51 protein-coding genes and 4 pseudogenes (1 of these 55 running past the window's edge) are annotated in these 56,173 nt (G+C 72.4%); 19 read left to right on the top strand and 36 right to left on the bottom strand.

Features of this window, described 5'->3' with window-relative positions; genetic code table 11:
• A protein-coding gene (locus ABZ919_RS04430; RefSeq protein WP_361242675.1) for an MMPL family transporter crosses the window boundary here: on the top strand, window positions 1-162 show its 3' portion. Its footprint begins 2,085 nt before the window's first position; only the last 162 of its 2,247 coding nucleotides appear in the window; the start codon falls outside the window, past its left edge; it ends in the stop codon at window positions 160-162.
• Between the two features lie 123 nt (window positions 163-285).
• On the opposite strand, the pseudogene ABZ919_RS04425 reads toward ABZ919_RS04430, so the two are convergent.
• Window positions 286-1,195 (bottom strand): annotated as a pseudogene (locus ABZ919_RS04425) (nucleotide disphospho-sugar-binding domain-containing protein).
• Window positions 1,196-1,345: 150 nt separating this feature from the next.
• On the opposite strand from ABZ919_RS04425, the gene ABZ919_RS04420 reads away from it, so the two are divergent.
• Window positions 1,346-2,209, top strand: coding sequence for an aminoglycoside phosphotransferase family protein (locus ABZ919_RS04420; protein WP_361242672.1), 864 nt, complete (start codon window positions 1,346-1,348; stop codon window positions 2,207-2,209).
• A gap of 145 nt (window positions 2,210-2,354) precedes the next feature.
• Here the strand turns inward: ABZ919_RS04420 and ABZ919_RS04415 are convergent, their stop codons facing one another.
• From ABZ919_RS04415 to ABZ919_RS04400, 4 genes are all read right to left on the bottom strand, one after another.
• A complete protein-coding gene (locus ABZ919_RS04415) occupies window positions 2,355-3,068 on the bottom strand; it encodes an exonuclease domain-containing protein (RefSeq protein WP_361242669.1) in 714 nt (237 codons plus the stop codon).
• 213 nt (window positions 3,069-3,281) lie between these two features.
• Window positions 3,282-4,520 (bottom strand): SAV2148 family HEPN domain-containing protein, encoded by a 1,239-nt coding sequence (locus ABZ919_RS04410; RefSeq protein WP_361242666.1) that lies wholly within the window; start codon window positions 4,518-4,520, stop codon window positions 3,282-3,284.
• 117 nt (window positions 4,521-4,637) lie between these two features.
• Window positions 4,638-5,954 (bottom strand): copper amine oxidase, encoded by a 1,317-nt coding sequence (locus ABZ919_RS04405; RefSeq protein ID WP_361242663.1) that lies wholly within the window; start codon window positions 5,952-5,954, stop codon window positions 4,638-4,640.
• A 56-nt stretch (window positions 5,955-6,010) separates the two neighbouring features.
• Window positions 6,011-6,811, bottom strand: a complete 801-nt coding sequence (locus tag ABZ919_RS04400) for a Tat pathway signal sequence domain protein (protein WP_361242660.1) — start codon at window positions 6,809-6,811, stop codon at window positions 6,011-6,013.
• 195 nt (window positions 6,812-7,006) lie between these two features.
• Between ABZ919_RS04400 and glgX the strand changes: the two genes are divergently transcribed.
• The gene (glgX, locus tag ABZ919_RS04395) at window positions 7,007-9,115 is read left to right on the top strand and encodes a glycogen debranching protein GlgX (RefSeq protein ID WP_361242657.1); all 2,109 of its coding nucleotides are present in this window, start codon (window positions 7,007-7,009) and stop codon (window positions 9,113-9,115) included.
• Between the two features lie 72 nt (window positions 9,116-9,187).
• On the opposite strand, the gene ABZ919_RS04390 is transcribed toward glgX, so the two are convergent.
• Window positions 9,188-9,586, bottom strand: a complete 399-nt coding sequence (locus ABZ919_RS04390) for a hypothetical protein (RefSeq protein WP_361242654.1) — start codon at window positions 9,584-9,586, stop codon at window positions 9,188-9,190.
• Window positions 9,587-9,650: 64 nt separating this feature from the next.
• On the opposite strand from ABZ919_RS04390, the gene treY reads away from it, so the two are divergent.
• The 4 genes and pseudogenes from treY (at window position 9,651) to ABZ919_RS04370 (ending at window position 14,580) form a co-directional block, all read left to right on the top strand.
• A complete protein-coding gene (treY, locus tag ABZ919_RS04385) occupies window positions 9,651-12,026 on the top strand; it encodes a malto-oligosyltrehalose synthase (protein ID WP_361242651.1) in 2,376 nt (791 codons plus the stop codon).
• A 35-nt stretch (window positions 12,027-12,061) separates the two neighbouring features.
• Window positions 12,062-12,390, top strand: a pseudogene (locus tag ABZ919_RS04380) (dihydrolipoyl dehydrogenase); the annotation flags it as partial.
• A gap of 528 nt (window positions 12,391-12,918) precedes the next feature.
• Window positions 12,919-13,192: pseudogene (locus ABZ919_RS04375) on the top strand (dihydrolipoyl dehydrogenase); the annotation flags it as partial.
• 137 nt (window positions 13,193-13,329) lie between these two features.
• A complete protein-coding gene (locus tag ABZ919_RS04370; RefSeq protein WP_361242648.1) occupies window positions 13,330-14,580 on the top strand; it encodes a M14 family zinc carboxypeptidase in 1,251 nt (416 codons plus the stop codon).
• Window positions 14,581-14,621: 41 nt separating this feature from the next.
• Here the strand turns inward: ABZ919_RS04370 and ABZ919_RS04365 are convergent, their stop codons facing one another.
• Entirely contained in the window at window positions 14,622-15,041 is a 420-nt protein-coding gene (locus ABZ919_RS04365; RefSeq protein WP_361242645.1) for an SSI family serine proteinase inhibitor, read from the bottom strand.
• Window positions 15,042-15,146: 105 nt separating this feature from the next.
• A complete protein-coding gene (locus ABZ919_RS04360) occupies window positions 15,147-15,698 on the bottom strand; it encodes a DUF1707 and FHA domain-containing protein (RefSeq protein ID WP_361242642.1) in 552 nt (183 codons plus the stop codon).
• 191 nt (window positions 15,699-15,889) lie between these two features.
• On the opposite strand from ABZ919_RS04360, the gene treZ reads away from it, so the two are divergent.
• Window positions 15,890-17,635 carry a malto-oligosyltrehalose trehalohydrolase gene (gene treZ, locus ABZ919_RS04355; protein ID WP_361242639.1) on the top strand — a complete coding sequence of 582 codons (1,746 nt, stop codon included), beginning with the start codon at window positions 15,890-15,892 and terminating at the stop codon, window positions 17,633-17,635.
• Between the two features lie 39 nt (window positions 17,636-17,674).
• Here treZ and ABZ919_RS04350 read toward each other — a convergent pair whose 3' ends face one another.
• The 5 genes from ABZ919_RS04350 to cyc2 form a co-directional block, all read right to left on the bottom strand.
• Window positions 17,675-18,610 (bottom strand): aminoglycoside phosphotransferase family protein, encoded by a 936-nt coding sequence (locus ABZ919_RS04350; RefSeq protein ID WP_361242636.1) that lies wholly within the window; start codon window positions 18,608-18,610, stop codon window positions 17,675-17,677.
• A gap of 63 nt (window positions 18,611-18,673) precedes the next feature.
• On the bottom strand, window positions 18,674-19,801 hold the full coding sequence (locus ABZ919_RS04345) for an aminopeptidase P family protein (protein WP_361242634.1): 1,128 nt from the start codon (window positions 19,799-19,801) through the stop codon (window positions 18,674-18,676).
• Window positions 19,802-20,020: 219 nt separating this feature from the next.
• Complete coding sequence (locus ABZ919_RS04340) at window positions 20,021-20,596, bottom strand: PDZ domain-containing protein (protein ID WP_361242631.1); 576 nt, start codon at window positions 20,594-20,596, stop codon at window positions 20,021-20,023.
• A gap of 486 nt (window positions 20,597-21,082) precedes the next feature.
• Window positions 21,083-22,957, bottom strand: coding sequence for an O-aminophenol oxidase PhsA (gene phsA / locus ABZ919_RS04335; RefSeq protein WP_361242628.1), 1,875 nt, complete (start codon window positions 22,955-22,957; stop codon window positions 21,083-21,085).
• Between the two features lie 113 nt (window positions 22,958-23,070).
• On the bottom strand, window positions 23,071-25,233 hold the full coding sequence (gene cyc2 / locus ABZ919_RS04330) for a germacradienol/geosmin synthase Cyc2 (RefSeq protein WP_361242625.1): 2,163 nt from the start codon (window positions 25,231-25,233) through the stop codon (window positions 23,071-23,073).
• Window positions 25,234-25,443: 210 nt separating this feature from the next.
• Here cyc2 and ABZ919_RS04325 point away from each other — a divergent pair, with 210 nt between their 5' ends.
• Together ABZ919_RS04325 and ABZ919_RS04320 are read left to right on the top strand one after the other, a co-directional pair.
• The gene (locus tag ABZ919_RS04325; protein WP_361242622.1) at window positions 25,444-26,280 is read left to right on the top strand and encodes an alpha/beta hydrolase; all 837 of its coding nucleotides are present in this window, start codon (window positions 25,444-25,446) and stop codon (window positions 26,278-26,280) included.
• Complete coding sequence (locus ABZ919_RS04320) at window positions 26,277-27,539, top strand: cytochrome P450 (RefSeq protein WP_361242619.1); 1,263 nt, start codon at window positions 26,277-26,279, stop codon at window positions 27,537-27,539. Before ABZ919_RS04325 ends, ABZ919_RS04320 begins: the two co-directional genes overlap by 4 nt.
• Here ABZ919_RS04320 and ABZ919_RS04315 read toward each other — a convergent pair.
• Window positions 27,511-28,722: a damage-control phosphatase ARMT1 family protein gene (locus ABZ919_RS04315; RefSeq protein ID WP_361242616.1), complete on the bottom strand. Its 1,212-nt coding sequence runs from the start codon at window positions 28,720-28,722 to the stop codon at window positions 27,511-27,513. The genes ABZ919_RS04320 and ABZ919_RS04315 overlap by 29 nt on opposite strands.
• Before the next feature lie 22 nt (window positions 28,723-28,744).
• On the bottom strand, window positions 28,745-29,392 hold the full coding sequence (locus tag ABZ919_RS04310) for a ScbR family autoregulator-binding transcription factor (protein WP_361242613.1): 648 nt from the start codon (window positions 29,390-29,392) through the stop codon (window positions 28,745-28,747).
• A gap of 436 nt (window positions 29,393-29,828) precedes the next feature.
• On the opposite strand from ABZ919_RS04310, the gene ABZ919_RS04305 reads away from it, so the two are divergent.
• Window positions 29,829-30,698: a lytic polysaccharide monooxygenase gene (locus ABZ919_RS04305; RefSeq protein WP_361242610.1), complete on the top strand. Its 870-nt coding sequence runs from the start codon at window positions 29,829-29,831 to the stop codon at window positions 30,696-30,698.
• A gap of 31 nt (window positions 30,699-30,729) precedes the next feature.
• Here the strand turns inward: ABZ919_RS04305 and ABZ919_RS04300 are convergent, their stop codons facing one another.
• Window positions 30,730-31,383, bottom strand: a complete 654-nt coding sequence (locus ABZ919_RS04300) for a Tat pathway signal sequence domain protein (RefSeq protein WP_361242607.1) — start codon at window positions 31,381-31,383, stop codon at window positions 30,730-30,732.
• A 624-nt stretch (window positions 31,384-32,007) separates the two neighbouring features.
• Here ABZ919_RS04300 and ABZ919_RS04295 point away from each other — a divergent pair.
• Window positions 32,008-32,706 (top strand): DUF6230 family protein, encoded by a 699-nt coding sequence (locus ABZ919_RS04295; RefSeq protein WP_361242604.1) that lies wholly within the window; start codon window positions 32,008-32,010, stop codon window positions 32,704-32,706.
• Between the two features lie 5 nt (window positions 32,707-32,711).
• The gene (locus ABZ919_RS04290; protein WP_361242601.1) at window positions 32,712-33,173 is read left to right on the top strand and encodes a DUF6114 domain-containing protein; all 462 of its coding nucleotides are present in this window, start codon (window positions 32,712-32,714) and stop codon (window positions 33,171-33,173) included.
• Window positions 33,174-33,465: 292 nt separating this feature from the next.
• On the opposite strand, the gene tatA is transcribed toward ABZ919_RS04290, so the two are convergent.
• From tatA to ABZ919_RS04275, 3 genes are all read right to left on the bottom strand, one after another.
• Window positions 33,466-33,756, bottom strand: a complete 291-nt coding sequence (gene tatA, locus ABZ919_RS04285) for a Sec-independent protein translocase subunit TatA (protein ID WP_361242599.1) — start codon at window positions 33,754-33,756, stop codon at window positions 33,466-33,468.
• 74 nt (window positions 33,757-33,830) lie between these two features.
• Window positions 33,831-36,539, bottom strand: coding sequence for an HAD-IC family P-type ATPase (locus tag ABZ919_RS04280; RefSeq protein WP_361242596.1), 2,709 nt, complete (start codon window positions 36,537-36,539; stop codon window positions 33,831-33,833).
• Window positions 36,529-36,897: a metalloregulator ArsR/SmtB family transcription factor gene (locus ABZ919_RS04275; RefSeq protein WP_361242594.1), complete on the bottom strand. Its 369-nt coding sequence runs from the start codon at window positions 36,895-36,897 to the stop codon at window positions 36,529-36,531. The genes ABZ919_RS04280 and ABZ919_RS04275 overlap by 11 nt, the downstream gene beginning before the upstream one ends.
• A 170-nt stretch (window positions 36,898-37,067) precedes the next feature.
• Between ABZ919_RS04275 and ABZ919_RS04270 the strand changes: the two genes are divergently transcribed.
• Window positions 37,068-37,523 (top strand): TerB family tellurite resistance protein, encoded by a 456-nt coding sequence (locus ABZ919_RS04270; RefSeq protein ID WP_361242591.1) that lies wholly within the window; start codon window positions 37,068-37,070, stop codon window positions 37,521-37,523.
• A gap of 144 nt (window positions 37,524-37,667) precedes the next feature.
• Here the strand turns inward: ABZ919_RS04270 and ABZ919_RS04265 are convergent, their stop codons facing one another.
• Window positions 37,668-38,630, bottom strand: a complete 963-nt coding sequence (locus tag ABZ919_RS04265) for an ABC transporter substrate-binding protein (protein ID WP_361242588.1) — start codon at window positions 38,628-38,630, stop codon at window positions 37,668-37,670.
• Between the two features lie 197 nt (window positions 38,631-38,827).
• Between ABZ919_RS04265 and ABZ919_RS04260 the strand changes: the two genes are divergently transcribed.
• Complete coding sequence (locus ABZ919_RS04260; RefSeq protein WP_361242585.1) at window positions 38,828-38,992, top strand: hypothetical protein; 165 nt, start codon at window positions 38,828-38,830, stop codon at window positions 38,990-38,992.
• 228 nt (window positions 38,993-39,220) lie between these two features.
• On the opposite strand, the gene ABZ919_RS04255 is transcribed toward ABZ919_RS04260, so the two are convergent.
• From ABZ919_RS04255 to ABZ919_RS04225, 7 genes are all read right to left on the bottom strand, one after another.
• On the bottom strand, window positions 39,221-39,889 hold the full coding sequence (locus tag ABZ919_RS04255) for an ABC transporter permease (RefSeq protein WP_361242582.1): 669 nt from the start codon (window positions 39,887-39,889) through the stop codon (window positions 39,221-39,223).
• Complete coding sequence (locus ABZ919_RS04250; protein WP_361242579.1) at window positions 39,886-40,539, bottom strand: ABC transporter permease subunit; 654 nt, start codon at window positions 40,537-40,539, stop codon at window positions 39,886-39,888. The genes ABZ919_RS04255 and ABZ919_RS04250 overlap by 4 nt, the downstream gene beginning before the upstream one ends.
• On the bottom strand, window positions 40,536-41,666 hold the full coding sequence (locus ABZ919_RS04245; RefSeq protein ID WP_361242576.1) for an ABC transporter ATP-binding protein: 1,131 nt from the start codon (window positions 41,664-41,666) through the stop codon (window positions 40,536-40,538). Before ABZ919_RS04245 ends, ABZ919_RS04250 begins: the two co-directional genes overlap by 4 nt.
• 125 nt (window positions 41,667-41,791) lie before the next feature.
• The gene (locus ABZ919_RS04240) at window positions 41,792-42,514 is read right to left on the bottom strand and encodes an FAD:protein FMN transferase (RefSeq protein WP_361242574.1); all 723 of its coding nucleotides are present in this window, start codon (window positions 42,512-42,514) and stop codon (window positions 41,792-41,794) included.
• 1 nt (window position 42,515) lies between these two features.
• On the bottom strand, window positions 42,516-42,938 hold the full coding sequence (locus ABZ919_RS04235) for an FMN-binding protein (protein WP_361242571.1): 423 nt from the start codon (window positions 42,936-42,938) through the stop codon (window positions 42,516-42,518).
• Between the two features lie 16 nt (window positions 42,939-42,954).
• On the bottom strand, window positions 42,955-44,292 hold the full coding sequence (locus tag ABZ919_RS04230; protein ID WP_361242568.1) for a ferredoxin reductase family protein: 1,338 nt from the start codon (window positions 44,290-44,292) through the stop codon (window positions 42,955-42,957).
• Window positions 44,293-44,491: 199 nt separating this feature from the next.
• Window positions 44,492-45,706, bottom strand: a complete 1,215-nt coding sequence (locus ABZ919_RS04225; RefSeq protein ID WP_361242565.1) for a SpoIIE family protein phosphatase — start codon at window positions 45,704-45,706, stop codon at window positions 44,492-44,494.
• Between the two features lie 619 nt (window positions 45,707-46,325).
• Here ABZ919_RS04225 and ABZ919_RS04220 point away from each other — a divergent pair.
• Window positions 46,326-46,658 carry a helix-turn-helix transcriptional regulator gene (locus ABZ919_RS04220; RefSeq protein WP_361242562.1) on the top strand — a complete coding sequence of 111 codons (333 nt, stop codon included), beginning with the start codon at window positions 46,326-46,328 and terminating at the stop codon, window positions 46,656-46,658.
• 60 nt (window positions 46,659-46,718) lie between these two features.
• Here ABZ919_RS04220 and ABZ919_RS04215 read toward each other — a convergent pair whose 3' ends face one another.
• The 4 genes from ABZ919_RS04215 to ABZ919_RS04200 all read right to left on the bottom strand — a co-directional run bounded on the left by ABZ919_RS04215 (window position 46,719) and on the right by ABZ919_RS04200 (window position 50,225).
• A complete protein-coding gene (locus ABZ919_RS04215) occupies window positions 46,719-47,483 on the bottom strand; it encodes a hypothetical protein (RefSeq protein WP_361242559.1) in 765 nt (254 codons plus the stop codon).
• A 305-nt stretch (window positions 47,484-47,788) separates the two neighbouring features.
• Window positions 47,789-48,127 (bottom strand): STAS domain-containing protein, encoded by a 339-nt coding sequence (locus ABZ919_RS04210; RefSeq protein ID WP_361242556.1) that lies wholly within the window; start codon window positions 48,125-48,127, stop codon window positions 47,789-47,791.
• A complete protein-coding gene (locus tag ABZ919_RS04205; RefSeq protein WP_361242856.1) occupies window positions 48,124-49,422 on the bottom strand; it encodes a SpoIIE family protein phosphatase in 1,299 nt (432 codons plus the stop codon). Before ABZ919_RS04205 ends, ABZ919_RS04210 begins: the two co-directional genes overlap by 4 nt.
• A complete protein-coding gene (locus ABZ919_RS04200) occupies window positions 49,422-50,225 on the bottom strand; it encodes an alpha/beta hydrolase (RefSeq protein WP_361242553.1) in 804 nt (267 codons plus the stop codon). The genes ABZ919_RS04205 and ABZ919_RS04200 overlap by 1 nt, the downstream gene beginning before the upstream one ends.
• Before the next feature lie 286 nt (window positions 50,226-50,511).
• Between ABZ919_RS04200 and ABZ919_RS04195 the strand changes: the two genes are divergently transcribed.
• Entirely contained in the window at window positions 50,512-50,949 is a 438-nt protein-coding gene (locus ABZ919_RS04195; protein WP_361242550.1) for an ATP-binding protein, read from the top strand.
• Between the two features lie 177 nt (window positions 50,950-51,126).
• Here ABZ919_RS04195 and ABZ919_RS04190 read toward each other — a convergent pair whose 3' ends face one another.
• Window positions 51,127-51,972 (bottom strand): RNA polymerase sigma factor SigF, encoded by an 846-nt coding sequence (locus ABZ919_RS04190; protein WP_361242547.1) that lies wholly within the window; start codon window positions 51,970-51,972, stop codon window positions 51,127-51,129.
• Window positions 51,973-52,264: 292 nt separating this feature from the next.
• On the opposite strand from ABZ919_RS04190, the gene ABZ919_RS04185 reads away from it, so the two are divergent.
• Both ABZ919_RS04185 and ABZ919_RS04180 read left to right on the top strand, forming a co-directional pair.
• Entirely contained in the window at window positions 52,265-52,690 is a 426-nt protein-coding gene (locus ABZ919_RS04185) for a DUF6003 family protein (protein ID WP_361242545.1), read from the top strand.
• Between the two features lie 265 nt (window positions 52,691-52,955).
• Complete coding sequence (locus ABZ919_RS04180; RefSeq protein ID WP_361242542.1) at window positions 52,956-53,201, top strand: DUF5133 domain-containing protein; 246 nt, start codon at window positions 52,956-52,958, stop codon at window positions 53,199-53,201.
• A 44-nt stretch (window positions 53,202-53,245) separates the two neighbouring features.
• On the opposite strand, the gene msrB is transcribed toward ABZ919_RS04180, so the two are convergent.
• The 4 genes and pseudogenes from msrB to ABZ919_RS04160 all read right to left on the bottom strand — a co-directional run.
• A complete protein-coding gene (gene msrB, locus ABZ919_RS04175; protein WP_361242539.1) occupies window positions 53,246-53,653 on the bottom strand; it encodes a peptide-methionine (R)-S-oxide reductase MsrB in 408 nt (135 codons plus the stop codon).
• 14 nt (window positions 53,654-53,667) lie between these two features.
• Window positions 53,668-55,056, bottom strand: coding sequence for a UDP-N-acetylmuramate--L-alanine ligase (murC, locus tag ABZ919_RS04170; RefSeq protein WP_361242536.1), 1,389 nt, complete (start codon window positions 55,054-55,056; stop codon window positions 53,668-53,670).
• 231 nt (window positions 55,057-55,287) lie between these two features.
• Window positions 55,288-55,797, bottom strand: a complete 510-nt coding sequence (locus ABZ919_RS04165) for an RDD family protein (protein ID WP_361242533.1) — start codon at window positions 55,795-55,797, stop codon at window positions 55,288-55,290.
• A pseudogene (locus ABZ919_RS04160) lies at window positions 55,794-56,173 on the bottom strand (hypothetical protein); the annotation flags it as partial. The gene ABZ919_RS04165 and the pseudogene ABZ919_RS04160, both read right to left, overlap by 4 nt.

Here is a 56,173-nt window from a genome sequence, read left to right as displayed (position 1 = left end):
ACGGTCATCCGCGGGGTCCTGCTGCCGGCCGTGATGGCCCTGCTCGGCGAGCGCAACTGGTACCTGCCGAAGTGGCTGCGGCGGCTGCCGGACCTCACCCACGACGAGGCGCCGGTCGCCTCCCCGCAGGTACGCGAGGAGGGGGAGCGGCTGCCGGTCTGATCCGTCGGCTGCCCGCCGGGCCGGTCGGGGCCGGGGCCGGGTGCGGGGCGTGGGGGGCTGGTCGCGCAGCCACCCACGCCCCTTCGACGTGGGCGGCCGTGCGACCGGCTTCGGGGCGCCGCCCTACTTCCGCGTGCCGGGCGGCAGTTCGGCCTCGATCAGATCCGCCGCTCGCCGGGTGCCGTCCTCCTGGGCCATCCCGGCCTGGACCTCCTTCAGCCGGTGGGCCACCTCCGGATCGTCCACCAGGGCGAGCGCGGTCCCGCGGAGGCGGCCGGTGGGCCCACCTCGGTGGACAGCCGGCGGGCGACGCCGAGGGACCGGAGCATGTCGGCGTTGCCGAACTGGTCGACGCCCTGCGGTACGGCGATCATCGGCGTGGTGGTGGCCAGCCCCTCCTGACTGCCGCCGGCGCCCGCGTGTGTGACGAACAGGTCGGCCTGCCGGAGAACCGCCAACTGCGGTACCCAGTCGCGCACTTCCACGCCGTCCGGTACGTCGCCCAGCTCGGCGGGGTTCACATGCCTGCCGATCCGGAGGACCAGGTGCCAGCCGGGCAGGTCACCGAAGGCGCGGACGCAGGCACGGTAGAAGGCCGGCTGCTTGGTGAAGGCCGAGCCCAGCGACACCGGCACCACCTTCTCGGCGCCGGCCGGCCGCTGCCAGTCACCCTGGTCGGCGCGGTCGCCCTGGCAGGCGCCGACGAAGGTGTGCACGCGCTCGTCGACCCGGTCGGCATGGGGCTGCAGAACCCGGCTCCACGTTGTCCAGCAGCGTGGTCCCCCAGGCCTCCGGGGCGGCGTCGGGTCCGGGCAGCGTGGAGTTGAAGGGCACGGGCCGGGTCCCGGTGGCGGCCACCTTCTCGGCGAACGCCGGCGGGATGGCGTACGTGACCCGGTGGCCGCGGGCCACCCGTTCGCGGATCACCTCCAGACCGGGGTTCACATGACCGTGCGCGGCGATGGAGAACATGGCGATGTGGGCGGGAGTGGTCATGGCGACCACCGCAGGCAAGACGAGACGTCTCGTTCAAAGTGTTTTGGTGACGCGACCACTCAGCGACCGGATGCCGGTGGGCAGGCGCGATGCCCCGATGCCTCGTCAAGGGGCCGCCCACCTCGCCCGGCCTGTGCCGATGCGAGACTGGCCGGAGAGAACCGACCGATACCGGCACGGAGGCGCGATGGACGAGGCACGGGCACGGGACGTACTGGCCACGGCGGGAGTGCTGCCGGGCCGGGCCCGCGACGCGCGGCTCCTGGCCCTCGGCGAGAACGCGGTGTTCGCCGCCGGTGGCCTGGTGGTGAAGGTGGGCCGCGACGCCGAGTTGCTCGAACGGTCCCGGCGCGAGCTGGACATCGCCGGCTGGCTGGACGAGGCGGGCGTGCCGGCCGTACGCGCGGCCGAGCCGAAGCCGCGTCTGGTCGAGGGCCACCCGGTGACCGTGTGGCACCGGCTGCCGGATCCGGTACGGCCCGCCGAGCCGCGCGATCTGGCGGAGCTGCTGCGGACGGTGCACGCACTGCCCTCTCCTCCTTTCGCCTTGCCGCCCCGGGAGCTGCTGGGCGGTGTGGAACGCTGGTTGCGGCTCGCGGGCGATGCGATCGACCCTGCCGACGCGGCGTATCTGCGCGAGCGGCGGGACGGGTTCGCGGCGGCCGCGGCCGCGCTGACGCCTCATCTGGTGCCGGGTCCCATCCATGGCGACGCGCTGCCCCGCAATGTGCACGTCGGGCCGGACGGGCCGGTCCTGGTGGATCTGGAGACCTTCTCCGCCGACCTGCGCGAGCACGATCTGGTGGTCATGGCCCTCTCCCGCGACCGCTACGGGCTGCCCGGCGAGGCGTACGACTCGTTCGTCCGGGTCTACGGCTGGGATGTGCGGGAGTGGGAGGGGTGCGGCGTACTGCGCGGTGCCCGGGAGACGGCGAGCTGTGCCTGGGTGGCCCAGCACGCCCCGAGCAGTCCCGCGGCACTGGCCGAGTTCCGGCGCCGGGTGGGGTCGTTGCGGGACGGGGACGAGACGGTGCGCTGGTATCCGTTCTGAGGATGCGGAGCCGCACCGGGCCGAAGGACACGTACCCGGGCGGCGGCCGGCATGCGCGGAGGCGGGAGACGCTGCCGCCAGGGCGCCTCGACGACCTGATCCGGGTCGGCGACCCGCTCGCCTGAGGGACCTGGACCCCCCTGGGTCACCGGCTCCGCGGTATGACCGGCCAGGCGGACTCGACGACTGCCGTCGGATTCGTGCTCCGCCGCAGGTACGCCTGCAGGGAGGCCGACTGTGCGGCTGCCGCCCGCACCTGGAGGTCGTGCAGGTCCGTCAGGGGCATCGTCCCGACGGGCTGGTGCTTCTCCCCCATGCGTCGCACGACGCGGGCGGCGGCCACCGCGTCCGCTCTCGCGTCGTGCGCGTCTTCCAGCGACACCCCGTAGTGCGCGCACAACGCGTGCAGGGCGCGGGTGCCCTTGCGGTACTGGTCGACGTGCTTGTCGATCACCAGCGGATCGATGACCGGCGAGGGCACGATGCCCAGTCGCTCGCTGATCGACTCCAGCCCGTAGCGCCGGCACTCACGGTCCAGCAGCGACAGGTCGTAGCGGGCGTTCATCACCACCAGAGGTGTCCCTGAGCGCAGCACCTCGGCGACGGCCAGAGTGATTTCCTCGACCGCCGAGGAAGCCGCGACGCCGTGCTCGCGGGCGTGGTCGGTCGAGATGCCGTGGATCGCCGAAGCCTGTTCGGGTATCACCACCCCGGGATCGAGCAGCCAGGTCCGTTCCGCCGAGACGGCCCCGTCCGGTTCCAGTCGCACGACCGCCGCGGTGACGATGCGATCGATCTCGATGTCCGTGCCCGTGGTCTCCAGGTCGAAGGCCACCAGCGGCCCAGTGATCCAGCTCATCGCGCGGCCACCGCGCCGGTGGCGATGCGCGCCTGACGCGGAGCGGTCCCGGTCGTCTCCGGGTCGAAGTCGGTCAGCGGCTCCCGGTGCCGGCCCATGGGCGGTCCCCCTTCTTGGTGGTGCTTTCCCCCAGTGGCCTCCACCATCGCACGCGGCACTGACAATCCGAGGGTCGCGATCCGCCTGCACCGCCGGACCGTTCAGGACCCCCGCTCAGGACACGGGGCGCGAATCCGCCCAAGACAGCTCGAACTCCTCGCGGTATGTCGGGAAGAGCCCGGCTTCCCCCACATCATCCGACTTGACCAGCTTGCTGCCGTTGCGCAGCACCAGCACCGGCGATTCCATCCCGCGCGCCCCGCGCAGGTAGGACTGCACCACGGCGATGCCGTCGGCGCCGTCGCCGTCCACCAGGTAGGCGGTGAAGCGCGGTGTCTCGTCGTAGACCTGGATCTCGAAGGCGCCCGGGTCGCGCAGCCGGGAGCGGACCCGGCGCATGTGCAGGATGTTCATCTCGACCGACCTGCTCAGTTCCCCCCGTTTCATCCCCAGTTCGCGCTCGCGGCGCTTGACCGAGCTGGAGGCCGGGTTGAGGAAGAGCAGCCGTACCCGGCAGCCGGACTCGGCCAGCCGGATCAGCCGGCGGCCGGAGAAGTTCTGCACGAGCAGGTTGAGACCGATGCCGATGGCGTCGAGGCGGCGGGCGGAGCCGAAGATGTCCTCGGCCGGGAACCGGCGCAGCAGCCGCACCCGGTCCGCGTGGACGGCGACCACGTCGGCGTACCGGTCCCCTACCAGGTCCTCCACCGCGTCCACGGGCAGCCGGCGCGCGGAGGGCACGTCACCGCCGGCGCCGAGCATCTCCAGCAGCCGGGCGGAGGCGCGCTCGGCCTGGTTGAGGACCGCCTCGGACAGCGCCCGGTTGCGGGAGACGACGTTGCGGGTCACCTCCAGCTCGTCCAGGGCGAGTTCGAGGTCGCGGCGCTCGTCGAAGTACGGCTCGAAGCACGGCCAGTGCTGCACCACCAGCTCGCGCAGCTGCGGGAGGGTGAGGAAGCTGAGCACGTTGTCGTCGGCCGGGTCGAGCAAGTAGCCCTTGCGGCGGCTGACTTCCCGGACGGCGACGGCGCGCTGCACCCACTCCTGCCCGGCCGGGCCGGCCGCGGCGACCACCCAGTCGTCGGCGTGGACGGGCTCGTAGATGGGACGCAGCACGGCGGCCACGACCGCGCGCAGGCGCTGCTCGACGAGGTTCAGCCAGATGTAGGCCCGGCCGGCCCGCTGGGCGCGGGTGCGCACCTCCCGCCAGGCGTCGGCGTCCCAGTCCAGCTCCGGCCCCAAGGACCCCCGGGCCCTCGGGCGGGCCCGGGACACCCCCCCGGGCGGGTCGTGTTCGGGGGTACCCACGTGACCCTCGTCACCAGGGGGCAGCTCCAGCCCTCCCGAGCCCACCCGTGCACCGCCTTCCACTCCCTGGGGGCCTTTCCCGTCTCAACGATCAAGGAAGGGTACTCCGCGAGGGGTGGGCGGTGCAGCCGGATGGACAGGTCGGTTCCTCAACTGTTCTCCTCAACTACGCGGCTCCCAATGGCCGTTCTGCCATGCCAGGTCACGCGGAGTGAGCGGATTCATAGCGGTGACGTCCCGCGGGGCGATGGCGAAGCCCTGCCAGTGCACCGGCATGGGCTGCTGGTCCTCGTCCCGTGCGATGTGGTGGAAGCCGACGTTCATCCAGATCACCGGGTGGGTGAGGGCCTGGCCGTCGACCCACTTGTCGACCGAGCTGCCCGCGCCGGCCGGGCAGGGGCCCGGGTTGTTGCTGGCGAACTGTTCGCACCTGTTGTACTCGGTGACGTACAGGTCGTGCCGGGTGAAGCTGCGACCCGGATACTTGGTGGTGGGACCGGGCACGATCTCGTACGAACGCGCGTGCCCGTCCTTGTTCCTGCCGGTCGCGCTCACCACGCGCCACCAGCGGTAGGGCTCGTAGTCCCCGGCGAATTCCTTGGTGACCGGGGTGCGGGCGGTCTTGACGGCCGGGGCTTCCTGACGTCCCGTCGGCGCGGTGACCGCCGAGTCGTACTGCTCGATCCTGGTCCTGGAGGAGCCGTCCAGCCCGAAGTCCAGCCGCCAGAAGATGTTGTGGCTGTGACTGGTCGCGTAGGCCTTGGCGCCCTTGCCGAGGGGCCAGCCGCGTCCGTCGCCGGCGTCGTAGTCGTCGGGGGAGAGACTGCCGGTCGCGCCGGCGTTCATGCCGATGGTGCCGTCGTCCTGGAACCGCCACTCGCTGATGTACTCGTACCAGCCGACCTTGTTGACCGTGTAGACGAGCAGGTCCCGGCCCTGTGTCTCGTAGACCTTGTGCGTGTCGTCGCCCAGCCTCCGGTAGGCGTGGCCGCGCGAACGCGTGGTCGTGCACAGGCCCTTGACGTTCGGCGACGAGTAGATGGCGTCGGCGACCCGGACCGTCTTGATGGCGCCGCCGGGGCATTCGTCCGGGGCGAGGTTCATCAGGCCCTGCGCGAAGTTCTGGCCGGTCACGTCGTCCCACTCGACGCTGCCGTCGTCGTAGGGGACGTCGATCTGGGCGAGGCGTGCGCTGTTGAGGACCTTGATCGGCTTCGGTTCGCCCTTGGGCTGGTAGGAGACGTTCTCCAGGACGAGACCGGCCTTGCTGTCGTAGTGCCAGCACATCCGCCAGGTGGTACCGGTGGAGAGCTTCTGCTCGATCCGGTAGGCGGCGCTGCAGTCGGCGGCGGCCGCGACGGCGGTCCCCGGCCGGGCGGCGGCCGGTCCGGCGCCGGCCGTCGCGCCGGCGGCCAGAGCGGCGACGGTCAGGCCGACGGCCACCCGCGTGCGGACAGGGCTGATTCTGTTTCTGCGCATGAAGAAATGGCTCCCCTGCACGAGTTGCACGGTGGACAAGCGAACGGGCTGCCGGGTCAGTGGCGGTCGAGCCGGGCGACCTTGCGGGCGCTCAGGTCGATGACCAGCCACCGGGCGTCGATCCATGGACCGTTCTCGACCTTCGGGAACAGCCGCACGCAGCGGTGCTCGCCGCACTTGTCGAGCACGGCGGGCTGTCCGCCCGGCGTGGCGCGGTAGACGGCGCCGTTGATCAGCAGCTGGTCCGGAGAGGTCAGCTCATGACCGGTGGCGTCCTTGTAGTCCGCCTTGAGACCCGCGCCCAGCGGGTCGGCGATCAGCAGCCTGGCCGCCTCGGCGTTCTCGGCACGGCTCAGCGGCGGCTGGACGCCGTGCCGGGTGCTGGTGTGCTCGACCTCGCCGGTCGCCAGGTCGACGGTCTTGGTGACGAGCGTGTCGCTCTTGTAGTCGTAGAAGGTGACGTCCGCCCGGCGCGGCGCGTTCGGGTCGTCCACCTCGTCCGCCTCCGGGTCGGCCAGGTCGGCGCTGAGGCGCTGGGGGCCACGGCCCCCGCCGACGTTCTCGCCCGTACGCAGCAGCTGCCGGTTCAGGGCGATCGTCTCGGCCCGCCGGATCTCGCCGTCGGTCAGCGGGTCCCGGCCGGTGCCCCTGGCACCCGCCGCCGGCGCCTGTTCGACGACACCGGGCGGGACCGCGTCCGCGCCCTGGCCTGGCCGGGTGCCGCCGCTCGCCGAGGGCGGGGTGTCCGCCCCCGCCGTGCCCGGAAGGGTGATCGCGACCACCGCGGCGGTCCCCACCGTCGCGAGGGCCACCGCCGCCACTAACTTCCCCAGATGGCGGTTCACTGTCTCACGCACGCTCTCCCCCTGCTCCCCGTGGTCCACGGGAGTACGTGTCGCCCCACTGGTTCGGCACACGGCGGGTACCAGGGACGCCATGTGCGCCGGTCGGTGGGTAAGAGGGCCATAAGTCTGAGGAGGTTCCGTCAATTCGGGGAGACTCGGGGGCGAACGCGGCCCCGGGGCGGTGGCACACCTGGGAGAGTCGTAGCCATGCAGGTCTGGCCTGGAGAGGCGTATCCGCTCGGCGCCACCTATGACGGCGCCGGAACCAACTTCGCGGCCTTCACGGAGGCCGCGGACCGAGTAGAGCTGTGTCTGCTGCACGACGACGGCTCGGAGACGGCGGTGGAACTGCGCGAGAGCGACGCGTTCGTGCGGCACGCGTACGTGCCGGGCGTGATGCCCGGACAGCGGTACGGGTTCCGGGTGCACGGCCCGTACGACCCCGGCCGCGGGCTGCGCTGCAACTCCGCGAAGCTGCTGCTCGACCCGTACGCGAAGGCGATCAGCGGCTCGATCCGGTGGGGCGAGGAGGTGTACGGCTACCACTTCGGTGCTCCTGACCGCCGCAACGACCTGGACTCGGCGCCGCACACCATGGCCTCGGTGGTGACCAACCCGTACTTCGACTGGGGCGACGACCGGCCACCGCGCACCGAGTACCACCACACGGTGATCTACGAGGCCCATGTGAAGGGCCTGTCCATGCGCCATCCGGGGCTGCCCGAGGAACTGCGCGGCACCTACGCGGCGCTCGCCCACCCGGCCCTGATCGAACACCTGACCGAGCTCGGTGTGACGGCCCTGGAGCTGATGCCCGTCCACCAGTTCGTGAACGACCACCGGCTGGCCGACATGGGCCTGAGCAACTACTGGGGCTACAACACCATCGGCTTCTTCGCCCCGCACAACGCGTACGCCTCCTGGGGCGACCGCGGTCAGCAGGTGCTGGAGTTCAAGTCGGCGGTCCGGGCGCTGCACGAGGCCGGGATCGAGGTCATCCTGGACGTCGTCTACAACCACACCGCCGAGGGCAACCACCTGGGCCCGACGCTGTCCTTCAAGGGCCTCGACAACCCGTCGTACTACCGGCTCGCCGACGATCCGCGCTACTACATGGACACCACGGGCACGGGGAACTCGCTGCTCATGCGGTCCCCGCACGTGCTCCAGCTGATCATGGACTCGCTGCGGTACTGGGTCACCGAGATGCACGTCGACGGTTTCCGCTTCGACCTGGCGGCCACGCTCGCCCGGCAGTTCCACGAGGTGGACCGGCTGTCGTCGTTCTTCGACCTGGTGCAGCAGGACCCGGTGGTCTCCCAGGTGAAGCTGATCGCGGAACCGTGGGACGTGGGCGAGGGCGGGTACCAGGTGGGCAACTTCCCGCCGTTGTGGACCGAGTGGAACGGCAAGTACCGCGACACCGTACGGGACCTGTGGCGGGGCGAGCCGCGGACGCTCGCGGAGTTCGCCTCCCGGCTGACCGGGTCCTCCGACCTCTACCAGGACGACGGCCGCCGCCCGCTGGCCTCCATCAACTTCGTCACCTGCCACGACGGCTTCACCCTGCACGACCTCGTCTCGTACAACGAGAAGCACAACAGCGCCAACGGCGAGGACAACCGGGACGGCGAGAGCCACAACCGGTCCTGGAACTGCGGGGCGGAAGGGGAGACCGACGACCCGGAGGTGCTCGCGCTGCGCGCCCGGCAGATGCGGAACTTCATCGCCACCCTGATGCTGTCCCAGGGCGTGCCGATGATCAGCCACGGCGACGAGTTCGCCCGGACCCAGCGCGGCAACAACAACGCCTACTGCCAGGACAACGAGCTGTCGTGGGTGCACTGGCCCGAGGACCGCAGCGAGCTGCTGGAGTTCACGCGCGCGATGGTGTGGCTGCGCCGGGACCACCCGGTCTTCCGCCGGCGCCGGTTCTTCCACGGCCGTCCGGTGGAGGGCACCCACGACGACCTGTCCGACATCGCCTGGTTCACCCCGGAGGGTGCCGAGATGACCCAGCGGGACTGGGACTCGGCCCGTGCCTCGGCGCTGACGGTCTTCCTGAACGGCAACGCGATCTCCGAGGCGGGGCCGCGCGGGGAGCGCATCACCGACGACTCCTTCCTGCTGATGTTCAACGCCTCCCCGGAGCCGCTGGACTTCGTGGTGCCGGTCGACCACGGGCGGCAGTGGCAGGTGGTCGTCGACACGGCCCGGCCGGACGGCGTGCCCCCGGGGTCCGGGGCCAAGGTCGGGGCCGGAGACCGGATCACCCTGCCGGACCGCAGCCTGACGGTGCTGCAGCGGCCGGCATAGCGGGACGGAGAGCTCGGAGCGGCGGCCCCGGCGGGGCTGCCGCTCCGGTACGCGCGCGTGGCGGCGTTGTCGTCAGCTTCCGGTGCGCGGCACCGCGTCGGCCGCGTCTCCAGGGACCGGGCGAAGGCGAGCGCTGCCGGCCGTGCCCGCCACCGCGAAGACGGCCGTCACCGGCCGCCCCGCCGTCTCCTGCGGCCCCTCGGGGCCGGCACCGGCGCCCGCTGCCCGTACCGGCTGCTCAGGCGGCCCCACGAGCGGCCCGCGGGTCACCTGGCCGAGCGCGTGGGCCCCGCTCGTCAGCCCCGCGACGGACAGGGAGCCACTCGTCCGGGCGACGAGCAGCGCGCTGCCGAACTCGACGGCGGCCGCCGCCAGCCGCCCCGGCTGCGACCCGCACGCCGGCAGCGGCCCGGCCGGGCCGGTCAGCTGACGGCACGCGTCCGGGGCACGGCGTCGCCGTGGCCCGGGCACGCGTGTGTGAGCCGGTGCAGGAACCGGTGACACGAAAGACGGCGGGCTGGGTACGTAGGTTTCCATGACTTCTGCGCGCCCCGGACCGGAGGTGCCCACGGCCACCTACCGGCTGCAGCTCCAGCCCGCCTTCCCGTTCGCGGCCGCCGCGGCGGCCGTACCGTACCTGGCCTCGCTCGGCGTCTCGCACCTGCACCTGTCCCCCGTCCTGGAGGCCGTGCCCGGCTCCACGCACGGCTACGACGTGGTGGACCACGCGCGCGTGCGCGAGGAACTGGGCGGCGAGGAGGGCCTGCGTTCCCTGGCGCGGACCGCCCGGGAGCACGGGCTCGGCGTGGTGGCCGACATCGTCCCGAACCACATGGCCATGGCGCCCCGGCACAACCACGCCCTGTGGGAGGTGCTGCGCGAGGGGCCCGGCTCGCCGTACGCGCGCTGGTTCGACATCGACTGGGAGGCGCAGGGCGGGCGGGTGCTGCTGCCGGTGCTCGGCGGTCCGGTCGGCTCCCAGCTGGAGCACCTCGTGGTCGACGGCGACGTGCTGCGCTACCACGAGCACGCCTTCCCGCTCCGCGCGGGCACCGAGGACCTCCCGCTGACGGAGCTGCTGGACGCCCAGTGGTACCGCCCCGTGTGGTGGCGGCTGGCCCGCACCGAGCTGAACTACCGGCGGTTCTTCAGCATCTCGGAGCTGATCGGGGTGCGCGCGGAAGACCCGGAGGTGTTCGACGCCACCCATGCCAAGATCCTCCAGCTGCTGCACGAGGGCGTGCTCGACGGGCTGCGCATCGACCATCCCGACGGGCTCGCCGACCCCGACGGCTACCTCGCCCGGCTGCACGAGGCGACCGGCGGGCGCTGGACCGTGGTGGAGAAGATCCTCGCCGACGGCGAACGGCTGCCGGCGTCCTGGCCCGTCGCGGGCACCACCGGCTACGACGCCCTGCGCCAGGTCGACGGCCTGTTCACCGACCAGACCGGTGCGTACGAACTGCTGGGCCGCTACCGGGCGTTCGCGGCGCCGCAGACGGACCGGGGCGGCAACTGGGAGGCGACGGCACGGCGGGCCGCGTACAAGGTGCTCACGCACGAGCTGGCCGCCGAGACCGACCGGCTCACCCGGGTGGCCACCCGGGTGTGTGCCACGTCGCCGGACCTCGCCCTGCGCGACCGGGCTCCCTGGGCACTGCGCACGGCCGTGGAGGAACTGCTGGTCCGGATGCGGGTGTACCGGCCGTACGCCTCCGGTGACCCGGCCGCCGTCGTCACCGAGGAGGCCGCCGAGGAGGCCCGGCTCGCCTTCGTGGTGCCCGAGGAGGCGGAGGCCGTCGGCATCGTGCGCCGGCTGCTGGTCGAGCCGCCCGGCGACCCGTCGGCGCCGGACCACGCCGACCGGGTGGAGTTCCGCACCCGGTTCGCGCAGACCGCGTCCGCACTGCGCGCCAAGGCGGTGGAGGACACGGCGTTCTACCGCTATGTGCCGCTGCTGTCGGCGGCCGAGGTGGGCGGCGACCCGGGCCGGCCCGGGGTGTCACCGGAGGACTTCCACGCGTACTGCGCGCGCGTGCAACGCGACTGGCCGGTCACCGGCACGGTGGTCTCGACGCACGACACCAAGCGCAGCGCCGACGTGCGCGCGGCGCTGGCCGTGCTGACCGAGTGCCCCGAGCGGTGGACGCAGCTGCTGGCCGAGGTGAACCGGCCGGAGGAGGGCGTGGGCGTGCCGGACGGACAGCTGGCCTGGGCGGCCTGGCAGACGGTGTTCGGGCTGGGGCCCGCCGAGGAGGAACGGGTGCAGCGGGCACTGCTGAAGCATGTGCGCGAGGCGGGCATGTACACCAGCTGGACGGAGCAGGAGCCGCCGTACGAGGAGGCGGTGGCCGCGTTCGTCGCCGCCGGGCCGTGCGGGCCGCCGGGCGAGCGTGTGGCGGCGTTCCGCAAGGCGCTGGAACCGCACGTCCGGGCCAACGTCCTCGGCACCGCCCTGGTCCATCTGACGATGCCGGGGGTGCCGGACGTGTACCAGGGCACGGAGGGCGAGTACCGGGCGCTGGTGGACCCGGACAACCGGCGTCCGGTGACGTTCCCGCCCGAAGCCCCCGGCGAGAAGGACGCGCTGACGGCGGCGGCGCTGCGGCTGCGCGCCCGGCGCCCCGAGGCCTTCGGCGCCGCCGCGTCGTACGAACCGCTGGCCGCCGAAGGCCCGGCGGCGGGCCACTGTGTGGCGTTCGCGCGCTCCGGAGAGGTGGTCACGGCGGCGACCCGGCTGTCGCTGCGGCTCGCGGAGACCGGCGGCTGGCGGGAGACCCTGCTGCCGCTGCCGCCGGGCCGGTGGGCGGACGTGCTCACCGCGGGGCGGGAGTTCACCGGGCACGCGCGCGTGGCGGACCTCTTCGACCGGCTGCCGGTGGTGTTGCTGGAGCGGGTCGGGGAGGGGTGAGAGGGCTCAGCCAGGACCGGCGGTGGACAGCCGGCACGCCCACGGTGGAGGCGGAGCGGCTGCTGGTGGGCGTCGGCCGGGTGCCGGTCACCGAGGCCCGGGCCTGGCGACGGCAGGCCTGACGACGGACGAGCGGGGGTTCGTCGTACCGGCGGACCGGGACCGGCTGCTGACGACCGTGCCGGGCATCCATGGCGTCGGGAACCTGCTGCCGCCGCCCTCGCCCGGCCTCGCCCACGCCTCGTTCGCGGAAGGCCTGCTGGTCCCCGAGACGCCGGCCGGGCTGCCGTCGGCTCCGGTGGACTACGCGGCCGTGCTCCGGGCGACGTACTCCTCGCCGCAGACGGCCTCGGTGGGGCTCAGCTAGGCCGAGGCACGCGCGCGTGGGCGCGACTTTGGGCGCGCTCGGGTTGACGCCCAGCCAGGTGACGCAGGCAATCGGCACTCTCGACCCGAACCGTGCCATCCACACGCAACGCGACTGCGTACGAGCCTTCTTCGACCTTCATCTACGCCACCTCGACAACCACCTGCTCCAGCACCCCTCACCCCGCTGCCCACAGATCAGGTTTGTCCGGTGAGGTCCCCGCCATCCCTGCGCGACGGGCACCCCTTCAAGCCTGCGGTGGCCCCGAGCCCAGAGCGACGACACCTCGCACGGCCCGCACCCGCCATCGAGGCCGGCGGCCCGACACCCGGCCGGCGGCCGTGGTGCCGCCTGCGCCGATCACATCCGTGACGGCGAGCCAACCGCAGCATGCTCCGACCGCATCGATGTCTGGGCTAACGCTCGCCCCGCCTTGCGAGATCAGCTCGGAAAAGGCACACAGACCGTGACGACACCTGGAGGTATTCGGCACCGAAGAGTATTGCTCTGCGCCAGCAGGCCGAGGTGAACACGATGCCGCTGACCGCCGTGGCCAAGGGCACGGTGCACGGTCGGGGCGGCATGGTGAAGGTCGTCGCCGCGGCCGGCGGCGGGCAGGTGCGGCGTGCACCTGGTCGGCCCGCACGTGTCGGAGATGATCGCCGAGAGCCGGCTGGTCGTCGGCCGGGACGCCGAGCCCGCGGACGGGGCCCGGCACGTGCACGCTCACCCCACGCTGCCGGAGGCGGTGGGCGAGGTGTTCCTGACGCTCGCGGGGCGCGGCCTGCACCAGCAGTGAGCGCACGGCACGCACCGCCCGGGCCGCGCCCCGGTGCCTCCCTCCGGGCGCCCCCGGAGCCTCCCGCGCCGGATGCTTGACAGTTCACCCGTCCCGTGCGGCACTTGGAGGGCGAAGCCGGGCGGAACAAGTCGGGGGTGAGTCTTCTGCCGGAGCTGCGCTACCCCAGCGTTCCCGAACTGATCGCCTCCGCACAGGCGTTGGTCGCTCAGGAACCCGGGCTGTGCTCGCTCAGGCGGGTGGGCGTCTCACGCGCGGGAAGACCCCTGCACCTGCTGTCGGTGGGGCACGCCCGGCGGGCGGTGCTGGTGGTCGCCGGCGCCCACGCCAACGAGCCGACCGGGGGCTCCACCCTGCGGGTGCTGGCCGAACGCGTACGGGCCGAACGCGATCTGCGGGCGGACACGTCCTGGCACTTCCTGCTGTGCGCGGATCCGGACGGGGCGAGTCTGCATGTGACGCCCGCGCCGCGCAGCCTGCTCGACTACCACCTCGGCTTCTACCGGCCGACGGGCGCCGAACAGCCGGAGTGGTCGCCTTCCGTGCTGCCGCCGGACCGGCTGCCGCCCGAGACCCGCGCGCTGACCGGGGTGATCGACGAGCTGCGGCCCTTTCTGCAGGTGACCTTGCACGGCACCGACCTGGGCGGCAGCTGGGTGCAGCTGACCAAGGACCTGCCCGGGCTCGCCGAGCCGTTCGCCAAATCCGCGGCGCAGCTGCACATCCCGGTGGAGACGGGCGCCTCGGACGCCGCCGGCTGGCCCGCCTCCGGCCCCGGGGTGCATGTCATGCCCGGCCCGGAGACGGGCGTCGCCTACCCGAGCATGCCGGACGACGCACGGCACAGCACCTGGTACCACGCGCACCGGTACGGCGGTCTGACGGCCGTGGTGGAGGTGCCGATGTGGGCCAGCGACCTGGTGGACGATCCGGCTCCGCATCCGGCACCGGCCGCGGCGATGCGGCGCCTGGCGCAGCGGCTGCTGCGGGACGCGCTGGAGGTGGAGCGGATCCTCGCGGAGGCGCTGCCCCGCCTCGACGGCGTGGACGGTCCGCTGCTGCGGGCGGCGCGCTGGGCGCTGGAGCTGATCCCGGGCCTGGCCGAGGACTGGATCCACACTCCGCCGGCCAGTACGACGATGGCCTACGTCGGCAGCGTGGACGCCTTCGGGCGGCGGCTGCCGCTGCGCGCGGCGGCGATGCTGCTGCGGGTGCTGCGGGAGACTGACGACCGGGCGGCACCCCGGCTGGAGCAGCTCGTCGCCGACTGGTGCGACGCCTTCGCGGCCCGGTTCCGGGCCCGCTGGGTGCCGTTGGAGCACCAGGTGGAGCACCAGTCCCGCACGGTGCTGGTGGCGGCGCAACAGGCACGGGAACGGGCGGCGTGAGGCCTCCACGCCGCCCGTGTCGCATCGTGCGGCCGCCGGGTTCAGTGGTCGACGGCGAACACCGCTCCGGTCCGCGCGTCCATGGCGCACTTGCTGGAGTAGGTCTCCCGGAAGTCCACCGGACGCCCGTCCCACTGCCCGTGCGCGCGGACGGTCACGGGGGCGTAGATCATCGGGCAGAAGACCTTCTTCTGCGGGATGCGCGCGATGTCGCCGCCGGCGGCCTCGAGTTCGGCACAGGCCTCGGCCGCGCGCGCGTACCCCAGGGGCAGCGGGTCGCACAGCAGCAGCGTGCCGTGCTTGTCGTCGGCCTGGGCGTCGCCGCGGGTGACGGTGAGGTAGAGCCAGTTGTCGGCGAGGGGGAGGGAGGGGCGCGACGCGGCGTGGGCCGGGGCCGCGAGGAGACCGGCCGCCGCCAGCAGGGTCCCGGCCACCGCTGTCGCTCTGGTGATGTACGTCATGCCCCCTTGCATCGGCACGCCGACCCGCGTTCCGCAGTCCGGATCACCCGTTCGGGAGGGCGCGCACGCATGACGGACGCCCGCTCGGACGGGACCCGCCGCCGTTCAGCCCGTGGCGAGCCGGAACGCCATCCTGCCGAAGGTGACCTGGTCGCCCTCGCGGACGACGACCGAGCCGATCACCCGGCGGCCGTTGACGGTGGTGCCGTTGGTGGAGCCGAGGTCCCTGAGCACCCACATGCCGCCCTGGCGGCTGAGCTCGGCGTGCACACGGGAGACCGTCTCGTGGTTCAGGCGCAGCCCGTTGGCGGGGTCGCGGCCGATGCGCAGCGGGTGGGTGCGCGCGGGGTGCGGCAGCAGCAGCTTGGGCAGCCGCTCGGCCTGCCAGGCCCGGCGCAGCCGTACCGTGAAGCCGGAGACGGCCTCGACGGTGCCGAGGACCGCCCGGGAGAAACGGTTCTCGCTGGGCAGGTCGGCGACGAGTGCGGCCAGTTCGTCGGCGCGGCGGGCGGTCAGTGCCAGCTCCATGCGGCGCACGAACGTGTCGTGCGAGAGCCGGCCCATGGCGACGCCGTCACGCAGCGCCCGCAGCGCCTTGTCGCGCTCCGCGTCGGACAGCCGAGCGGGGTACGTGGAGAACTCGAAGGACGACGTCACGCAGGCGATTGTCGGGCAGTGAACCCCGGGTGTCCAGAAAACGGGGAATCGGCGCCTGTCTGCGAGGACTTCCGCGACACCCACCGGGAAAGGGCGGATTCGAGAGCGGATTGATCGTCCGGGCGGGCACGATGGGGACCCGGGACATCACGGTGAGCAGGCGAGACATCACAGACGAAGGGGAACCGTCCGTGCAGTTCGAGGTGTGGGCACCGCAGGCGGAACGAGTGACGCTCCATTGCGAGGGCGGCACGCACGCGTTGGCGCGCGATCCGGAGCGCGCGGGCTGGTGGACGGCGGAGGCGGAGGCCGCAGACGGCGCCCGGTACGGGTTCGCGCTGGACGACGGGCCCGTGCGGCCCGACCCGCGCTCGCGCCGCCAGCCGGACGGGCCGGACGGCCTGAGCGCGGTCGTGGACCACGGGCGCTACGCGTGGCGCACCGAGTGGCCCGGGCGCCAGCTGCCGGGTGCCGTGCTGTACGAGCTGCACGTGGGGACCTGCACCGCCGAGGGTACCCTGGACGCGGCGGCGGCCCGGCTGGAGCACCTGGCGGAACTGGGCGTCACCCACGTGCAGTTGATGCCGGTGTGCCCGTTCCCGGGACGGCACGGCTGGGGTTACGAGGGGGTGTCGCTGTGGGCGGTGCACGAGCCGTACGGCGGCCCGGAGGCGCTGAAACGGTTCGTGGACCGGGCGCACGAACTGGGCCTGGGTGTCGTCCTGGACGTCGTGCACAACCACTTGGGCCCGTCCGGGAACTATCTGCCGCTGTTCGGGCCGTACTTCACCGAAGCGCACCACACGCCGTGGGGCGCCGCGGTGAACCTGGACGGGCCCGGCTCGGACGAGGTGCGCGCGTTCCTGGTCGGCAGCGCGCTGGCCTGGCTGCGGGACTACCGGGTCGACGGGCTGCGGCTGGACGCCGTGCACGCGCTGTACGACACGCGCGCGTGCCACTTCCTGGAGGAGCTGTCGGCGGCCGTGGACGCCCTGGCCGAGGAGCTGGGCCGGCCGCTGTTCCTGATCGCCGAGTCGGATCTGAACGACCCGCGGTTCATCACCCCGCGCGCGGAGCACGGCCTGGGGCTGCACGCGCAGTGGAACGACGACTTCCACCACGCCCTGCACACCGCGCTGACCGGTGAGACGCAGGGTTACTACGGGGACTTCGCACGCGCCCCCTTCGCCGCTCTCGCCAAGACGCTGACCGGCGGCTACTTCCACGACGGCACGTACTCCAGCTTCCGGGACCGGCACCACGGCCGGCCGCTGGACCGGTCGCGGGTGGCCGGCCACCGGCTGCTCGGCTACAGCCAGACCCACGACCAGGTCGGCAACCGCGCCCAGGGCGACCGGCTGGCCGCCCACCTCTCCCCCGGCCTGCTGGCGTGCGCGGCGACGCTCACACTGGCCTCCCCGTTCACCCCGATGCTGTTCATGGGCGAGGAATGGGCGGCGGGCACGCCCTGGCAGTTCTTCACGGACCACACCGACCCCGAGCTCGCCGAGGCGGTACGGCGGGGCCGGCGGCGGGAGTTCGCGGCGCACGGCTGGGCCGAGGAGGACGTACCGGACCCGCAGGACCCGGCGACCCGGGAGCGGTCCTGCCTGGACTGGTCGGAACCGGAACGCGAGCCGCACGCGCGCGTGCTCGCCTGGTACCGGCGGCTGATCACGCTCCGGCGCGAGCAGCCGGACCTCACCGACCCCGACCTGGCCGACACCAAGGTGGCGTACGACGAAGAGGGCCGCTGGCTGGCCTTCAGGCGAGGTGACGTACGCGTGGCGGTGAACCTCGGCAAGGAGCCGGCGTCGATCCCGCTGGGCACGCGTCCGGCGGTGGTCCTGGCGGCCTGGGAGCCGGTGGAGCTTCCGGGCCCGGACGGGCTCCTCCGGGTGCCCGGCGAGTCCTGCGTGGTGCTGGCGCAGCCGTAGGCGACCGAAGCACGGCCGCGGGCTGCCCGGCGGGGGCCGCTACGACTCCGACTCGTCCTCCTCGAAGTCCGTCAACCGCTCCAGCAGGATCGGCTCCCAGGCGCGCCGCAGCTGGGTGCGGAGCAGGAGCAGGTCGCCGGGGGCGCGGCCGTCGAGGTGGTCGGTCAGACGGATGACGGTGTCGCAGCGGGCGAGCCACAGGCCGCGCAGACATGGGCGGGCGCCGTAGCCGGCGAGGGTGGCGGCGCGGACGGCCGCCGGGGAGCCGACGGCGACGGCCAGGCCGGCGATGTCCTCGGCGGGATCGCCGAGGGCCGCGGCGGTCCAGTCGAGGATGCCGCGCACCCGGCCGTCGGCACTGACCACCACGTGCTCGCCGGTCAGACCGTGGTGGGTGAGGACGGCGGTGGCGGTCTGTGCGGCGAGCTGGGCCGCGCCGGGCGGGGTCAGCTGGTGCAGCCGGGCGGCGTCGAACTCGTCGGCCGAGGCCAGCCGTTCGGCCGCGTGCACGGCCATGCGGCGCAGCGCCTCCAGCGAGCGCGGCGCCGCGCGCGGCGCGCCCAGCGTCTCCACCTGCCGTACCGGCACCGCACGCAGCCCCGTGAGCAGACCGGCGAGATCGGCCTCGCCGACGGCGGAGACGTCGTGCTCGTCGGCCGTGCCGCCGGGCACCTTGGTGTCCAGGGTGTAGGCGAGGCCGGGCGCCCAGTCGCCGTGCGCGACGCTGGTGGGGACCGCGACGGGCACGTGCGGGCGGACCAGGTCGCGCAGGCGCAGCTCCCGGCGGCGGGCAGTGGAGGCCTCACGGTCGGGCGCGAGGCGCAGCACATGGCGGGCGCCGACCCACCAGGTGTGCGCGTGGCCCTCGCGGACGGGCCGGACCTCGGGGCCACCGGTGCCGTCGGGGCTCTCCTCGAGAAGGGTACGGACCAGCCTGCGGACCGTGTCCACGGTGGGTGTCGGTGCCTGGGTCATGGATCGCGCGTCGCCGTTCCGGGGGGTCGTCGAGGAGGTGTCTCCTGGGGCTCGGTGGGTCGATCAGTCCACTATGACCATGTCACGCGTGGTGGTGTTGAATCGGCGGCCGCCGTCGGCGGTCACCGTGACGATGTCCTCGATGCGCACCCCGAAGCGGCCGGGCAGGTAGATGCCGGGCTCGACGGAGAAACACATGCCGGGCACGAGGGGCTGTTCCTCGCCCTCGATCATGTACGGCGGCTCGTGCGTGGTGACGCCGATGCCGTGCCCGGTGCGGTGGATGAAGTACTCGCCGTACCCGGCTTCGGTGATCACCGCGCGGGCGGCGCGGTCGACGTCCTGGCAGGCTGCCCCGGGCCGTACGGCCCGGTAGCCCGCTTCCTGGGCCTCGCGCACGACGTCGTGCACCCGGCGCTCCTCCTCGGTGGGCTCACCCACGTGGACGGTGCGGGTGGTGTCGGAGCCGTAGCCGTCCTTCAGGCCGCCGAAGTCCAGGACGACCATGTCGCCGTGCTGGATGACGCGGTCGCCGACCTCGTGGTGCGGATTGGCCCCGTTGGGGCCCGAACCGACGATGGTGAAGTCCACCTGGGAGTGGCCGAAGCGGCGCAGCAGGCCGGCGAGGTCGTGGCCGACGTCGGACTCGCGGCGGCCCGCGAAGGGGACCTTGCGGATCTCCTCGAACGTTGCGTCGGCAGCCGCTCCGGCGGCGGCGAGGAGTTCCAGTTCTGCGGCGTCCTTGACGGCGCGCAGCATGGGGAGGGCGTCGGTGAGAGAGGCGTAGGAGGTGCCGGGCAGGGTCCGCTGCAGGCCCAGCAGGTGCATGGCCCAGGTGTTGTCGCTGATGCCGTACCGGCCGTGGCCGTCGAGGAGGGCGGCGGTGAGGGCGTACGGGTCCTTGCCGTCCGTCCAGTCGCGCAGGCTGAGCTCGGACGCCCCGGCCGCGTGCTCGGCGTCGCGGGCCTCCAGGGCCGGGACGACGAGCACGGGGTCGTGAGCGGGGACGAGGACCAGCAGGGTGAGCCGTTCGGTGACGGCGGTCGGTGTGTAACCGGTGAGCCAGACCATGTCCGGCCCCGGCGTCACGAGCAGCCCGGCGAGGCCGGCGTCGGCCGCGGAACGCACGGCACGCTCCCTACGGGCCCTGTAGTCGGCGGCGGTGAAGGTCGCGGGCGTACTACCGGTCATCCGGGCCTCCGGGTGCGGGCGGGGAAAGGGGCGACGGAGTCTCGGGCAGCATCCTGCCCGGCCGGACAGGGTCACGCGAGCCGGTCGCCGCCGCCCCCCGCAGGGCTCGGTCGGCGCGGAAGGAACTCGGCATGGGGCCATCATGGCGCGCGGGGCGGAAGGTGACCAGCGGGATTCCCGGGGTGTCGGGAAGGTGCGGGCCGCGGCGCCGGCCTCCGCTCAGGTCACCACGCCCGGTACGACCGTCAACTGCTGGTAGCCGCCGCTGCGGTGACGCACGGTGAGGAGCAGCGCCTTCCCGGGCCGGGCCCGGGCGACGGCCCTGGCGAGGCCGGCCGCGGTGTCCACACGGGTGGAGCCGAACTGCACCAGGACGTCCCCGCGGACCAGGCCGGCGGCGTACCCGGGGCCGGGCACGTGCACCCCCACGACCAGTGCGCCCGCCTTCTCGGCGTCGACGGCCTCGACGCCGAGGGTTGCTCCCGTCGCGCCGGCCGGGGCGGCCGGGGCGGGGGTCGGGCCGGCGGCGGGTGTCGCCCTGGCCGGCGGTGCGGCCGGGTGGGCCTGGCGTTGCAGCTCGGCGAGCCTGCTCATGCCGATGACCGTGGCGCCGACCGTGCCGATACCGACGCCGGACAGCATCAGCAGGGTGCCGGCGCACACGCCGAACAGCAGGGTCCGCAGTCGCCGTCCGCGCCGGCGCACGGCGTGCGGACGGCTTGCCGGGCAGGGTGTGGCGTCCTCCCGCCGGTCCTGCCCGGGCATCGGTTTGGGACGCAACGCAGTCTGTTCCATGGTTCGCTCGCCTCCGGCTGGTGCTCTACCCCGGGCGCCGGGCCGTGACGAGACACGAAGGAGTGAGACTGGCGGGAGGGCGGCGGAGGGTAGCCATGAGGTGTCGGCCGACGATCCGACACGTCCTCGGGGGGCGCGCCCACCTCGGCCGCAGGACCGGTACGCCCAGGCCGGCCTCCCGTGCCCACCGGGGCCGCGCGTCCCGTGCCCGCGGGGCCGTGGATCCCGTGATGCCTGCCCCACCGGCCGCGGGCCCCGGAGCCGTCGGGGCCGCGGGGCCCATGGCCGCCAGGGCCGCGGATCCCCCTGTCCTCCGCCGCCGCGGGCGGGCACCTCACGTGTGGGTACGCGCAGCCTGCCGTCTGCCGGCGGCACGACGGCGAGGACCGGGGCGGCGGGGTGGCACACAGAGTCCGGGCTCGCCCGGCCGGCGTGACTCCCGCCGCCCGCCGGGCGATCGGGCCCCGGACCTTCCGCCTTCCGGGCTCAGCCCGTGTGGCCCTCGCCGTGGCCGCCGTGCGCGCCGCCGTGGTCGAACTTCAGGGCCTCCGCGGGCATGACCACGAACGGCCGCATCATGCCCATGTCCTCGTGCTCCAGCAGGTGGCAGTGGTACATGAACCGCCCGTACGCCCCGTCGAAGCGGCCCATGACCCGCACCATCTGACTGCCCAGCACCCGGAAGACGTCCTTGTTGCCCCGCTCGTTGGGGGCGAGGGGGACGGCCCGGCCGGCGTCGTACCGCAGCGGTGTGCGGGTGCCGCCGACGGCCGGGTCGAACCCGGAGACGTCGTAGGCGTCCCGGCCGAGCAGCTGGAAGTCGGCCAGGTGGATGTGCATGGGGTGGACGATGGGCGCCAGGTTGAGGAAGCTCCACTGCTCGTAGCCGCCCTCGGGGATGGTGAAGCCGAGTGCGTCGTTGAACGTCCGGGACGTGCGCCGGTACGTCTTCGTGGTGCCGTCGGCTCCGGTGACCTGCACGATGCCGTCCGCCGGGAGCTGCAGGCCGCCCAGGTCCTCGACCTCGGTCAGCTCCCATATCTCCGGGTGACCGCCGGCGCCCTTGGTGGCGGGCGGGGTGAGCAGGACCAGCCGGTGGTTGTGCGGGAGGTCGTGGGTGAGGCGGCGGAAGGAGCCGGAGAGCACCTCGGGCAGTTCGAAGGTGTCCTCCGCACAGGTCTCGCGGACCCGGAACTCCAGGACGGCGGGGTAGCGCACGTCACCGGCGGGGTCGGGCACGCCCGCCGGCCGGTTGGGGCCCTTGTTCACCAGCCGCAGGGTGCGGCCCGCCAGCGCGCGGAAGTCGACCAGCAGGTCGAAGCGTTCGGCGGGGGCGGCGGTCAGCGTGGGCAGGTCCGCGTCGAAGTCGATCGGCACGGGGCGCGGCAGCAGCCCGCCGTCGCTGCCGATCTGGTGCACGACCCCCGGCACCGGGTTGCCGTCCTCGTCGATCAGGGCCAGCTCGAAGATGCGCGCGTTGGAGGCGTTGACCAGCCGGAAGCGGTACCAGGCGGCATCCACCTCGGCATAGGGCCAGATGCGGCCGTTGACCGTGGTGTACGGGCCGGTGAAGGGGATCGCGACCGGTTTTCCGGTCTCCGGGTTGCGCTGCTGCACGATCACGGTCTTGTGCAGCAGACGGCCGTTGAGGCGGCCGTCCTCGTCGGTGTCGAGGTTGCGGTCGGCGATGAGCAGCGGGATCTCCCGCTCTCCGGACGGCAGGTGGAGGGCGTCCTCCTCGTCGTCACGGACGAGGTAGGTGCCGTACAGACCCGACATCACGTTCCACCGCGTGATGTTCATGGCGTGGTCGTGGTACCACCACTGCACCGCCTGGTGGTCGTTGGGATACTCCGACAGCTGGGCGTCGCCGTAGCCGACGGCGTTGTCCGCCCAGCCGTCGTTGCCGCCGCCGGTCTGGGCGCCGTGCAGATGGGTCACGGTCCAGGCGGGCAGGGCGGCGACGTCCTTGTTCGGCTCCACGCCCTCCCGGCCGGGCTCGGTGGTGGCGGGTGGAGTGCCGGGCGCGCGGACGGGCACCTCGACCGAGGTGACCGGGTACTCGCTGTCCTTCGGTATGCGGTTGGTCCAGGCGATGCGGACCCGCTGTCCGCGCCGCACCTCGAGGGTCGGGCCCGGCACATGGCCGTCGTACCCCCACATCAGGGTCGGCGGCAGCTGTGGGTGGAGGCGCACCCAGGTCGGGCGCAGGGCGACCTCGGTCTCCCGCAGAACGTCCGCGGAGGCCGGGCGCAGGACGGGCGGGACGGTCAACGGTGCTAAGTACGGCGTCAGTTCGTCCGCCACCGGAGCCTGGTCCCCCGCGCTGGCTTCGGTGAGCCTGTCGACGATCTCGGTCAAATCGAACACCCCCGTGTGTTCGCGGTCTGTTGTTCCCCTTACTCCACAAGACTCCCGAGGACTCACCGAAGTTCCCAGAACGCCCGGTTCCGTACGCGAAGATTCGGCGCCCGTCAGCCGAGCGACAGGGCCGGCACGGCGGGCGCGCGGTCCGGCAGGAAGCCGTGCGAGCGCCTCCCGAGCCATTGGGCCTTGTAGCGGTCGACGCTGCGGTGCCAGTTCAGGATGCCGGCCATCCAGTTCTGCAGATCGAGGACATGGGCGTCCATGGCCGCCCGGGCCTCGGATGACAGAGCGAAGTCGTCGTGCAGAACGGGCAGTTCGTGCTCGACGACATGCTCGAACTGCTGCATGCGCTGGGTCGTCAGGTCGTGTACGACGCGGAGCGCGGCCGGGTAGTCGACGCCGAAGAAGTTCTGCACGACCAGGACGGCGTTGTGGATCTCGCCCTCGTACTCGATCTCCTTCTGGTACGAGAAGATGTCGTTGAGGAGGCACGCGTAGTCGATCGCGGCGTTCTCCAGCGAGCGCACCGGGCCGCTGCGGTACACCTCCGGCGGGACGGCGGGGCTCTGGCCCATCCGGCACAGGCTCAGGGTGAGGTCGGAGCCGAAGGTGGACCGCCGCATCTCCAGGTAGTCGACCGGGTCGGGGACGCGGTTCTGCAGCTGGTTGGACAGCTCCCACACCCAGCTCTCGGTCATCGCGTCCACGGCGGCCTTCAGCGTGCGCCGCTCCTCGGGGGCCATGGCCGCCGTCGTCCGCGCCCACAGGTCGAGCAGCCCCCGCTCCATCGCGTTGGCCGGGACGAGGGCCGGCTCGCCCTCGACGGGCATGCACTGCGACAGTCGGGCCGTGGTGAGGCGGGCGGCGGCGAGATCCCGGCGGTGGCCGTACACCAGCGGGTAGAAGTCGTCGCCGTACGTCCCCCAGGCGAGCCACTGGGCGCTGAGGTCGAGGGCCTGCGGGGTGGCGTCCGGATCCAGTCCGGCGGAGCACAGCGCGAGGTCGTAGGCGGCCAGTTTGTCCTCGTCCCAGATGCCCTCCTCCAGGATGCCCGTGCGGTGCGACCAGGCGACGAGGTTGCGGCGGGCGTCGTCGAGGTGCGGGCTCAGCTCCAGCCGGTAGGGCATCCGGAACTCGGGCAGGACGCAGGGGCCGACCTTCTGGTAGGGCACATGCGTGTAGGCGCGCAGGCGCTCCTGGGCGGCCGCGGCGAGGAGAGCGCCGACATCGGCCGCCGAGGTGCCGGGACCGCTCAGCAGCTGCCAGGGTGAGCCGCCGCGCGCGCCCTTGTTCATGTAACGGCTGGAGCGCATGTGCCATTCGTGGCCGCCGGACTGCCAGTCCTGAAGTCCCTTGGCGTAGGCGGCGATCGCGGTGGCCTCGGCCGGAGTGAGGCCCTTCTCCAGGGCGACGGCGGGGACTTCGGTGAGCGCGGTGTGCTCGAACTGGTGCAGGCGCGAGGTGAGGATGTCGTTGACGGTCTCGGCGGCCTCCTGGGTCGTACAGCCGAAGAAGGCCTCCAGGACGAGCACGCCGTTGCTGTTCTCGCCCTCGTCCTCGACCTCGCGCTGGTAGGAGAACAGGTCGTTGCGCAGGTGGACGGCGTCGGCGAAGGTCTCCATCAGGACCCGCAGCGGCCGGGTGCCGGCGACGGCGGCGGGCACCTCGGCGGTCGCGTACTCCACGAGCCCGGCCGACCAGGGGGCGCCGCCCACCTTGCGGCGCATCTCGATGTACTCGACGGGGTTGGCGATCCGCCCCTCGTTGATGTTCGACAGCTCCCACATCGACTCGTTGAGCAGGTGCTCGGTGGCCACGGAGAAACGGCGGCGCCAGTCCGCGGACATCGAGGGCACCGTACGCGCCCACAGGTCCTTCAGGCCTGCCTCGACGGGGTTCTCCGGCTCGGGCACGGGCGTCGACGGGTCGAGCGGCATGAACAGCGGCAGGCGGTCCAGGTGTGCCTTTCCGGCGGCACGGTCCGGGGTGCGCTTGTACATGTCGAGGAAGTGGTCGTCGAAGAAGAACACCCACACGTACCAGTCGGTGATCAGCGAGAGGGCGGGTCCGTCGCAGTCGGGGTGGGTGTAGGCGCACAGGAGTCCGTAGTCGTGCGCCTCCAGGTCGGCCTGCTCCCAGATACCGGAGCCTTCCAGCATGCCCATCTCGCGCGCCCACCCGGTCGAGTGGGCGCGCGCCTCGTCGAGGTGCGGGTTGAGCCGCGCGGGATACGGCATGTAGAAGTGCGGGAGTTCGAACGGCTGCGTCATGGCCGGGGCCCTACCCGCGGCCTCCGGCCCCCATCCACCGCGAGGAACATGATCACACCATCGCGTGAACCGCCCTTGAATCACGGAACTCCGGCCGTCGCCCCTCCTCTTCCGCAGGCGCGGGTCGGCTACGGCACCCAACGGGACGTCCGCCCGCCGCGCCCCGTCCGGGCCCTTGCCGTTCCCGCGGGTGCGGGCCACGGTGGGCGCATGACCTCCTTTGTGCTGCCCCATGAGGTGCACGGCGACGGCGCCCACAAGGTGTTCGCCGTGCACGGCTGGTTCGCCGACCGGTCCGCCTACGCCGCCGTCCTGCCGGATCTGGACCGCGCCTCCTTCAGTTACGCCCTCGTCGACCTGCGCGGCTACGGCGAGGCCCGGGACGCCGCGGGCGCGTACACGACGGCCGAGGCGGCCGCCGACCTGGTGGGGCTGGCCGACCGGCTGGGCTGGGAGCGGTTCTCGGTGATCGGGCACTCGATGGGCGGTGCGGTGGCCCAGCGGCTGGCGGCCGTGGCCCCGCACCGGCTGCGCCGGCTGGTCGGGGTCTCCCCCGTGCCGGCCTCCGGGTTGCCGCTGGCCGGCGAACAGGCCACGCTCTTCACGGACGCCGCGTACCGGCCGGAGAACCGGCGCGCGATCATCGACTTCACCACCGGGGGCCGGCGTCCGGCCGCCTGGCTGGACCGTATGGTGGCCCGCTCGCTGGCGCGCAGCGACGCCGAGGCGTTCCGGGCCTGGCTGGACTCCTGGGCGGGCGAGGACTTCCACTCCGACGTCGAGGGCGCCGCGGTGCCCGCCCTGGCCGTGGCGGGCGAGCTGGACCCGGCACTGCCGCCCGAGGTCATGCGGCAGACCTGGATGGCGTGGTTTCCGCATGCGCAACTGGTGGCGCTGCCGTTCGCCGGGCACTACGCCATGGACGAGTGCCCGCTGGAACTGATCCGCGTGGTCGAGGACTTCCTGCGGGCCGACCCCGGGCACCCGGGGGGCGCCGTGGCCCCGGAGGGCGCCCTGGCGGTGGCCGGCGAGAGCGAGCCTGCGTGAGTGTGCGCGAGGTCCCGCCGGTTCCCGACGTGTTCGATCCGCGCCGGTACGCGGTCGGTGTGCCGTACGACGACTACCGGCTGCTGCGCGACCGTCGTCCGGTCGCCTGGCAGGACGAGCCGCAGGTGCTGGGCTGGCCGGCCGGGCCGGGGTTCTGGGCGGTTACCCGGCACGCGGACGTCGTGCGGGTCCTCAAGGACGCGACGACGTTCTCCTCGTACCTCGGCGCGACCCAGATCCGCGACCCCGATCCGGAGGACCTTCCGTTCATCCGCCGGATGATGCTGAACCAGGACCCGCCCGGGCACGGCCGTTTGCGGCGGAGGGTCAGCCGGGCGTTCACGCCGGGCCGGGTCGACCGGTTCGCGGGCGTCGCCCGTGAGCGGGCGCGCACTCTGCTGGCGGGGGCGCTGCGCGAGGCCCGGGAGGGCGACGGCACGGTCGATCTGGTGGCCTCCGTCACCGACGAGTACTCCCTGCTCAACCTGGCGGATCTGCTGGGCGTTCCGGAGAGCGACCGGCGGCTGCTGCTGCACTGGACGCAAGGGGTCATCGGGTACCAGGACCCGGACGAGGCCGGTCCCGCGGTGCTGGACGGGAAGGGCAGGCCGGTCGATCCGCGCTCCCCGGCGATGCTGAAGGACATGTTCGCCTACGCCCGGCAGCTGGCCGCCCACAAACGGGACCACCCGGCGGACGACGTCATGACCACGCTGGCCTGTGACACCGAACTCGCCGAAGGAGAACTGGAGATGTTCTTCTTCCTGCTGACCGTCGCGGGCAACGACACGGTGCGCAGCGCCGCGCCCGGCGGGCTGCTGGCGCTGGCGGAGCACCCGCAGGCGTATGCGTCGTTGCGTGCCGGCAGAGCGCAACTACCCCTGGCCATCGAGGAGTTGCTGCGCTGGCATCCGCCGGTGCTGACCTTCCGCCGCACTGCGGTACGGGACACCGAGCTGGCGGGGCGGCGGATCCGGGCCGGTGACAAGGTCGTGGTCTTCCACGCCTCGGCCAACCGGGACGAGCGGGTCTTCACCGATCCCGGCAGGCTCGACCTCGCCCGTTCCCCCAACCCGCACGTGTCCTTCGGCGACGGCCCGCACGTCTGCCTGGGCGCGCACTTCGCGCGGCTGCAACTACGACTGCTCCACGAGGAGGTGCTGCGCGCGCTCCCCGAGGCGAGGCCTGCCGCACCCACCCGACGGCTCGTGTCGAACTTCATCAACGGCATCAAGTCGCTGCGGTGGGAGATCGTTTGACGTCCGTCCCGCAGACCTGGATCAGCGCGTGCGTGCCGCTGGTGCGCCAGCGGTGGTCCTCGGCCGCCACCAGCGCGGCCTCGGTCGCCGCGGACAGTCCGGTGATCACGTCCGACTTCAGGGTGCGCAGCGTGGCGACGGGGCCGGGGAAGTAGCCGGCCGCCTCCTGGAACGAAGTGGTCGGCGGCCACAGCCGGTCGCCGACCAGACGCCGGTAGTTGAGGTCGCCCTTGAAGACGGTCAGCGTGGCCGCGGCGAACTCGGCGCGCAGGTCGTCGGGCATCTCCGCATACGGCAGCGGAGCGCAGGAGAAGGGATGGGCCCGTACGGTGAGGCGGCCGTCGGCCATCGCCGACCACAGCACGCGCGCGTGCCCGGCGGCCGCGCCGGATGCGGCGCGCAGCCGGTGCAGCGCGTCGACGACGTCGGCGGTCGTGGCGTCGGAGACGTAGTACGGGTGCGGCTTGACGTGCAGCACCGCTCGTGCGGCCCGGCCCTCGGCGAGGAGATGGGCGATCAGCAGCAGGTCCGGTACGAGTTCACGGCCCGCGTTGTCCGCGACCAGGACGAGGGTGGCGGTGCCGTCGGGCGGCAGCAGCGACCACAGGGCCGCGCTGTCGTCGGCGACCAGTGCGGGGGCCGGGTCCCGGGCCTCGGCGCCCTCGGCGGACAGCCTGAAGCCGAGGTCGGCGCGGTTGCCCCACAGCGAGCCGTGCAGCAGGGCGCGCGCCCGCTGCCGCTCCGGCAGATCGGAAAGGGCGTCCAGCGCTGCCAGTTCCTCGTCCGTCTCCGGTGCGTCGAGTTCGGCGCGCTTGAACGGACGGAAGGGGTCGATGCCCTGCCACGGACCGGGGCCGAACCAGCCGACGGTGTCGAGCAGCCGGCGGTAGAAGTAGCTCTCGGACCACAGCCACGGCACGTCGTACCAGGAGCGCCCGGCGTAGCCGGCGAGGCCCCACTCCTGCCACCGGTCCCGGTCCGGGGCATCGGCGGGGAGCGGCTCGACCGTCCCTTCCGTGCAGCTCCTCAGCAGTGCGTCCAGCGCCCGGTGCTGCTCGGGGCCGTACGGGAGGGCGTTCCGTACCCGGCCGATGATCGCGGGGTGCCGCTCGGCCAGCACGCCGTGCGGGAACGAGCCGGGTTCGTTGCCGAGGATCACGGGTGCGAACGGGGTGTCGGGCATGTCCGTCACCGTATCGCGCGGGTCAGGCGGTTCTGAGCTCCCGCTCCAGCTGCGTGGCGAGCGTGACGTAGCGGGGGCGGCGGTGCACCGGGACCAGGCCCCGGATGAGCAGGTGCCACATCTCGGCGACCCGACGCGGAAGCCGTCCGACCGGTTCGAGCGAGCGGCCGGCGACCCGGGTGCCGACGAAGAAGGAGACCAGGGAGTGCGCGACGACACCGACGTCGAGATCGCCGTGCACATCCGCCTCCCGGACGGCCGCGGTGAACTTCCGGGTGGCGAACTCCAGCCATTCGGTGAACGGGTGCCGCAGCGGCGGGCGCACGGCGACGTCGGCGGTGGCGAGGCGGAGCGCGGCGCGCGGCACCGGGTCCTCAACGGCGAGCCTGGCGATCCCGAACGTGGTGCGCATCAGGGCCTCCAGTGAGGAGTAGCCGCGACTGTCGACCTCGGTGACGAGTGCTTGTGCGGCCCGGGCGTTGAGCTCGAGGATGGCGTGGGCGAGGTCCTCCTTGGCGGCGAAGTGGAAGTACAGCGCCCCCTTGGTGACGTTCGCGTGTGCGACGATGTCGCTCAGACTCGTGGACTCGTAGCCGTGCCGGTCGAACAGATCGGCGGCGGCCGTGATGATCGTTGCCCTGGTCTGCTCGGCGCGTAACTGCCTCGCCATCCTGGGACCCCTCCTCGCGGCTTGAACGAACGGGACATGCGGTTTGTTTTTGCCCCCTTGCACACGATAACTCACCGAAGAGCAGCGGGAGTCCGGGGTGCAGGCCGGCCTCACGACACGTGTCACCGGCGGACCCGCCTTCGGACGGCCCTTCGGCGGACCGTGAACGACGAGACCAGAACGGTTCCCCCCTTCCGTGCCCGGCTGTTCTCGGCAGCCGCGGGGCGGCGGGCGCCGAACCCATGATCGCCACGATACGAGGCCGACGGCCGGCTCCTCAACGGGGTCTCGAAGGAGGCGCGAAACGTCCGTACCGGTCGGTCCCTTCACGCCCCCCTGGATCGCCGATGCGCCGGTCGGACTGAACAGACGGAACGCCTCCGCCGTACCTGACGGGGCAGACCCTGTTCCCGCGCCCGCCGAGGAGACGTCCCGGATGACTCGGATGACCGCTCGCCCGAGCGTCGCGGCGGCCGTCGCCGCGGCCCCGCTTCTGCTCCTGTCGTGGGCGGCGGGGTCTGCTCAGGCGCACGGAGCCCCGACGGATCCGGTCAGCCGGGTCTACGCCTGTTCCCCGCAGGGCGGCGACGCCACCCGCTCGGCGGCCTGCCGGGCGGCGATCGCGGCGAACGGCGCTCCGTTCACCGCGTGGGACAACCTGCGCGTGGCAGGCGTGAACGGGCGTGACCGGCAGGTGATTCCGGACGGCCGGCTGTGCAGCGGGAACCTGCCGGCGTACCGGGGGCTGGACCTGGCCCGGCCGGACTGGCCGGCGACCCGGCTGACGCCCGGCGCGAGGCTGACGATGACGTACACCTCGACGATCGCGCACACGGGCACCTTCAGGCTGTACCTCACCAAGCCGGGCTACGACCCGGCGAAACCGCTCACCTGGTCCGAACTGCCGGAGCGTCCCTTCGCGCAGGTCACCGATCCGGCGCTGCGGAACGGGGCGTACCACATCGACGCGACGCTGCCGAAGGACCGCACAGGGCGTCAGGTGCTCTACACCGTCTGGCAGAACAGCAGCACGCCGGACACTTATTACTCGTGTTCCGACGTGGTCTTCGCGGAGAAGGGGGCGGGGAAGGCGAGCACCGGGACACCGGTCACGGCGCCCAGTTCGGCTCCCCCGGTGGGTGGTCGCGCGGCCCGCGGCGCAAACGGCACGCGGGACGGCGCAGCGGTGGCGGACGCCACGCGTGCGGGCTCGGGCCCCACGGCGCCCGTGGTGGCGGGCGGCGCCGCCGCGGTGCTGGTGCTCACCGGGGGCGCCGCCCTCGCCGTGCGTCTACGGCGACGGTGAACTCGGGTGGTGCTGCGAGGCGGTCGCCGGCTCAGTTGACGGAGACCGGCGCGCCGCCGTCCGTCACGGGTGCGTACTTGGCGGTGAAGTAACCGCTGGAGAAGCACAGCGACGAGCCGGACGTCTTGGTGAACTGCTGGTTGGAGAAGCTGATGCTGCTGTCGGTGTTGTCGGCCTTCCCGTTCAGGGAGGGCGCCTGGTAGACGCAGGTGACGGAGCCCAGCAGGGTGCGCAGCTTGACCGTGGTCTGAATGATGGAGCCGCCGGCCGGTGAGACGGTGAGGGTGCCGTCGGAGGCGACGGTCGCCGTGTAGGGCAGGTTGTCGACCGTGATGCTGCTGACGCCGAGGACGCCGATGACGTTGCTGGTGCAGGAGCTGCTGTCGAAGGTGTGCGCGGTGACGGACTCGGTGGCCGTGCCGGGGGCGGTCGGGTTGCCGGTGACCGTGGCGGTGAACTGGGAGGACTTGCAGCTGACGCCGCTCGTGCCGGTCGCGCTGGAGTAGAGCGTGGCGGAGGTGCCGGAGGCCAGCGGCGCCGTAAGGGTGTCGCCTGCGGCGACGGCCGTGCCGCCCGCGCCGCCGGTGGTGAGCACGGCGCCGCCGTCGGCGGAGGCGGGGGCGGCGATCGCGAGGGCGAGCGCGGTGGCCGTGCCCGCGAGGGCGAGGAGGGATCGCGTACGCATGCGGGTGCCTCTTTCCTGGGTGGGGTCCGGATGAGGTGGGTGGGGGGTGGCGGATGACGCCGTGGATGTGGCGCGGTGAGGTGCGCGGTGCCGCCGGCGCAGGACCGCGCGCCTTCTCCGTACGCGGCGGACCGGCGACGGCGGCGGTGCGGGCACCGGCCGAAGACCTCGGGGGAAGGCCTTCGGCCGGGCCGGCACGGGGGCGGCCGGCCGGGCCCAGGGGGAAGGGACCGTGTACGACCGCGGGGATGTGAACGGTTTCTTCGAGCCGAGGTGAGCGGTCGGTCGAGAGGCCGGGAGACGCGGCCGGTACCGCTCGGCGGATCCGGCGCCACGGATCCGTGAAGGCAGGGAAGTTGTAGACCTGATGTGCCGTCAACGTCAAGTTCAGACAGGCCAGTTGCGACGGGAGATCGCAGCTCGCGCACATCCGACACCCTTTTTTCACATCTCCCTTGACCCTCCGATGTAACCGGCGGTAACTTCTCGGAAACTACTGCCGCGTAACGAGAAAGCCCTTGCTCCGCCGGGGGGCGAGGAGGCGTACGCGGCCGTCGCTGTCCGCGCCAGGACACCGCGCCACTGAAGCCCGACCCGCATTGATCCGTGCACATGGGAGCAGACATGGCCTCGTCCCCGGACGTCCCGTCCGCCGGCAACACCCCCGAGAATCCAGGAAACGGTTCACCGTCCGTGGCACCGCAGACCCCCGCGACCGCCACCGGTGGCGGGAGACGGGGCCGGGTCCGGGCCCGCCGGGCCGCGGTGATGGCGGTGCCCGCCACCCTCGCCGCCGCCGGTCTCGCGGTGCTCACCGCACAGGGGGCGCTGGGCGTGCAGTTCGCGATCTCCGGGATGCCGTTCACCGTCACCGCGACCGAACTCGACGGAACCGGTTTCGAGCAGTTCGGCGGCCTGGACAACATGGCGGACGGAAGCCCGAACGCCGGGGACACCGGCGGGCAGGAGCTCGTGGTGACCTCCGCGATCAAGAGCGCCACGCTCGACCACCTCTGCCAGAGCGTCGACCTCGGCGGCACCAACCTGCTGATCACGGCGGGCAGCGGTGCGAGCAAGGTGAAGGCGACCGATCTGACCACCGACTCCTCGGAGCTGTCCGGCGACGCGGCGTTCAAGAACATCGAGATCGGCAACGACGCCAGTACGCTGACCAAGGCGGGCGTGAAGGGTCCGATCGGCGTCTTCAGCCAGCAGGCAGACACCGTGCACATCGCCAACCTGCGGCAGACCAACTACGCCACCACGGCGGGGGTGTTCAAGCTCCCCGGCCTCAAGCTCCGCTTCAGCGACTCGGGTTGCTGATCGCGGTGGCCGAGCGTCCACACCGGGGAGCGCGGGCCGCCTTCCGCGGATGGCGGGCCCGTCGGCCGTTCTGGGGCGGGCTGCTGCTCGCCCTGGCCGGCGGCGAGATCCTGCTGACGGAGAAGGCCTCGCTGAAGGTCGTGATGCACGTCGGCATGCAGGGGGTGGCCGGCTACCTGCTGCCGACACTGATGGCGCTGCTGGGCCTGTTGATCCTCTTCAATCCCGCCCAGCGGCTCTTCTACTCCATCACCGGCGTCCTGCTGTCCCTGGGCAGCTGGATGACGTCCAACCTCGGCGGTTTCTTCATCGGCCTCCTGCTGGGCGTCACCGGCAGTTGCCTCGCCTTCGGCTGGCTCCCCGACCAGGAGCCGCGCGTGAGCCGCCGCAAGCGCCGGAAGCAGGCGAAGGCGGCGGCGCGTGCACCGGCGGAGGAGGCGGAGCGGGCGGAGGGCTTGGCCGCCTGAGAGCCCTGGACCGTACGCGCCTGAGAGCCCTGGACCGTACGCGCCTGAGAGCCCTGGACCGTACGCCGCCGTCGCCGGGCACCGGGAGGCCGTGCACCGCCGTCACCGCAGCCCACGCCAGAGCGTGCACCGCCGTCACCGCAGCCCACGCCAGAGCGTGCACCGCCGTCACCGCAGCCCCCGGAGGCCGTGGGCCGGCGGCCCGAGTGAAGTCGGGGGCGGTGCTGCGGGTTCACCGAGCACTGCGCCGGGGCCGGTGACCGGCCGCCCCGGCAGCCGGTCGCCCTGTCCGTCAGACCGCGCTCGCCGGCGGCTCCGCGGCTGCGGCCGCCTGCGTCGCGGTGCGGGTGTCCGCCGTGCGGACGTCGTTCGCCGACATGACCTGCGACGGCTCCACGACCTGCGGGCCTGCGGCACCCGGTGCGCCGCTCTCCTCCTTCATCGCCTTCGCCTCGCTCTTGAGGATGCGCATGGACTTGCCCAGCGCCCGCGCGGTGTCCGGGAGCTTCCGCGAACCGAACAGCACGAGGAACACGACGGCGACGATCAACAGGTGCCAGGGCTCGAGTCCGTTGCGGAGCACGACCGCCCCCTTCTCGGGAATGCTTGCTGTTTTGCGCAACTGTACAACCTGGAGGGCGGCATGAGGGACCCGCGTCAGCGGGTCCGGGACCACGGCCGGCGCCGTGCGTGGCGGGACCTGGCCACGGTCAGGGCCAGGGCGTACAGGCCGAGGACCGCGGCGAGCAGCAGGTGGTACGGGGCGGGCAGGGCGGTCAGGCCGAGCGCGGCGCCCAGCGGGCTGGGCGGCACGGCGAGTCCGACGGCGGCGAGGAAGGCGGCGGCCCAGCCGACCGGTCCGGGCCGGCGGACCTGTCCTGCCCCGTCGGCCGGTCCTTGCCCCTGGTCGCTCGCGAGGTGCCGGCCGCCCCGCAGAAGCAGCATGACCAGTGCCTGGGTGAGCAGGTTCTCGGTGAACCAGGCCGAGTGGAAGACGGCCTCGTCGTCCAGGGCGTCGGGGCCGTTCAGGGCGAGCGCGAGGACGCCGAAGGTGGCGAGGTCGGCGAAGGCGTTGAGGACGCCGAAGCCGGTGATGAACCGCAGGAAGGCCGGTGGCCGCAGCACGGTCGGCCGGCGCAGCTCCCGCGGACCGGGACGGTCGTGGGCGAACGCGAGCTGGGCGGCGTCGAAGCACAGGTTCTGCGCCAGCACCTGGACCGGGAGCATCGGCAGGAAGGGCAGCAGCAGTCCGGCCGCGAGCATCGCCAGTACGTTGCCGAGGTTGGAGGAGAGCGTCACGCGCAGATAGGCGGCGATGTTGGCGCTGCCGCCCCGGCCGGCGGTGACGGCGTGTCCGATGGCGGTGAGGTCCTTCTCGGCGAGCACGACATCGGCGCTCTCCCGCGCCACCGCCACAGCCCCGCGCGGCGCGATCCCGACGTCGGCGGCGAGCAGCGCGGCCACGTCGTTGACGCCGTCCCCGAGGAAGCCGACGGTATGCCCGGCGGCCCGCAGCCCGGCGACGACACGGGCCTTGTCCTCGGGAGTGCAGCGGGCGACGACCGTGGTGCTCCCGACGGGGAACGCACCCGCGCCGACCGGGCCCACCGCCCCGCCCCACACCCCGTCGGCCCTGCCCCGTACATCGTCGGCGCCGGCCCTGACCGCCCGTGATCCGCCCGGCGCCGCTGCGTCGTCGCCACCTGCAACCCGGACCTCGCCCGGTTCCAGCCCCAGTTCCCGGCAGACGCGGGCCGCGGTCGCGGGGTGGTCGCCGGTGAGGACGTGGACGTCGATGCCGAGCGCGGCGAGGCTGCGCAGTGACTCGGCGGCGCCGGGGGCGAGTTCGTCGCGGAAGGTGACCAGGCCGCGGAAGGTGAGGCCGCGTTCGTCGGCGGGCGTGCACGCGTGGGCGCGGGCGAAGGGGGTCCCCCGGGCCGGGCCGCGCCGGGGGCGGGGGCGTTCGGCGGTGGCGACGGCCAGCACGCGCAGCCCCGTCCCCGCCTCGCGTGCGGCGAGCGCCAGCAGCCGCTGCCGTTCGGCGGCCGGCAGGTCGCAGCGCTCCAGCACGTCCTCGGCGGCACCCTTGGTGATGAGCAGGTCGTGACCGAGCCGGCCGGCGACGACGGCGGTGGCGAGGCGCCGGCCGGGTGCGAGGGGCAGGGCGGCGAGCCCGTCGTACTCCTCCCCCACTGCGCCCGCGACCTCGAGCAGTGCCTCGTCGAGGGGGTCGGGGGCGGGCGTTTCGGTCAGGTGCAGGGTCCACCAGGCGCCGACGGCGGCCCAGCGCAGCACCTCGGGGTCGTCGTCGCCGTCGGGCCCGAGGGACCGGGCGGCCACGGGCCGGTCCTGGGTGAGGGTTCCGGTCTTGTCCACGCACAGCACGTCGATCGCGCCGAGGTCGTGCAGGGCGGGCAGCCGCCGTACGACGACCCGGCGGGTGCGGGCCAGCAGCGCGGCGCTTCGGGCGAGGCACGTGGTGACGATGACGGGGAGCATCTCGGGGGTGAGCCCGACGGCCACCGAGACGGCGAACGGCAGCGTCTGCAGGCCCTGACCGCGCAGCGCCGCGCCCGCCATGAGCACCAGCGGCGGGGTCAGCAGCATGAACCGGACCAGCACCCGGGCGATGCCGTGCACGGACCGGTCGAAGGCGCTGGGCTCGCGCGGCCGGAGCGTGCGCCGCGCGGCGGCGAACCGGGTGCGTTCCCCGGTCGCCACGACGACCGCGGTGGCGCTGCCCGTCACCACCGCACCGCCCTGGAAACACAGATGGGAATCGGCGGGTGCCTCCGGCGGATCCGTGGCGGCCTTCGGCACGGGCGCGGACTCGCCGGTGAGCGCGGACTCGCCCAGCGTCAGGCCGCGGGAGCGCAGCAGGCGTACGTCGGCGGGGACCAGGTCGCCCGGGCCGAGCCGTACGACGTCGCCGGGAACCAGGTCGGCCACCGGTACCTCGTAAGCGCGCGGGGCGGCGGTGTCGTCGGTGCGGCGCAGCACGGTGGCCGTGCCGGTGACGAGTTCGCGCAGGGCGGCGAGGGAGCGGTCGGCGCGGCGCTCGCCGGCCGCGCGCAGCGCACAGCTGACGGCGACGAGGGCGAGGATCACCGTGGCGGTGCCCCACGAGGCGACGAAAGCCGAGACCACGCCGAGGGTGAGGAGCACGGTGGTGAACGGGTCGCGCAGGCCGCGCAGACAGCGCCGCAGCGCGGAGGGTGTGCGCGGGTGGGGCGGCGTGTTCTCGCCGTGGGTGGCGAGCCGGGCGGTGGCCTCCGCTTCGGTCAGTCCGCGCGGGCCGGTGTCCAGATGCCGCAGCACCTCCAGGGCGGTGCCGTTCACCGGGCCGGTCGTGGGCTCACAGGCCATGGAGGCGGCGGGCCGGGGCCGGTACGTCCGCGGCGCGTGCGGCGAGCCGGTCGATCAGCAGGCGTACGACGTCCACGAGGGCGGCCTGCCCGGCGGCGTCCACGAAGTACACCTGACGGCGGCCCTCGCGACGGGAGCGGACGAGCCCGGCGAGCTTCAGCTTGGTCAGGTGCTGGCTGACGGCGGGCAGCGCACCGCCGACCCGCTCGGCGAGGCCGGTGACGTCGCTCTCTCCTTGGATCAGCACCCACACGATGTGCAGCCGGGCGGGCGAGGCGAGCAGTCCGAAGGCGGCGGCCGCCTCGGCGAGCACCTCGGCGGAGGGGTCCTGATGGCCGGTGCCGGGCGCTGTCGCCACTGTCGCCTTCCTCTGTGTCGTCGTCCTGTGTTCCGTCCGTGTGCGGGGATTCAGTCTAGGCCGCAGGAACTTCCCGGTGGTCCCGGGAGTTTCCACGGTGCTGCAGAAGTCGCCGCCGGTGCGCTGGGGGGAGCACCTGGCCGTCGGCACGAGGGATACGAGGAGTGCGCATGGCCCTGTGGGACCGCCTCAAGGAGTCGGCGTCGCAGATGCAGACGCAGTTGGTGGCGAAGAAGAACGACTTGAAGAGCGGCGCGTTCCGCGACGCGAGCATGGCGATGTGCGCGCTCGTGGCCGCCGCGGACGGGACCGTGGACCCGTCGGAGCGGCAGCGCGTGGCGCAGCTCATCGCGACGAACGAGGTGCTGCAGAACTTCCCGGCGGACGACCTGCGGCGCCGTTTCGAGGAGAACCTGAACAAGCTGACGGCCGACTTCGCCTTCGGGAAGGTGAGTGTGCTGCAGGAGATCGCCAAGGCGAAGAAGAAGCCGGCCGAGGCGCGGGCCGTGGTGCAGATCGGCATCGTCATCGGCGGCGCCGACGGCGACTTCGACAAGACGGAACAGGCCGTGGTGCGTGAGGCGTGCTACACGCTGGACCTGCCGCCGCACGAGTTCGACCTCTGAGCCTGCCGGCGCACGACATCGCCCTCGGCGAGCCGTATCAGGCCGGACAGCGGCAGGCCGGTGCCGGCGAGCACGACGCGGGTGCTCCCGGTGTCCGGGGGCACCCGCGTCGGCACGTCCACGGCCGGCCCGCGGGGCCGGACGTCAGGCGAGACCGGCGGACTTCAGCCAGGCCTTGGCCACGTCCAGCGGGTCCTTGTTCTGGGTCTGCACCTGGGTGTCCAGGTTCAGCAGGGTCGCCGTGTCGAGCTTGGCCGAGACCGCGTCGAGAGCGTCGGCGCCCTTCTTGGACAAGGCGCCCTTGTGGACGAGCGGCTGGACGTTCTCGAAGCCGAAGAGGTTCTTCGGGTCCTGCAGGACGACGAAGTTCTCCTTGGAGATGGTCGGGTCCGTGGTGAAGAGGTCCGCGACCTGCACGGCGTCCTTCTTCAGCGCCGCCTGGGTCAGCGGGCCGCCGGCGTCCAGCGCGCGGAACGACTTGAATGTGAGGCCGTACACCGACTTCAGGCCCACCAGGCCCTGCTGGCGGGTCTGGAACTCCGGTGAGGCGCCGAAGACCAGGTCCTTCGCGATGTCCTTGAGGTCGGCGACGGACGACTTCCCGGTGAGGTGGTACTTCTTCGCGGTGGCCGCGTTGACCGTGACCGAGTCCTTGTTCTGCGCGGCGGACGGCTGCAGCAGGGTGAGCTTGGAGTCGAGCTTGGCCTGGATGGCCGTCGTGGTGGCGTCCGCGGTCTTCGGCGCGGCCTTCGGGTCGAGGTAGGCCAGCAGCGCACCGTTGTACTCGGGCAGCACCGAGAGGGAGCCGTTCTTGATCAGCCCGTAGGTGGTCTCGCGGCTGCCGATGTTCGGCTTGTAAGTGACCTTGATTCCCTTGGCCTTGAGGGCCTCGCCGTAGATGTCGGCGAGCAGGGTGCTCTCGGGGAAGTTGTTGGATCCGACGACGACGCTGTCGCCGCTCGCCTTGCTGTCCGTCAGGGGGTTGCCGCCGGAGGTGTCGTCGTGGGAGGAACAGCCCGCCAGCAGAGCCGTCGCCGCCGCGAGGGCGACCACCGCCGCGCCTCGGTTCCTCCGGATGGACCTGCTGCTGCGGTTGTTGGAAGTCACCCGCCGATCCAATCCAGCCGGTTCTGGGTCAGTCAAGGGCTGCAGATCACCGATCGGCCTCGATCTGCGGCCGCTTGGGGGCGCCGAGCGGCCACCTTGCGACGGATTCTTGATGACGGACGGGCGCGTCGCGCCCTCAAGAGCACTGCATTCTCAAGCCAGTTGACCATGAACGGCACGCCCGGGAACGGTGCGGTGTGCGGGCCTTCGCCGACCGCCGGCCCTTCCGGCGCAGGCACACCCTGCCGGCCGGCATCCCGCCGGCGCTCATCGCCTCACTGCCGGTCCACCTCTTCACCGACCTGGTCCGGGCCGGGCCCCAGCAAGCCCTCCCGCTCCCGGCGCGCTACGAGTCCGGATAGGCAGGCCCTCGACGTCCGGCTACCGCGCCGCGCAGCAGGCGGTCGCCGGCGGCGCCCCGGCCATCCCCCGGCACGACCGGGACCACCTCCCGGAAGGAGCCGAGCAGTGAGCACGTCGACACGTGACACCCCATCGGCGGCACCGCCCCGGCCGGCCCGAAGGCAGCCGCGGCCGACTTCACCTGAATGCCGAAGCGCTTCGCGACCGGGACCGCGGGGGTGGAGCCGTCAGGCGCTGCGGCGCACCCCCGGCGACACCGTGATCCGGGACGCCGCCCAGAACACGCCCAGGGTGACCAGGGCGAGCGCGGCGACCAGGGTGGCGCCGCCGACGACCTTCTCGTAGTTCTTCTGGTAGAGACCGTCGATGATGTACCGGCCGAGGCCGCCGAGGCTGACGTACGCGGCGATGGTGGCGGTGGAGACGATCTGGATGGCCGCGGTGCGCAGGCCGCTGAGGATCAGCGGGAGCGCGACCGGCACCTCCACCTGGAACAGCACCCGCGCCCCGGACATGCCCATGCCCCGCGCGGCGTCCACGGGCGAGGGGTCGACGGAGCGGATCGCCTCGTAGGTGGTGACCAGGATCGGCGGTACGGCGAGCACGACCAGCGGGATCATCACCGGCAGCAGCCCGAAGCCGATCCAGATGAACATCAGCACCAGCAGACCGAAGCTGGGCAGCGCCCGGCCCGCGGTGGCGATCAGGGCGAGGGCGTTGCCCCCGCGCCCGTAGTGACCGGTGACCAGCCCGACCGGCAGCCCGATCACGGCGGCGTACAGCAGCGCTTCCAGGGAGTACTTGACGTGCTCGGCCAGCCGGGTGGGGATGCCGTCGTAGCCGTGCCAGTGGGCGCTGTCGCTGAAGAAGGCGTGCGCGAAGTTCAGGACGTTCACCGGATGGCACCCTTCCTCGGCATCCAAGGCGTGAGCAGGCGGCGCAGGAGGACCAGCAGGGCGTCGGCGAGGACGCCCAACAGGGCCGTCGTCAGCACCGAGTTCACCGCGAGAGCGGGGCGGTGGTAGGTGGTGGCGTCGTTGAGCATGTTGCCGAGCGCACCCTGGTTGCCGATGAGCATACCGACGCTGACCAGGGAGAAACTGGAGACGACCGCCACCCTCAGGCCCGCGATGATCGCGGGTGCGGCGATGGGCAGCTGGACCTGGAGGTAGCGGCGTACGGGCCCGAAGCCCATGGCCTGCGCGGCGGCCAGGGTCTCGGCGGGGACCGAGCGGACGCCGTCCACGATCCCCGGCACGAGGACGACCAGGCTGTAGACCGCGAGCGGGATCATCACCGTCGTCTCGCTCTGCCCGAAGTAGTCGATGAGGACGACGAAGAAGGCCAGCGACGGGATGGAGTACAGGACGGTGGTGATGCCGAGCACGGGTGGGTACACCCAGCGGAAGCGGACGCAGAGCTGGGCCACGGGCAGCGCGACGAGCAGCGCGGCCAGCACCGGCAGCAGGCCTTCGCGCACATGCAGGCCGACGAGCCCGAGGTAGCTGTGCTGGAGGTCGCTCGGCAGATCGAAGAAGCCGTTCATGGTGCGGCGTTCACCTCTGCGTCGCGCGTCACCCGGCTGTGCGCGGCGCGGATGGCCTCGCCGATGACCTGCTGCGACACGACGCCGACAGCGCGTCCCTCGCCGTCCACCGCGACGGCCCAGCCGGTCGGGGAGAGCACCGCCCCGTCGAGCGCGGTGCGCAGCGAGTCGGTGCCCGGCACGAACGGTCTTCCGCAGTCGATGAGCCGGTCCCGGTCGACGGTCCCGGCGGTGAACCGGTCGGGTTCGCTCCAGCCGAGCGGTCTGCCGTCGAGGTCGGTGACGAGGAGATAGGGGGCCTCGCGGCGGGAGGCGAGCTGCGCGGCGTCCGCGTCGATCGCGACGACCGGCGCGGTCTGCAGCTCCAGGTCTGCGGACGGGAAGAAGGACAGCCGGCGGATGCCGCGGTCGGCGCCGAGGAAGTCCTCCACGAAGGTGTCGGCGGGTGCGCTGAGCAGGTCGGCGGGCGGGGCGAACTGGGCGAGCCGGCCGCCGGTGCGCAGCACGGCGACCATCGTGCCGAGCTTGATCGCCTCGTCGATGTCATGGGTGACGAAGACGATGGTCTTGCCCAACTCGTCCTGAATGCGCAGCAGTTCGTCCTGGAGTCCCTTGCGCACCACGGGGTCGACGGCGGAGAACGGCTCGTCCATCAGCAGCACCGGCGGATCGGCGGCGAGCGCCCGGGCCACGCCGACACGCTGCTGCTGGCCGCCGGAGAGCTGGTAGGGGTACCGCTTGGCGAGCGAGCCGTCCAGCCCCACCCGCTCCATCAGCTCCGCGGCGCGGGCGCGGGCCTCCTGCCTGGACCGGCCGAGCAGGCGGGGCACGGTGGCGATGTTGTCGAGGATGGTGCGGTGCTGGAAGAGTCCGGCGTTCTGGATGACGTAACCCATCGACCGCCGCAGGGTGTTGACCGGCTGCTGCCGGATGTCCGCGCCGTCGAGGAGGATGCTGCCCTCGGTGGGCTCCACCATCCGGTTGATCATCCGCAGGGTGGTCGTCTTGCCGCAGCCGGAGGGGCCGACGAGGACGGTGATCGCGCGGTCCGGTATCTCCAGCGACAGCCGGTCGACCGCGACCGTGCCGTCCGGATACCGCTTCGTGACTGACTCTATCCGTATCAAAACGCCGAATGCCCTTCGGGTTTGGCGGATTTCCGCCCGTTTTCGGCCACGGTCGTCGTTGCGCAGGCCGTTGCGGGGAGAGTCTAGACCGCGAGTGTTCCGGCGTCGGGGCGGGCGAGCGCCGGTTACGCCGCCACCGGCAGGCCCGGTGTGCGGACCACGCGCCGTTCGGTGTCGACGGCGAACACCTCGCAGCCGGCGCGGGCGGCGGCCCAGCCCGGCCCGTCGGCGCCCAGGGCGAAGCCCGCCGTGGCGGTCGCGTCCGCCTCGGTCAGCGTCGGGGCCACCACGGTGAGACTGAGCAGCCCGGTCGCGGCGCGTCCGGTGCGGCCGTCGAGGATGTGGTCGCCGCGCTCGTACCGCCCGGAGGTCGCCACCGCCGCGTCGGTGACCGCCAGCACGGCGCAGAGCCGGCCGGACTGTTCCGGATGCCGTACCCCGACCCGCCACGGCCCGCCGGAGACGACCACGTCACCGCCGGCGTTGAGGCAGAACCGCCGCGCCCCGGCCGCCGTCAGCAGCCCGGCCGCCCGCTGCACCGACCAGCCCTTGACCACCGCGCACGGATCGAGGCCCCGGCCGGGCAGCCGCACGTCGAAGGCACCACCGGTCGCGGTCCGGTACTGCTCGCACAGGCCGAGGACCTCCGTCAGGTCCGCGCTCAGCGCGTCGGCCGCCAACTCGCCGCGCCCGTACCGGGACACCTCGCTCTCCGGCTTGAACGGGCTGAAGCGGGCGTCCACGTGGCGCAGCCAGGCGAACACCTCGTCCGCGGCCGTGCCGAAGTCACCCATGTCGTCGATCCGCAGGGAGACCGGGAACCCCATGACGTGCTCGACCCGGCGCACCTCAGGCGCCCTTGGCGTCGAGCGCGGCCTGGAGGGACTCCCGGTAGCCGCGGCTGGTGACCGTGGCTCCGGACACCGTGTCGATGTGGGCGCTCTGCGCCTTGAGCGTCTCCGCGATCAGCTCGGGTACGGCCCATCGGGTCTGCGGATGGTGCGGCGCCTGCAGCATCCGCACGGAGGCGATCCGGTCGCCCCGGAAGGTCACCTCCACCTGGAAGACGCCCTTCTCGGTGCTCACCGCGGTGCCCGGGACGACCTTGGAGGCCGAGGAGGCTGCCGGGGGCTGCGAAGCAGCGGAAGGCGGCACGGGAGGAGGCGTGGACGCGGGCAGGGCGGTGTCGAGGGCCCCGCCCGACGGGTGGTAGCGCCACACCGGTATCAGGCCGGCGACGGTCAGGACGAAGACGGGAATGGCACGCTTCACGGTCGGATGCCCTCTCTCAGCCCGCGAGGCTGAAGCGCTCGAAGTGGATCTGCCGCTTGGGTACGCCCAGGTCGGCCAGGCTGCGGAGCACGGCGGCCATCATGCCGGGCGGCCCGCACAGGAAGACGTCCCGGTCGCCGATGTCGGGCACGAGCCGCGCCAGTTCACGCGGGGCGAGCAGGTCGGGAACGACCGGTCCGGTCACCAGGTGCAGCTCGGCGCCCTTGACCATGGCCAGGTCGGACAGTTCGTCGTAGAGGACGGCGTCGCGGTCGGTGGCCACCCGGTAGATGACCACGGCGTGCCCCTGGAGGTCCTCCAGCAGCGCCCGGATCGGCGTGACGCCGACGCCGCCGGCGATCAGCACGGACTCCGGGCGGGTGCGGTGCAACGTGGTGAAGGCGCCGTAGGGGCCCTCGGCGAACACGCGGGTCCCGGGCTTGAGCAGGCGCAGGGCGGCGCTGCCGTCGCCTGTCGCCTTCGCGGTCAGGCGCAGAGTGTGGCCGTCGGGGGCGGCGGACAGGGAGAACGGGTTGGCCTGCCACCAGCGGTCCCGGGTGAGGAACCGCCACAGGAAGAACTGACCGGCCCGGGCGGGCAGCCGGTCCAGGTCACGACCGGTGACGTAGACGGAGACGACGTCGTCGGACTCGGGTACGACCGCCGAGACGCGCAGTCGGTGCCGCAGGTTCCGCCACACCGGAAGCACCAGCCGGCCCAGGAACACCGAGCCGAGGGCGCTGCCCCACAGCGTGTACCAGTACGTCTTCGCGGCGGGCGTCGAGGTGAAGGTCGTACCGGCCGCGACCTGGTGGGTGAAGGCGAGGACCACGGCCGCGTAGGTGTACAGGTGGAGGAAGTGCCAGGTCTCGTAGGCGAGCCGGCGGCGTGCCCAGCGGGCCGAGACGGCGCCGACCATGATGATCAGCGACAGCGCGACGATGGCGCGCAGCACGCCCTCGACGGTCTCGGCGAGGTTGACGAGCTGGTTCACCGGGTCCATCGAGGACGCCTGTGCGTAGCCGAAGGTGATGAACACCGCGTGGGTGAGCAGCGTCCACAGGACGCCGAAGCCGGTCCGGCGGTGCCAGGAGGTGAGCCGGTCCATGCCGATCCGGCGGTCCAGCCAGGGCAGCCGGGCCACCAGCAGCAGCTGGAAGGCCATCAGGAGGGCACCGCAGAGACCGGCGAGGCGGCCGAGCACGATCAGTGTGTTCGAGGCGAATCCCGCACGGGCGAAGAACCAGGCCACCACGGCCGCGTTGGCGGCCAGCAGGGCGTACAGCCCGGTGCGGGCCACCGTCCGGGGGCGGAAAGTCGTGGGGGGCGCGGGACGGGTCTGGAGGGTCGTCACGGACGCTGCTCCTTGATCGGGTCCTGGCTGACGAGCTTCGCCCGGCGTTGCTGTCGATCTCCTGTCGATCTCCTGTCGGACGACTGTCACTCGAGTATCGACAGGGCCGGCGGGGGCCGGCACCTCAGGAGGGGCCGGACGAGTGCTTCCGCAGGGGCGGGCTCAGACACGGGCCCCCGGGCGCCGGACGACCCGGGTGCTACGACGAGGCGGCGTCGGCCGAGGCCCCCGCCCGGGCGTGCGGGCGTGCGGCCAGCGCGGCGACGTCGTCCTCCGCGTGCCGGGCGTCCAGCCGGCCGAGGATGGTGTCCAGGACGTCCTCCAGGCCCTTGCCGACGGGGAAGCGGACCGCGGACAGCCTGGCCAGGGAGCTGTCGATGTCCTCACCGCGGCGTTCCACGAGCCCGTCGGTGAACAGCACCAGGGTCTGCGCCTCGGCGAGCGGAAGGGTGGCCGACTCGTAGCCGCCGAGCCCGGTGCCGAGCGGCGGTCCGACGGGGACGGGCACGATCGAGGCCTCGCCGTCCCGGGTGATGAGCACGGGCGGCAGATGCCCGGCGCTGGCCAGCGTGACCTGGCCGCGCCCCGGGTCGACGCGGGCGAGCAGACAGGTGGCGGGCCTCAGGTCCGCCTCCCGGGAGGCGATCTCGTCCATCTGCCGCAGCACCCGGTGCGGGGGCAGGTCGGCGGAGGCGATGTAGCGCAGCGAGGAACGGTACGCGCTCATGTCGACGGCTGCCTCCAGGCCGTGGCCCATGACGTCACCGACGACCAGCAGGGTCCGCCCGAAGTGCAGCCGTACCGTCTCGCACCAGTCGCCGCCGACCAGGACACCGCCTCCGGCGGGCAGATAGCGGATGGCGATGTCGAGGTTCGGGTGGGGGCGGCCGGGCTCGGCCAGCAGGGCGCGCTGCAGGTCGCCGGCGGTCTGGTTGACGCTCGCGTAGGCACGGGCGTGCCGGATGTGGGAGGCGGCACGTTCGGCGAGCATGCTCAGCAGCTCGGCCTCGGCCTCACTCAGCGGCTGTCCGTGACGCGCCCAGACCAGGACGCCGTACCCGTCGTCTCCGCTGGTCAGCGGCGCGCACAGGGCAGCACGGCCGCTGCCGGCGCCCTGGTGCACCACCCATGGCTCCGGCTGGCTGCCGAGCTCGGGGACGCCCGCATCGCGGGCCACGGCGACGGCCCAGCGGGCCTCGGGCAGGGCGTCGGCGTCCCCGGTGATCGCCTCGTACCCGGAGATGGTCCGGCCGGTCCGGCGCATCACGGCGGCCGTTCCGCCGGCCAGCCGTACGGCGGCCCGGGTCAGCTCGGCGCAGGTCGTGGCCTCGTCGAGGGTCGTCCCGATTCCGGCCAGGACCTCCCGCAGCACGCTCCGCGACGCCCCGGCAGCCGCACCGTCGGCAGTCGGCACACCCTCCGCGGCCTCCGCGGAGCCTTTGGTCCTCGCGGAGGCCGCGGTGCCCTCGAGGCCGTCTCCGTCGTCGCGGTGGTGGCCGCTGTCAGCAGGTACAGACCTGCGACGGGACTGGATCCAGCGCGCCACACCCAACACCCTCACAGAATCTCAAACCGGAGCGAGTGGGGCACCAGCCTCAGCGATCCCAGCACCCTCGGCAGCCCCAGGCCATGGCACGAGCCACGCTCCGGTGTCCGATGGCGTTCATCTTCGACCGGACGGGCCCCGCCAAGCATGCGTTTTTCAAGATTCGAAGTGCCGATTGTTCGAAACGGCCTCCGGCGCCTTGATCGACCGGGAGGGCACCGGCGGAGTCAGCCCCCTCGGAGGGCGTCGGCAGCACCCCTCGGCACGGATCACGCCGTGGAAGCGGTCCTCGACCGGCTCGACGGGGTCGGTGTCCGCCGAAAGGGTGACTTTGTGTCAGTTTTGCTATGGACCACTGCAGGTCAGCGCCTCGCGCGGGGAACGGTGCGCGTAGATTTCTCACCAACCGAGTTTTTAGTCATAGCTAAAGGTGGCATGCTGATGGAGTGGCAGCAAGCCTTGTCTCTCCATGAGTTGGGGGTGGATCGTGGGCATCTTTGCCCGTGAAGAGAGCCGGACGAACTTAGCGGCTGCCCGGATAGCGAGGCAGGCGACGGCCTCGCTGGCCGGCCTGCTGGCAGGGCAGGGCAAGACCCGCTCCGATCTGGCGGCGGCCATGGGGGTCAGCCCCGGCCGGGTCAGCCAGATCATGTCCGGTGACGCGAATCTGACGGTCCGGACGCTCGCCGCCGTGGCGGAGGCGCTGGACGCCGACGTCCAGATCACCTTCTGCGCCCGGCCGCAGCCGACGGACGCCAAGGCCCGTGGCAGCGCGGATGCGTCGCCCGTCAGGAGCAGCGGACTCCCGGCCCATCACTGAGCGCCGGGAGCGGCGCTCGTGTCGCAGAGCTGTAGCCGCTCACGGCTGACCCGCCTTCTTTCAGCGGGTGAGCCATCGGTCGAACCAGCGCCGCTGCGACGGCAGCGCCGGGCTGTGGAACGCGTCTTTGGACGTCGCCTTCGCGCACAGGGCCTCAAGCTCCTCGTTCTCGCTCCGGCGGCCGTGAACGTACGCGAAGCGCAGCAGGTGTCCGCACTGCGCGAGCGCGGTCCCGAACGCCTGCCGCCGGGCGATGAGTTCGTCGTCCGTCGGCTCGCGCTCAGCCTGACGGCACGCCTCGGCGACCCGGGTCTGCACGTCCAGCGCCACGTCGATCGCCGTCTGCACGTCCGCGTAGATGGCGTTGATGGCCTTGGTCTCGGAGGCGAGCGGATGCCGCTCCAGCAGGTACAGCTTGAGATCGTGGACGAACACCCTGAGCTGGGCAGACGTGTCGATACCGCGAAGAAAGCGGTCCGACCAGGTACAGGCGTCGAGGTGCACGCGCTGCACCAGCCGCTCCCTGGCCAGAGCGATGCCGAGTGTCATGAACTTGACGTACGGCTGCGCTGTCTCGTCCTGTTTCCGCCGGGGCAGCGCGGTGGCCCCCGTCGCCGCGCCCGCAACCACCGGAGGGATCGACGCCGCGTGCGGCAGCAGCACCACCGCGCCGGCCGCCACCGCACCCATCAGCGCCAGCACGAGCAGCACCAGACCGGACGACGCGAAGCTGCCCAACAGCCGTCCCTTGCCGGAGAACTCGCGTGCCAGCCCCACCCAGGCGATGGCCGCGCTCACCGCAGCGGGTAACGCGTAATCGACCAACCAGGTGTGGTGCAGCCAACTCATCGACGGCGCCCCCAAGACGTTCCACGGACACCCCGGACCGCCGTCAACGTGCGGATCCCAAAGGCCTCCCTCTCGGCACATGTCACACCAGCGCCCAGCCCTCTCGCCGCGCACGCGTCGCCGAGAGCTGCCGCGAGTGGAGTTGATGATGTCAGCCAACGTGATACCACGCCGTTACTTTGAGCGACAATTGGCCAGCGTGTCTGACCGACCGGTCATCCGCTCGTCGTGCGGCGGCCGCCCACCTGATCGGCCGCGACCGGCCGCAAGACATCCGTCGATCAGGAGCGGATGGCGGTGCCGCTGTCGGGATGGAGGGCGAAGACCTGGTCGAGGCCGACGATGTGCAGGACGCGCAGTGTGTGCGCGGGGACCGCGGCGAGCGCGATCTCCGCCTGCGCCGCGTGGGCGTGGGTGCGGGCGGCGATCAGGGCGGTGATGCCGCTGGAGTCGCAGAATTCCATGCCTGCCAGATCCAGGACCAGGCGCTGGCCGGGTTCGAGGGTGAGGGTGGTGAGCCGTTCGCGCAGCTCGGCGGCGTGGGCGTAGTCGAGTTCGCCGATGATCTCCAGAACGGGACCGGTCATGGCGTCTCGGGCGGTGATCTTCAGCGGGCTCATTCGGGGTTTCTCGTCGGAGGGCAGGTGGCGGGGCGGGCGGGGACGCCGAGGGCGAGCAGGGCGGTGTCGTCGTCGAGGCCGTCGCCGAAGCCGTCCAGCAGGGCGGTCAGGGCCTGGATGACGGTGCGCGGGGGTTCGCCGGCGTGGTCGGTGGCGAAGGCGAGCAGGGCCTCGTCCCCGTACAGGGTGGTGCGGTCCTTGCCGGTGCGGGCTTCGGTGAGGCCGTCGGTGTAGAGCAGGAGGGTGTCGCCGGGGGCGAGGGTGGTGGTGGCGGTGGTGAAGCGCGCCTCGGACAGGACGCCGACGAGGAGGCCGCCGGGTGTGGGCAGGTAGTCGGCTGTGCCGTCGCCGCGCAGGACGAGGACCGGCGGGTGGCCGCCCGAGGCGAGGTGAACGGTGACCTGCCCGGTCGTGGGGTCGGGTTCGAGGGTGCCGAAGACGGCGGTGCAGTAGCGCGGGTCGCCGCTGCCGGCGTAGCGCTCGTGGAGCACCTTGTTCAGGGTGGTCAGGGCGGCGACGGGGTCGGGGTCGTGCAGGGCGGCGGCGCGCAGGGTGTAGCGGGTCAGTGAGGTGAGTGCGGCGGCCTGGGGGCCCTTGCCGCATACGTCGCCGAGGAAGAAGGCGAAGCGTTTGCCGTCGACGGGGAAGACGTCGTAGAAGTCGCCGCCGAGCCGGTCGGGCGAGGCGGTGTGGTAGGAGGCCGCCGTCTCCATGCCCGGCGCCGACGGCAGGCTGTCGGGCAGCAGCGACTGCTGGAGCACGGCGAGGGCGTCCTGCAGCCGGGCGCGATCGGCTTCGGCCTGTCTGCGCGCTTCCTCGGCCGCCTTCCGGCCGCGCAGGAGTTCCTCTTCGTAGGCGCGGCGGTCCCGGGCGTCGAAGACGGTGGTGCGGATCAGCAGTGGCTCGCCGGTACTGCCGTGCTTGACCACCGAGGAGACCAGCACGGGTATGCGGCCGCCGCCCGCCTGCTTGATGTCCAGGGCGATCCCGCTGATCTCGCCCTGCATCCGCAGCAACGGCGCGAAGTGGGTCTCGTGGTACAGCTTGCCGCCCACGGTCAGCAGGTCGACGAACCGCATCCGGCCCACGACCGCCTGCCGTTCCAGGCCGAGCCAGTCCAACAGGGTGCTGTTGATCTTCGCGATGGTGCCGTCCATCAGGGTGGACAGATAGCCGCACGGCGCGGACTCGTACAGGTCCTCTGCGCTGTCCTCCAGCAGTGCGGCGAACGCCGCGTCCGCCCGCTTTTCGTCGTCGGCGTCCTGCGAGTCGGGCTGCTGGTCGGCGCGACACATCATCGCAGACCCGCCAGGAAGTCCATGAGCGCCTCATTGGTGGCCTCGGGCGCGGACAGATGCGGGCAATGCCCGGTCGCCTCCAAGGTGACCAGCGACGAGCCGGGTATCGCCTCGTGGACGAAGGCGCCGACCTCCCGGGGGGCGATGACGTCGTCGGTGCATTCCAGCACCAGCGTCGGCACCTTCACTCTCCTCAGATCGTCCCGGGAATCCGACAGGAACGTGGTCCGGGCGAAGACGCGCGCCATGTCCGGATCGGTGGCACAGAAGCTGTTCTTCAGCTCCTCGCCGAGTTCGGGCCGCTCGGGGTTCCCCATGATCAGCGGAGCCATCGCCGCCGACCAGCCCAGGTAGTTCGACTCCAGCGACGTCAGCAGTTCGTCGATGTCCTCTGCGCTGAAGCCGCCCCGGTAACCGTCGTCGTCGATGTACCGCGGAGACGGCGCGAGCATCACCAGCGCACCGATCCGCTCCGGAGCCAGGCCGGCGGCCAGCACCCCGATCATCGCGCTGACCGAATGGCCCACGAACACCGCATCGCGCAGGTCGAGTGCTTCGCACACCTCCACCACGTCCCGGGCGTACCCGTCCAGAGAGGCGTAACGGCCTTCCGAGAACGCGGACGAGTCGGAGCGGCCCGAACCCACGTAGTCGAACAGCACGACCTTGTGCTCACGGGCCAGGGCAGGCACCGTCGACCGCCACATGTTCTGGTCACAGCCGAACCCATGAGCCAGCACCACCTCAGACCCGTGCGGGTTGCCGGTGACGGTGACGTTGTTCCTGCGAGCGATGTCCATACCCGCCAGTCTCTCAGGCACCGACCACCGCCCCGACACGGCTCTCGAGCACCCCGTGCCCCGCCCGTCACCTTCACTTTCACCCTCACGAACGGGCTTCGGCGGGGCGGTCACGGCCGGGTCAGAAGGCAGTGCCCACGACTCGTGTCGTCGGCCGTCGCACGCGTCTCGGGCTCGCACGCGTCTCGGCCTCGCACGCGTCTCGTGTCGTTCGCCTCGGCTCACGTTGTGTCTCCCGACGAGCGGGCAGACGAAACAAGCACGGTGGGCGATCGAAGGAGGGACAGTGGAACGGAACTCGTCATTGAGAGCCGTGGGATGGGCGCGTTCGCTGCCGGTCAGCAGTGGGGTGAAGGCGGCCAGGGACTGGACGCGTGCGCACGTGGCGTCGCTCGGCTGGGAGCGGACCGCGCCGGATCTGGTGGACGCGGTCGTGTTGACCGTGTCCGAGCTGATCACGAATGCGCACGTCCACGCCCGCAGCGCCGCGCAGCTCATCCTCACCTGGGACGAGGAGTGCCTGCACGTGACCGTGCACGACAGCTCGACCCGGCTGCCAGAACAACGCCACGCCGGTGACGGTGCCCTCGGAGGACGGGGGCTGCTCCTGGTCGATGCCCTCGCCGATGACTGGGAGGCCTATCCGTGCCCTCGCGGCAAGAACGTCAGCGCCTGTTTCCAGCCGCCCGCACCCGCTCGGGACGGCACCAGCGGCCAGGGATGAGTCGGGAGCGGCGACAGGGCCAAAGGCGGCGCGGTTCCTGTTGCGGCCCGTCGCCCGCTCGTCCGGATGTGCCTGCGCCTGCGGGGCCCGGCCGGTGACGGCCGAGCCCCGCGGGGGAAGTCAGTGTGTGTCAGGTCACCGTCGATACCAGGCCTCCCCGCAGGGAAGGGCCCCTCATCACTCGGTGATGAGCATGCGTTCCCGCAAGCGGGCCAGGCAGCGCGAGAGCAGCCGGGAGACGTGCATCTGGGACACCCCCAGGTGTTCGCCGATCTGCGCCTGGGTGAGCTCCTCCACGAACCGCATGTGAATGATCCGCCGGTCCCGCTCGTCGAGTTCGGCGATCAGTGGAGCGAGGGCGTGGAAGTCCTCGACCAGTTCCAGTGCTCCGTCCTCGACGCCGATGAAGTCCTGCAGGGCGGCTTCGCCGTCCTCGCTGGTGCCGATCGCTGCATCCAGGGAGGCGGAGTTGTAGCCGTTGGCGGCCAGCCGGGCCTCTCGTACCTCTTCCTCGGGCAGGCTCATCAGTTCCGACAGTTCCTTGACCGTCGGATTGCGGTCCAGGCGGCTGCGCAGCTCCTCCGTGGCCCGGGCCAGTTGGACGCGGGCCTCCTGCAGCCGGCGCGGCACATGCACGGCCCAGGTGGTGTCGCGGAAGAAACGCTTGATCTCACCCACGATGTAGGGGATGGCGAAGGAGGTGAACTCCGCCTCCCGTGACAGCTCGAACCGGTCGATCGCCTTGATCAGGCCGATCATGCCGACCTGGACGATGTCCTCCATCTCCTCCGGCCCCCGGCTGCGGAACCGGCCGGCCGCATAGCGGACCAGGGACATGTTCATCTCGATCAGCGTGTTGCGGGCGTAGCTGTGTTCGTGCGTGCCCTCCTCGAGCACCGCCAACTGCCTGAAGAACAGCCGCGACAGCTCGCGGGCGTCCTTCGGTGCCACCTGAGAGGGATCGGCGACTTCCGGCAGCTCGCTGGTCTGCGTTTCCGTCGCCGCCGTACTGGTGAACGCCATAACGTTTCCCCTCCCGAGATCGAAGCCAAGCGCCGCTGCCCGCCCGCACGGGCCGACAGCGCCGCGTGTACCCCTTCATCCTGCCTGTACACCCACGACCGTACGAACGCGCGGGCAGCGTTCCCTTCCCGGAGTGGTGCCCTCCGTACGGGGGTGCGTGGCGCGGGAATGCGTCCATGCAGTCCGCCCGGCCATCCTCTGAGTGAGTGGGCGATGCCGATGCGGGCACAGCGCGTTGCGAGGGGGTAGTGATGAGGTCCCTGCCCAGCTTCTCCGAGAGGGGTGTCAGGCTATGGCCGACGATGCCTTGCTGTTCGTTGTGCCTGAGCGCCATCCGCTTGTGGGTGCGGCCCTGTCCGCGGTCGGCGAGCTGGAGTGTGCCGAGAGCCCAGCGGTGCTGGGCTGGCTTCACGCCCACGGGATCCCCCGTTCTTCGGAGCGGGTCAGGGTCGTCCCGGCGGGAGCCGAGGTGCTCGTCCCCGAGGGGGCCGAGCGACTGCCGGTCCCCCTCAGCGAGGAGGAGACGCTGCGGGTGGAGCACGCGTGTGCGCCCAGGTCGGTGACGGACATGGAGTCCGAGCTGCTCGGTTTCCGGGACACCACCCAGGACTGGCAGGCGCTCGTCCACCGCCCCCTCACCGCCGGCATCCCCGCGCCGCGCATCGCCCAACTCACCGGCCTGGACCCACAGGACGTCGTCCGAGCCGTCGGCGACTGACCCGGTCGTGTGCTTCGGCCCCGGTCGTGTGCTTCGGCGGATGACAGCAGCCGTCCCGCGGCAGCAGCCGTGCATACGGTGATCTGTCGGGGGCAAACGACTCGCCGGAGGAGGCGTTCTGCTCCTCCAAAGGAGGCATCTGCTCCTTTTCGGCTGCGGCGGCACCTCGCATCGCGCCCAGAGCGTGCGAGCACGATGGCGGGTGCGCGCTCGCAGTTGCCGCGGGCCCGACGGAACGGCCCGCCTGTCGAGAGAGGTTGTTGCTGTGCTGCTGCCTGCGGAGAAGGAACTGCGCACCGTGCTGGCCCGCTTCGCCGAGGCCCGTTTCCGCCATGACCTGCAGCCCACCGGTCACTCGAGCCGGGAACTGGAGGACACCTCCTACACGCTGTGCGTCATGACCGGCACCCAGTCGGTGGATCAGGCCCTCATCGCCGCCGACGCCCTCCTGGAACAGCTTTGTGCGGACCGCCGTGCGGCAGCCAGGACCACCCAGGTCCTGGCTGCCTGACACCGGCCTCCGGGCAACGGCGCCTCAGCGCGGGTTCCGTCCCGTCACTCCTCGTCCGGCGCCAGACGCAACGAGATCGAGTTGATGCAGTACCGCTGGTCCGTCGGAGTGGGATACCCCTCCCCCTCGAACACATGACCGAGATGCGACCCGCAGCGAGCACAGCGCACCTCGGTGCGGACCATGCCGTGGGAGCGGTCCTCGATCAGTTCGACCGCGTCGGTGTCCTTGGGGTCGTAGAAGGACGGCCAGCCGCAGTGCGACTCGAACTTCGTCCCCGAGGTGAACAGTTCGGCACCGCAGGCGCGGCAGGCGTAGACGCCCTTGGTTTTGGTGTCGGTGTACTCACCGGTGAAGGCCGGCTCGGTGGCGGCCTGGCGCAGCACGGCGTACTCGGCCGGGTTCAACTCCGCGCGCCACTGCTCGTCCGGCTTCTCGACGTCGTACGACATGAGCCTCAGCCCCTTTACTGCGACAGGCGGTCCAGGATCAGCGGGCCCAGGTCTGTCACGTCGCCCGCGCCCATGGTGAGAACGAGATCGCCGGGCTTCGTCATTCCCGCGATCACCCCGGGGATCCCGGCCTTGTCGTGTACGGCGGTGACGTCGGCGCCCGCGGCGCGCGCGGCACCGATGATCAGCTCGCTGGTCACGCCCGGGATCGGGTCCTCGCGGGCCGGGTAGATGTCCAGCACCGCCGAGGCGTCGGCGAGGGCGAGGGCCTGGCCCATCTCCTTGCCCAGCTCCTGGGTGCGGGAGAACAGGTGCGGCTGGAAGACGACGAGGATGCGGGAGTCGCCGGCGGCGGCGCGCATGGCCTCCAGGTCCGCGGTCATCTCGGTGGGGTGGTGGGCGTAGGAGTCGATCACCTGCACTCCGGCGGCCTCGCCCTTGAGCTGCAGGCGCCGCTTGACCCCGGTGTAGGCGGCGAGCGCGGGCGCCAGCTCGACGGCCGGGACGCCGAGCGCGGCACCGGCGGTGAGCGCGGCGACGGCGTTGAGGGCGTAGTGCCGTCCGGGCACGGAGACGGTGAAGGTCAGCTCCTGCCCGTCGAGGATCACGGTGACCCGGCTCTTCAGCCCCTGCGGTACGACGGCCGTCACCCGCACGTCGGCGTCCTCGGCCTCGCCGTACGTCACCGTCCTCACGGAACCCGCGAGCCGCCGGGTCAGCTCCCGCGCGCCCTCGTGGTCGGCGGAGACGACCAGCGTGCCGCCGGGGACGATCTTCCCGGCGAAGGTCTCGAAGGACTCGTAGATCTCGCCCATCGAGGCGTAGTTGGCGTGGTGGTCCAGCTCGACGTTGAGGACGATGGCGACCTCGGGCGCGTACTTGTGGAAGCTGCGGTCGCTCTCGTCCGCCTCGGCGACGAAGATGTCGCCCTCGCCGTGCAGCGCGTTGGAGCCGGGGGCGTCGAGGTCGCCGCCGATGGCGTACGACGGCTTCAGGCCCAGCTCGGTCAGGGAGACGGCCAGCATCGAGGTGGTCGTGGTCTTGCCGTGGGTTCCGGCCACGGCGATCGGGCGCAGCCCCTCCATCAGCGCGGCGAGGGCGTCGGAGCGGTGCACCACGGGGATGCCCAGCTCGGCGGCGCGGGCCAGCTCGGGATTGTCCTGGCGGATCGCCGAGGACACCACGACACAGCTCGCGTCGTCGGCGAGGTGCTCGGTCGCGTGCCCGATGTGCACGGTCACCCCGAGCGCACGGAGCGCCTCCGCGGTCGCCGACTCCTTGGCGTCGCTGCCGGCCACCCGTGCCCCGCGCTGGGCGAGGATCTTGGCGATCCCGGACATCCCGGCGCCGCCGATGCCGATGAAGTGCGGTCGGTCCATGGCGGCAGGAAGGCCGGGTGCCATCTGGTTCTCCCCAAGATCTCCGGTACGAGGCTGAGCGGGCCCCTAGCCTATGCGCTCGGAAGCGGGCCTCGCGCAAGGGGCGGGCGACGCCACCGGCCACCCGCTCACGCTGGGCCTGCGCCCCCGTGGCCGCGCCCCGCCCGGGGGCGGAGGGTGCGCCGGTGGGCACCGCTTCCCCGTGACGTGGAACCGCTCCTCCGGGACGGCGGTTCGGCCCGGAACGGCCGGTGATCACCGGTCCCCGGTCCGGCCGGGCGGACGGGGCACGGCGGTCCCGGCGTGGCCGTACCAGTCGTACACCACGACACTGCCGACCAGGAGGTCCTGCACGGAGGCCCGGCGCCGGCCGGCGGCCACCCACAGCAGGCCGAGCGGGAAGACCACGTACAGGACGGCCCGCAGCACCGCGGCGACGGGGGTGAGGACGGCTCCCGAACGGGCGGTCACCCTCACTCCCATCATGGTGTCTCCGACGGTCCGCCCGGCCGTGCCCCAGCCGACCGCGAGATAGCCGGCCATGAGGGCGCAGCCGTATCCCGCGGCGCCCCACGCACCCAGTTCGGGCAGTGCGAACGGCGGCCCGAACAGGAGGTACCTCAGTGCCGCGTAGGAAAGATGGAGGGCCGCGACCGTCGCGAGCACCACGAGCAGGTCGATGCCGGCCGCCACGAGGCGGGTGACGATCCCGGCCGGCAGCCCCTGGACGGCCACCTGGCCCCGAGTGCGGGTCACCGAGGTCATGGCGCCTTCCCCCTCCTGCCCGCCTCGTCCGGCCCGTGGCGATGCAGCAGCCGGTCGGTCATCCGGTCGACGAACCCGTCGGCCCGGGCGTTCCGCTCGCGGAACGCGTCGAGCGTCTCGGCGGTGATGCTGCCACCGGTGTCCCGGACGATCCGCCCGACGTCCAGCTCCTCCAGAACCTGCTCGGCCCACGCCGCCAGGTCCACCCGCGCCAGCAGCGCGTCCGGATCGATCCGCCGGGCGATCCGGTCGACGTCCACCCGGTCCGCCACGGCGTCCAGGTCCACCCGGGCGAGGACCGCGTCCAGGTCGACACGGTCGAGAAACGCGTCCGGATCGGTACGGGCCAGGACGGCGTCCGCGTCGATCCGGGCGA

This window comes from Streptomyces sp. NPDC046759 (assembly GCF_040645475.1).
Lineage (GTDB): Bacteria > Actinomycetota > Actinomycetes > Streptomycetales > Streptomycetaceae > Streptomyces.
The sequence above is the reverse complement of the archived record's forward strand: the minus strand, read 5'-3'. Positions and strand labels throughout refer to the sequence as shown.

Excerpts from the sequence above, each read along its gene's own strand:
- ABZ919_RS04420 (WP_361242672.1), top strand. The coding sequence starts at position 1,346 with ATGGACGAGGCACGGGCACGGGACGTACTGGCCACGGCGGGAGTGCTG.
- ABZ919_RS04415 (WP_361242669.1), bottom strand. The coding sequence starts at position 3,068 with ATGAGCTGGATCACTGGGCCGCTGGTGGCCTTCGACCTGGAGACCACG.
- ABZ919_RS04405 (WP_361242663.1), bottom strand. The coding sequence starts at position 5,954 with ATGCGCAGAAACAGAATCAGCCCTGTCCGCACGCGGGTGGCCGTCGGC.
- glgX (WP_361242657.1), top strand. The coding sequence starts at position 7,007 with ATGCAGGTCTGGCCTGGAGAGGCGTATCCGCTCGGCGCCACCTATGAC.
- treY (WP_361242651.1), top strand. The coding sequence starts at position 9,651 with ATGACTTCTGCGCGCCCCGGACCGGAGGTGCCCACGGCCACCTACCGG.
- ABZ919_RS04365 (WP_361242645.1), bottom strand. The coding sequence starts at position 15,041 with ATGACGTACATCACCAGAGCGACAGCGGTGGCCGGGACCCTGCTGGCG.
- ABZ919_RS04350 (WP_361242636.1), bottom strand. The coding sequence starts at position 18,610 with ATGACCCAGGCACCGACACCCACCGTGGACACGGTCCGCAGGCTGGTC.
- ABZ919_RS04345 (WP_361242634.1), bottom strand. The coding sequence starts at position 19,801 with ATGACCGGTAGTACGCCCGCGACCTTCACCGCCGCCGACTACAGGGCC.
- ABZ919_RS04340 (WP_361242631.1), bottom strand. The coding sequence starts at position 20,596 with ATGGAACAGACTGCGTTGCGTCCCAAACCGATGCCCGGGCAGGACCGG.
- cyc2 (WP_361242625.1), bottom strand. The coding sequence starts at position 25,233 with ATGACGCAGCCGTTCGAACTCCCGCACTTCTACATGCCGTATCCCGCG.
- ABZ919_RS04325 (WP_361242622.1), top strand. The coding sequence starts at position 25,444 with ATGACCTCCTTTGTGCTGCCCCATGAGGTGCACGGCGACGGCGCCCAC.
- ABZ919_RS04315 (WP_361242616.1), bottom strand. The coding sequence starts at position 28,722 with ATGCCCGACACCCCGTTCGCACCCGTGATCCTCGGCAACGAACCCGGC.
- ABZ919_RS04310 (WP_361242613.1), bottom strand. The coding sequence starts at position 29,392 with ATGGCGAGGCAGTTACGCGCCGAGCAGACCAGGGCAACGATCATCACG.
- ABZ919_RS04305 (WP_361242610.1), top strand. The coding sequence starts at position 29,829 with ATGACTCGGATGACCGCTCGCCCGAGCGTCGCGGCGGCCGTCGCCGCG.
- ABZ919_RS04300 (WP_361242607.1), bottom strand. The coding sequence starts at position 31,383 with ATGCGTACGCGATCCCTCCTCGCCCTCGCGGGCACGGCCACCGCGCTC.
- ABZ919_RS04295 (WP_361242604.1), top strand. The coding sequence starts at position 32,008 with ATGGCCTCGTCCCCGGACGTCCCGTCCGCCGGCAACACCCCCGAGAAT.
- ABZ919_RS04280 (WP_361242596.1), bottom strand. The coding sequence starts at position 36,539 with ATGGCCTGTGAGCCCACGACCGGCCCGGTGAACGGCACCGCCCTGGAG.
- ABZ919_RS04270 (WP_361242591.1), top strand. The coding sequence starts at position 37,068 with ATGGCCCTGTGGGACCGCCTCAAGGAGTCGGCGTCGCAGATGCAGACG.
- ABZ919_RS04250 (WP_361242579.1), bottom strand. The coding sequence starts at position 40,539 with ATGAACGGCTTCTTCGATCTGCCGAGCGACCTCCAGCACAGCTACCTC.
- ABZ919_RS04210 (WP_361242556.1), bottom strand. The coding sequence starts at position 48,127 with ATGAGCCCGCTGAAGATCACCGCCCGAGACGCCATGACCGGTCCCGTT.
- ABZ919_RS04205 (WP_361242856.1), bottom strand. The coding sequence starts at position 49,422 with ATGTGTCGCGCCGACCAGCAGCCCGACTCGCAGGACGCCGACGACGAA.
- ABZ919_RS04200 (WP_361242553.1), bottom strand. The coding sequence starts at position 50,225 with ATGGACATCGCTCGCAGGAACAACGTCACCGTCACCGGCAACCCGCAC.
- ABZ919_RS04190 (WP_361242547.1), bottom strand. The coding sequence starts at position 51,972 with ATGGCGTTCACCAGTACGGCGGCGACGGAAACGCAGACCAGCGAGCTG.
- ABZ919_RS04185 (WP_361242545.1), top strand. The coding sequence starts at position 52,265 with ATGGCCGACGATGCCTTGCTGTTCGTTGTGCCTGAGCGCCATCCGCTT.
- msrB (WP_361242539.1), bottom strand. The coding sequence starts at position 53,653 with ATGTCGTACGACGTCGAGAAGCCGGACGAGCAGTGGCGCGCGGAGTTG.
- murC (WP_361242536.1), bottom strand. The coding sequence starts at position 55,056 with ATGGCACCCGGCCTTCCTGCCGCCATGGACCGACCGCACTTCATCGGC.
- ABZ919_RS04165 (WP_361242533.1), bottom strand. The coding sequence starts at position 55,797 with ATGACCTCGGTGACCCGCACTCGGGGCCAGGTGGCCGTCCAGGGGCTG.